62 protein-coding genes, 2 tRNA genes and 1 pseudogene (1 of these 65 cut by a window edge) are annotated in these 55,627 nt (G+C 59.7%); 41 read left to right on the top strand and 24 right to left on the bottom strand.

Going from position 1 to position 55,627, the window contains the following annotated elements:
- The 3 genes from cysN to GIV35_RS03730 all read right to left on the bottom strand — a co-directional run.
- A protein-coding gene (gene cysN, locus GIV35_RS03740; RefSeq protein ID WP_105225682.1) for a sulfate adenylyltransferase subunit CysN crosses the window boundary here: on the bottom strand, positions 1–7 show its 5' portion. The gene continues 1,892 nt to the left of window position 1, outside the view; only the first 7 of its 1,899 coding nucleotides appear in the window; the start codon lies at positions 5–7; its stop codon lies beyond the left edge, outside the window.
- 9 nt (positions 8–16) lie between these two features.
- Entirely contained in the window at positions 17–934 is a 918-nt protein-coding gene (cysD, locus tag GIV35_RS03735) for a sulfate adenylyltransferase subunit CysD (protein ID WP_054896879.1), read from the bottom strand.
- A 253-nt stretch (positions 935–1,187) separates the two neighbouring features.
- Positions 1,188–1,946: a Nif3-like dinuclear metal center hexameric protein gene (locus GIV35_RS03730; RefSeq protein WP_003188389.1), complete on the bottom strand. Its 759-nt coding sequence runs from the start codon at positions 1,944–1,946 to the stop codon at positions 1,188–1,190.
- Between the two features lie 101 nt (positions 1,947–2,047).
- Here GIV35_RS03730 and algW point away from each other — a divergent pair, with 101 nt between their 5' ends.
- The gene (gene algW, locus GIV35_RS03725) at positions 2,048–3,208 is read left to right on the top strand and encodes a Do family serine endopeptidase AlgW (protein WP_003188388.1); all 1,161 of its coding nucleotides are present in this window, start codon (positions 2,048–2,050) and stop codon (positions 3,206–3,208) included.
- 112 nt (positions 3,209–3,320) lie between these two features.
- Positions 3,321–5,414: a TonB-dependent siderophore receptor gene (locus GIV35_RS03720; RefSeq protein ID WP_236264175.1), complete on the top strand. Its 2,094-nt coding sequence runs from the start codon at positions 3,321–3,323 to the stop codon at positions 5,412–5,414.
- A 67-nt stretch (positions 5,415–5,481) separates the two neighbouring features.
- Here GIV35_RS03720 and hemH read toward each other — a convergent pair whose 3' ends face one another.
- Complete coding sequence (gene hemH, locus GIV35_RS03715; RefSeq protein ID WP_105225680.1) at positions 5,482–6,507, bottom strand: ferrochelatase; 1,026 nt, start codon at positions 6,505–6,507, stop codon at positions 5,482–5,484.
- 14 nt (positions 6,508–6,521) lie between these two features.
- The gene (locus GIV35_RS03710; protein WP_223023423.1) at positions 6,522–7,421 is read right to left on the bottom strand and encodes a TIGR01777 family oxidoreductase; all 900 of its coding nucleotides are present in this window, start codon (positions 7,419–7,421) and stop codon (positions 6,522–6,524) included.
- Between the two features lie 212 nt (positions 7,422–7,633).
- Between GIV35_RS03710 and GIV35_RS03705 the strand changes: the two genes are divergently transcribed.
- The 12 genes from GIV35_RS03705 to GIV35_RS03650 all read left to right on the top strand — a co-directional run bounded on the left by GIV35_RS03705 (position 7,634) and on the right by GIV35_RS03650 (position 17,623).
- The gene (locus tag GIV35_RS03705) at positions 7,634–8,620 is read left to right on the top strand and encodes an NAD(P)/FAD-dependent oxidoreductase (RefSeq protein WP_014716849.1); all 987 of its coding nucleotides are present in this window, start codon (positions 7,634–7,636) and stop codon (positions 8,618–8,620) included.
- Positions 8,617–8,832 (top strand): TIGR02450 family Trp-rich protein, encoded by a 216-nt coding sequence (locus GIV35_RS03700; protein WP_014716848.1) that lies wholly within the window; start codon positions 8,617–8,619, stop codon positions 8,830–8,832. Before GIV35_RS03705 ends, GIV35_RS03700 begins: the two co-directional genes overlap by 4 nt.
- A 112-nt stretch (positions 8,833–8,944) precedes the next feature.
- On the top strand, positions 8,945–9,904 hold the full coding sequence (locus tag GIV35_RS03695; RefSeq protein WP_034128069.1) for a YbgA family protein: 960 nt from the start codon (positions 8,945–8,947) through the stop codon (positions 9,902–9,904).
- A gap of 3 nt (positions 9,905–9,907) precedes the next feature.
- A complete protein-coding gene (locus tag GIV35_RS03690; protein ID WP_200647642.1) occupies positions 9,908–10,837 on the top strand; it encodes a MerR family transcriptional regulator in 930 nt (309 codons plus the stop codon).
- On the top strand, positions 10,838–12,280 hold the full coding sequence (gene phrB, locus GIV35_RS03685) for a deoxyribodipyrimidine photo-lyase (RefSeq protein WP_236264174.1): 1,443 nt from the start codon (positions 10,838–10,840) through the stop codon (positions 12,278–12,280).
- The gene (locus tag GIV35_RS03680; RefSeq protein WP_236264172.1) at positions 12,273–12,695 is read left to right on the top strand and encodes a nuclear transport factor 2 family protein; all 423 of its coding nucleotides are present in this window, start codon (positions 12,273–12,275) and stop codon (positions 12,693–12,695) included. Before phrB ends, GIV35_RS03680 begins: the two co-directional genes overlap by 8 nt.
- Complete coding sequence (locus tag GIV35_RS03675) at positions 12,692–13,474, top strand: SDR family NAD(P)-dependent oxidoreductase (RefSeq protein ID WP_003188373.1); 783 nt, start codon at positions 12,692–12,694, stop codon at positions 13,472–13,474. The genes GIV35_RS03680 and GIV35_RS03675 overlap by 4 nt, the downstream gene beginning before the upstream one ends.
- A complete protein-coding gene (locus tag GIV35_RS03670; protein ID WP_105225673.1) occupies positions 13,471–14,718 on the top strand; it encodes an NAD(P)/FAD-dependent oxidoreductase in 1,248 nt (415 codons plus the stop codon). The genes GIV35_RS03675 and GIV35_RS03670 overlap by 4 nt, the downstream gene beginning before the upstream one ends.
- The gene (locus GIV35_RS03665) at positions 14,715–15,524 is read left to right on the top strand and encodes a DUF1365 domain-containing protein (protein WP_223023419.1); all 810 of its coding nucleotides are present in this window, start codon (positions 14,715–14,717) and stop codon (positions 15,522–15,524) included. The genes GIV35_RS03670 and GIV35_RS03665 overlap by 4 nt, the downstream gene beginning before the upstream one ends.
- On the top strand, positions 15,511–16,782 hold the full coding sequence (locus tag GIV35_RS03660; protein ID WP_223023418.1) for an SAM-dependent methyltransferase: 1,272 nt from the start codon (positions 15,511–15,513) through the stop codon (positions 16,780–16,782). Before GIV35_RS03665 ends, GIV35_RS03660 begins: the two co-directional genes overlap by 14 nt.
- Entirely contained in the window at positions 16,775–17,266 is a 492-nt protein-coding gene (locus GIV35_RS03655) for a DUF2878 domain-containing protein (protein ID WP_105225671.1), read from the top strand. Before GIV35_RS03660 ends, GIV35_RS03655 begins: the two co-directional genes overlap by 8 nt.
- A gap of 54 nt (positions 17,267–17,320) precedes the next feature.
- Entirely contained in the window at positions 17,321–17,623 is a 303-nt protein-coding gene (locus tag GIV35_RS03650; RefSeq protein ID WP_003188364.1) for a YkgJ family cysteine cluster protein, read from the top strand.
- Positions 17,624–17,731: 108 nt separating this feature from the next.
- Here GIV35_RS03650 and GIV35_RS03645 read toward each other — a convergent pair whose 3' ends face one another.
- The 6 genes from GIV35_RS03645 to hemA form a co-directional block, all read right to left on the bottom strand.
- Positions 17,732–18,250: an acyloxyacyl hydrolase gene (locus GIV35_RS03645; protein ID WP_014716838.1), complete on the bottom strand. Its 519-nt coding sequence runs from the start codon at positions 18,248–18,250 to the stop codon at positions 17,732–17,734.
- 112 nt (positions 18,251–18,362) lie between these two features.
- Entirely contained in the window at positions 18,363–19,157 is a 795-nt protein-coding gene (gene murI, locus GIV35_RS03640) for a glutamate racemase (RefSeq protein WP_198715289.1), read from the bottom strand.
- Positions 19,150–19,905, bottom strand: coding sequence for a molybdopterin-synthase adenylyltransferase MoeB (locus GIV35_RS03635; RefSeq protein ID WP_236264170.1), 756 nt, complete (start codon positions 19,903–19,905; stop codon positions 19,150–19,152). The genes murI and GIV35_RS03635 overlap by 8 nt, the downstream gene beginning before the upstream one ends.
- Entirely contained in the window at positions 19,899–20,729 is an 831-nt protein-coding gene (gene prmC / locus GIV35_RS03630) for a peptide chain release factor N(5)-glutamine methyltransferase (protein WP_060772716.1), read from the bottom strand. The genes GIV35_RS03635 and prmC overlap by 7 nt, the downstream gene beginning before the upstream one ends.
- Positions 20,730–21,812 (bottom strand): peptide chain release factor 1, encoded by a 1,083-nt coding sequence (gene prfA / locus GIV35_RS03625; RefSeq protein ID WP_054896862.1) that lies wholly within the window; start codon positions 21,810–21,812, stop codon positions 20,730–20,732. It abuts the gene before it with no gap.
- A complete protein-coding gene (hemA, locus tag GIV35_RS03620) occupies positions 21,812–23,098 on the bottom strand; it encodes a glutamyl-tRNA reductase (RefSeq protein WP_034128081.1) in 1,287 nt (428 codons plus the stop codon). The genes prfA and hemA overlap by 1 nt, the downstream gene beginning before the upstream one ends.
- Positions 23,099–23,219: 121 nt before the next feature.
- Here hemA and GIV35_RS03615 point away from each other — a divergent pair.
- The 20 genes and pseudogenes from GIV35_RS03615 to GIV35_RS03520 form a co-directional block, all read left to right on the top strand.
- Positions 23,220–23,306, top strand: a pseudogene (locus GIV35_RS03615) (outer membrane lipoprotein carrier protein LolA); the annotation flags it as partial.
- A gap of 108 nt (positions 23,307–23,414) precedes the next feature.
- A complete protein-coding gene (locus tag GIV35_RS03610; protein WP_236264168.1) occupies positions 23,415–25,139 on the top strand; it encodes a tetratricopeptide repeat protein in 1,725 nt (574 codons plus the stop codon).
- A gap of 4 nt (positions 25,140–25,143) precedes the next feature.
- Entirely contained in the window at positions 25,144–25,761 is a 618-nt protein-coding gene (gene lolB / locus GIV35_RS03605; protein ID WP_223023415.1) for a lipoprotein insertase outer membrane protein LolB, read from the top strand.
- 1 nt (position 25,762) lies between these two features.
- Positions 25,763–26,614 (top strand): 4-(cytidine 5'-diphospho)-2-C-methyl-D-erythritol kinase, encoded by an 852-nt coding sequence (gene ispE / locus GIV35_RS03600; protein WP_223023414.1) that lies wholly within the window; start codon positions 25,763–25,765, stop codon positions 26,612–26,614.
- Between the two features lie 37 nt (positions 26,615–26,651).
- Positions 26,652–26,726, top strand: a tRNA-Gln gene (locus GIV35_RS03595).
- A gap of 46 nt (positions 26,727–26,772) precedes the next feature.
- Positions 26,773–27,714, top strand: a complete 942-nt coding sequence (locus tag GIV35_RS03590; RefSeq protein ID WP_003171603.1) for a ribose-phosphate pyrophosphokinase — start codon at positions 26,773–26,775, stop codon at positions 27,712–27,714.
- A 137-nt stretch (positions 27,715–27,851) separates the two neighbouring features.
- Positions 27,852–28,451, top strand: a complete 600-nt coding sequence (locus GIV35_RS03585) for a 50S ribosomal protein L25/general stress protein Ctc (RefSeq protein ID WP_003188351.1) — start codon at positions 27,852–27,854, stop codon at positions 28,449–28,451.
- 167 nt (positions 28,452–28,618) lie between these two features.
- A complete protein-coding gene (gene pth / locus GIV35_RS03580) occupies positions 28,619–29,203 on the top strand; it encodes an aminoacyl-tRNA hydrolase (RefSeq protein WP_003188350.1) in 585 nt (194 codons plus the stop codon).
- Positions 29,204–29,225: 22 nt separating this feature from the next.
- The gene (ychF, locus tag GIV35_RS03575; protein WP_014716830.1) at positions 29,226–30,326 is read left to right on the top strand and encodes a redox-regulated ATPase YchF; all 1,101 of its coding nucleotides are present in this window, start codon (positions 29,226–29,228) and stop codon (positions 30,324–30,326) included.
- A 370-nt stretch (positions 30,327–30,696) separates the two neighbouring features.
- The gene (locus GIV35_RS03570) at positions 30,697–31,614 is read left to right on the top strand and encodes a sigma 54-interacting transcriptional regulator (RefSeq protein WP_089041406.1); all 918 of its coding nucleotides are present in this window, start codon (positions 30,697–30,699) and stop codon (positions 31,612–31,614) included.
- A gap of 181 nt (positions 31,615–31,795) precedes the next feature.
- The gene (locus tag GIV35_RS03565) at positions 31,796–31,963 is read left to right on the top strand and encodes a hypothetical protein (protein ID WP_034128085.1); all 168 of its coding nucleotides are present in this window, start codon (positions 31,796–31,798) and stop codon (positions 31,961–31,963) included.
- 53 nt (positions 31,964–32,016) lie between these two features.
- A complete protein-coding gene (locus GIV35_RS03560) occupies positions 32,017–32,379 on the top strand; it encodes a hypothetical protein (RefSeq protein ID WP_054897134.1) in 363 nt (120 codons plus the stop codon).
- Between the two features lie 6 nt (positions 32,380–32,385).
- Positions 32,386–33,174 carry a type III secretion system inner membrane ring lipoprotein SctJ gene (gene sctJ / locus GIV35_RS03555; RefSeq protein ID WP_105225666.1) on the top strand — a complete coding sequence of 263 codons (789 nt, stop codon included), beginning with the start codon at positions 32,386–32,388 and terminating at the stop codon, positions 33,172–33,174.
- A gap of 169 nt (positions 33,175–33,343) precedes the next feature.
- The gene (locus GIV35_RS03550; RefSeq protein WP_419789664.1) at positions 33,344–33,709 is read left to right on the top strand and encodes a type III secretion protein; all 366 of its coding nucleotides are present in this window, start codon (positions 33,344–33,346) and stop codon (positions 33,707–33,709) included.
- Between the two features lie 24 nt (positions 33,710–33,733).
- Positions 33,734–34,306, top strand: coding sequence for a type III secretion system stator protein SctL (sctL, locus tag GIV35_RS03545; RefSeq protein WP_034128089.1), 573 nt, complete (start codon positions 33,734–33,736; stop codon positions 34,304–34,306).
- A gap of 104 nt (positions 34,307–34,410) precedes the next feature.
- Positions 34,411–34,629 (top strand): hypothetical protein, encoded by a 219-nt coding sequence (locus tag GIV35_RS03540; RefSeq protein WP_034128090.1) that lies wholly within the window; start codon positions 34,411–34,413, stop codon positions 34,627–34,629.
- A 1-nt stretch (position 34,630) separates the two neighbouring features.
- Positions 34,631–35,020, top strand: coding sequence for a type III secretion system chaperone (locus GIV35_RS03535; protein WP_105225664.1), 390 nt, complete (start codon positions 34,631–34,633; stop codon positions 35,018–35,020).
- 14 nt (positions 35,021–35,034) lie between these two features.
- Positions 35,035–37,173, top strand: a complete 2,139-nt coding sequence (gene sctC, locus GIV35_RS03530; RefSeq protein WP_105225663.1) for a type III secretion system outer membrane ring subunit SctC — start codon at positions 35,035–35,037, stop codon at positions 37,171–37,173.
- Positions 37,170–37,373 (top strand): HrpT family type III secretion system protein, encoded by a 204-nt coding sequence (gene hrpT, locus GIV35_RS03525; RefSeq protein WP_233475116.1) that lies wholly within the window; start codon positions 37,170–37,172, stop codon positions 37,371–37,373. The genes sctC and hrpT overlap by 4 nt, the downstream gene beginning before the upstream one ends.
- Positions 37,370–37,735, top strand: coding sequence for a transcriptional regulator (locus tag GIV35_RS03520; protein WP_223023412.1), 366 nt, complete (start codon positions 37,370–37,372; stop codon positions 37,733–37,735). Before hrpT ends, GIV35_RS03520 begins: the two co-directional genes overlap by 4 nt.
- On the opposite strand, the gene sctU is transcribed toward GIV35_RS03520, so the two are convergent.
- Genes sctU through GIV35_RS03465 form a run of 11 tightly spaced genes read right to left on the bottom strand, consistent with a single transcriptional unit; the run spans position 37,736 to position 47,878 of the window.
- The gene (sctU, locus tag GIV35_RS03515) at positions 37,736–38,833 is read right to left on the bottom strand and encodes a type III secretion system export apparatus subunit SctU (RefSeq protein ID WP_034128095.1); all 1,098 of its coding nucleotides are present in this window, start codon (positions 38,831–38,833) and stop codon (positions 37,736–37,738) included. It lies immediately after the preceding gene.
- Positions 38,830–39,618, bottom strand: a complete 789-nt coding sequence (gene sctT / locus GIV35_RS03510; protein ID WP_223023411.1) for a type III secretion system export apparatus subunit SctT — start codon at positions 39,616–39,618, stop codon at positions 38,830–38,832. The genes sctU and sctT overlap by 4 nt, the downstream gene beginning before the upstream one ends.
- Before the next feature lie 9 nt (positions 39,619–39,627).
- The gene (gene sctS, locus GIV35_RS03505; RefSeq protein WP_034128097.1) at positions 39,628–39,891 is read right to left on the bottom strand and encodes a type III secretion system export apparatus subunit SctS; all 264 of its coding nucleotides are present in this window, start codon (positions 39,889–39,891) and stop codon (positions 39,628–39,630) included.
- A gap of 7 nt (positions 39,892–39,898) precedes the next feature.
- Positions 39,899–40,555 (bottom strand): type III secretion system export apparatus subunit SctR, encoded by a 657-nt coding sequence (gene sctR / locus GIV35_RS03500; RefSeq protein WP_034128098.1) that lies wholly within the window; start codon positions 40,553–40,555, stop codon positions 39,899–39,901.
- Positions 40,552–41,565: a FliM/FliN family flagellar motor switch protein gene (locus GIV35_RS03495; protein WP_223023410.1), complete on the bottom strand. Its 1,014-nt coding sequence runs from the start codon at positions 41,563–41,565 to the stop codon at positions 40,552–40,554. Before GIV35_RS03495 ends, sctR begins: the two co-directional genes overlap by 4 nt.
- 2 nt (positions 41,566–41,567) lie before the next feature.
- On the bottom strand, positions 41,568–42,023 hold the full coding sequence (locus GIV35_RS03490; protein WP_105225658.1) for a type III secretion system HrpP C-terminal domain-containing protein: 456 nt from the start codon (positions 42,021–42,023) through the stop codon (positions 41,568–41,570).
- Positions 42,020–42,448, bottom strand: a complete 429-nt coding sequence (gene sctO, locus GIV35_RS03485; protein WP_198715279.1) for a type III secretion system stalk subunit SctO — start codon at positions 42,446–42,448, stop codon at positions 42,020–42,022. Before sctO ends, GIV35_RS03490 begins: the two co-directional genes overlap by 4 nt.
- Positions 42,435–43,793: a FliI/YscN family ATPase gene (locus GIV35_RS03480; protein ID WP_034128102.1), complete on the bottom strand. Its 1,359-nt coding sequence runs from the start codon at positions 43,791–43,793 to the stop codon at positions 42,435–42,437. Before GIV35_RS03480 ends, sctO begins: the two co-directional genes overlap by 14 nt.
- Positions 43,790–44,695 carry an FHA domain-containing protein gene (locus tag GIV35_RS03475; protein ID WP_105225656.1) on the bottom strand — a complete coding sequence of 302 codons (906 nt, stop codon included), beginning with the start codon at positions 44,693–44,695 and terminating at the stop codon, positions 43,790–43,792. The genes GIV35_RS03480 and GIV35_RS03475 overlap by 4 nt, the downstream gene beginning before the upstream one ends.
- A gap of 37 nt (positions 44,696–44,732) precedes the next feature.
- Positions 44,733–46,826 carry a type III secretion system export apparatus subunit SctV gene (gene sctV, locus GIV35_RS03470; RefSeq protein WP_054921797.1) on the bottom strand — a complete coding sequence of 698 codons (2,094 nt, stop codon included), beginning with the start codon at positions 46,824–46,826 and terminating at the stop codon, positions 44,733–44,735.
- Positions 46,823–47,878, bottom strand: coding sequence for a TyeA family type III secretion system gatekeeper subunit (locus GIV35_RS03465; RefSeq protein WP_236264180.1), 1,056 nt, complete (start codon positions 47,876–47,878; stop codon positions 46,823–46,825). The genes sctV and GIV35_RS03465 overlap by 4 nt, the downstream gene beginning before the upstream one ends.
- A gap of 263 nt (positions 47,879–48,141) precedes the next feature.
- Here GIV35_RS03465 and GIV35_RS03460 point away from each other — a divergent pair, with 263 nt between their 5' ends.
- From GIV35_RS03460 to GIV35_RS03435, 6 genes are all read left to right on the top strand, one after another.
- Entirely contained in the window at positions 48,142–48,693 is a 552-nt protein-coding gene (locus GIV35_RS03460) for an RNA polymerase sigma factor (RefSeq protein WP_054897146.1), read from the top strand.
- Between the two features lie 235 nt (positions 48,694–48,928).
- Positions 48,929–49,005, top strand: a tRNA-Met gene (locus GIV35_RS03455).
- Positions 49,006–49,132: 127 nt separating this feature from the next.
- Positions 49,133–49,912, top strand: coding sequence for a PhzF family phenazine biosynthesis protein (locus tag GIV35_RS03450; RefSeq protein ID WP_236264167.1), 780 nt, complete (start codon positions 49,133–49,135; stop codon positions 49,910–49,912).
- A gap of 40 nt (positions 49,913–49,952) precedes the next feature.
- A complete protein-coding gene (ggt, locus tag GIV35_RS03445) occupies positions 49,953–51,782 on the top strand; it encodes a gamma-glutamyltransferase (RefSeq protein ID WP_236264166.1) in 1,830 nt (609 codons plus the stop codon).
- Positions 51,783–52,054: 272 nt separating this feature from the next.
- Entirely contained in the window at positions 52,055–52,297 is a 243-nt protein-coding gene (locus tag GIV35_RS03440) for a hypothetical protein (protein ID WP_197986766.1), read from the top strand.
- A complete protein-coding gene (locus tag GIV35_RS03435; RefSeq protein ID WP_089041410.1) occupies positions 52,284–52,598 on the top strand; it encodes a helix-turn-helix domain-containing protein in 315 nt (104 codons plus the stop codon). Before GIV35_RS03440 ends, GIV35_RS03435 begins: the two co-directional genes overlap by 14 nt.
- A 22-nt stretch (positions 52,599–52,620) precedes the next feature.
- Here GIV35_RS03435 and ddlA read toward each other — a convergent pair whose 3' ends face one another.
- Positions 52,621–53,718: a D-alanine--D-alanine ligase gene (gene ddlA / locus GIV35_RS03430; protein WP_105225652.1), complete on the bottom strand. Its 1,098-nt coding sequence runs from the start codon at positions 53,716–53,718 to the stop codon at positions 52,621–52,623.
- A gap of 44 nt (positions 53,719–53,762) precedes the next feature.
- On the bottom strand, positions 53,763–54,401 hold the full coding sequence (locus tag GIV35_RS03425) for a LysE family translocator (protein ID WP_200647662.1): 639 nt from the start codon (positions 54,399–54,401) through the stop codon (positions 53,763–53,765).
- Between the two features lie 136 nt (positions 54,402–54,537).
- Here GIV35_RS03425 and GIV35_RS03420 point away from each other — a divergent pair, with 136 nt between their 5' ends.
- On the top strand, positions 54,538–55,347 hold the full coding sequence (locus tag GIV35_RS03420; RefSeq protein WP_105225651.1) for an AraC family transcriptional regulator: 810 nt from the start codon (positions 54,538–54,540) through the stop codon (positions 55,345–55,347).
- The last annotated feature ends 280 nt before the right edge of the window (positions 55,348–55,627 follow it).

Below are 55,627 nucleotides of genomic sequence, written 5' to 3'. Positions count from 1 at the left end.
GCGACATGACAGCCCCTTAGAAATAGCCTTGACGTTTTTTATCTTCCATCGAGCCTGCACCATCGTGGTCGATGACACGGCCCTGGCGTTCGGAAGTTCGCGTCAGGAGCATTTCCTGAATGATGTCCGTCAGCGTCTCGGCTTCGGACTCCACCGCGCCCGTCAACGGGTAGCAGCCAAGGGTGCGGAAACGTACTTTCTTTTTGACGATGCGGGCTTTGTCTTCCTCGGACAGGTGCTCAAGGATGCGGTCGTCGTCGATCATGATCAACGTGCCGTTCTTCTCGATCACGTCGCGCTCGGCGGCGAAGTACAGCGGCACGATCGGGATGCCTTCCAGGTAGATGTACTGCCAGATGTCCAGCTCGGTCCAGTTGGACAGCGGGAACACGCGGATCGACTCGCCCTTGTTGACGTTGCCGTTGTAGACGTTCCACAGCTCCGGGCGTTGGTTCTTCGGGTCCCAACGGTGCTTGCTGTCGCGGAACGAGTACACGCGCTCTTTGGCACGGGATTTCTCTTCATCGCGACGGGCGCCGCCGAATGCTGCGTCGAAACCATGCTTGTCCAGCGCCTGCTTGAGGCCCTCGGTCTTCATGATATCGGTGTGCTTGGCACTGCCGTGGGTGAACGGGTTGATGTTCTGCGCCACGCCATCGGGGTTGATGTGGGTGATCAGGTCCAGGCCCAGCTCCTCGACCATCTTGTCGCGGAACTTGTACATCTCCTGGAATTTCCAGCGAGTGTCGACGTGCATCACCGGAAATGGCAGTTTGCCCGGGAAGAAGGCCTTGCGTGCCAGGTGCAGCATCACGGCGGAGTCTTTACCGATCGAGTAGAGCATCACCGGGTTATCGAACTCGGCGGCGACCTCGCGGATGATGTGGATGCTTTCCGCCTCCAGCTGTTTCAGATGCGTCAGTTTGTCGACCATGGTTACTCACGGAAAAACGATCTTATGGACGGCCAGCGGGCCGTGTTCGAGCGAGGCATGCTAGCACAGCAACTTCTTCTATTTAGGGCGCCAGCTAGACCGAAACGATATATGAATATGCCGCCGAGTTTGGCGCTCAATTCGGTCAATGGGGGAGCTGGCTTGCCTGCGATACAGGCGCCCCGCTCATTCAGGCTGACCGAGGTGATGCCATCGCAGGCAAGCCAGCTCCCACAGTGTTCAATGCTGTGCTTTAGATCGGATTGGGGCAGTCGATGAACAGATGCTCCAGGGCAAAGCGCCGCGCCAGGTAGTCGCCCAAGGCCTGCACGCCGTAGCGTTCGGTGGCGTGATGGCCGGCGGCGATGAAGCTGATGTCGTTTTCCCGGGCGCTGTGGAAGGTCTGTTCAGACGCTTCACCGCTCAGGTACAAATCGACACCCGCGGCAATCGCCTGGTCGATGTAGCCCTGGCCGCCACCGGTACACCAGCCGACGCGGCGAATCATCTCGCTGCCTTCGATCAGCAGCGGTTCGCGACCCATCACGTCCTGCACGCGACGGGCGAAGTCACGAGGTGACAAGGGCTCGGCCAGGGAGCCGACCAGGCCGACGACTTTGGGGTTGCCGGGGTCCAGCGGGCCTTCGACGGTGATGTCCAGGTGGCGAGCCAGTTGCACGTTGTTGCCGACATCGGCGTGCAGGTCCAGGGGCAAGTGGTAGGCCAGCAGGCTGATGTCATGCTTGAGCAGGGTTTTGAGACGGCGCTGCTTCATGCCGGTGATGCACGGGTTTTCGCCCTTCCAGAAGTAACCGTGGTGCACCAGCACCAGGTCGGCCTTGGCTTCGACGGCGGCGTCCAGCAGGGCTTGGCTGGCGGTCACGCCGCTGACGATGCGCATCACTTGGGGCCGGCCCTCGACCTGCAGGCCATTGGGGCAGTAATCGGCAATTTTGGCGCTGCCGAGGTAGCGGTCGGCTTCCTCGACGAGGGTAGTAAGGGGCACGGCCATAAAAGACTCCTAAATATCCCGTTCGCAGGCGTCACAGCCTCGTATAATGCGCGACATTATGGGCGCTCTCCCGCCCCCTGCAACCTGTCAGGACTTACTTGATGCTCAAGGCACTGCGTTTTTTTGGATGGCCATTGTTGGCTGGCGTGCTGATCGCGATGCTGATTATCCAGCGTTATCCCCAGTGGGTGGGCCTGCCCACACTGGATGTGAACCTGCAACAGGCGCCGCAGACCAACACAGTGGTGCAAGGGCCGGTGACCTATGCCGATGCCGTGGTCATCGCCGCTCCGGCGGTGGTCAACCTGTACACCACCAAGGTCATCAACAAGCCCGCGCATCCGTTGTTTGAAGACCCGCAATTTCGCCGCTACTTCGGTGACAACGGCCCCAAGCAGCGCCGCATGGAATCCAGCCTCGGCTCCGGCGTGATCATGAGCCCCGAGGGCTACATCCTCACCAACAACCATGTGACCACGGGCGCCGACCAGATCGTGGTGGCCCTGCGTGACGGCCGCGAAACCCTGGCCCGCGTGGTGGGCAGCGACCCGGAAACTGATCTTGCGGTACTCAAAATTGATCTGAAGAACCTGCCGGCCATCACCCTCGGCCGCTCCGACGGTTTGCGCGTGGGCGATGTGGCGCTGGCCATCGGCAACCCTTTCGGGGTGGGGCAAACGGTGACCATGGGCATCATCAGCGCCACCGGGCGTAACCAGTTGGGCCTTAACAGCTACGAAGATTTCATCCAGACCGACGCGGCGATCAACCCCGGCAACTCGGGCGGTGCGCTGGTGGACGCCAATGGCAACCTGACTGGCATCAACACCGCGATTTTTTCCAAGTCCGGCGGCTCACAGGGCATTGGGTTTGCGATCCCGGTGAAGCTGGCGATGGAAGTGATGAAGTCGATCATCGAGCACGGCCAGGTGATTCGCGGCTGGCTGGGCATTGAAGTACAGCCCTTGACCAAGGAACTGGCCGAGTCATTTGGCCTGACCGGGCGTCCAGGCATCGTGGTAGCGGGGATCTTCCGCGACGGCCCGGCGCAGAAAGCCGGCCTGCAACTGGGCGATGTGATCCTCAGCATCGACGGCGCCCCGGCGGGTGATGGCCGCAAGTCGATGAACCAGGTGGCGCGGATCAAGCCGACCGACAAGGTGGCGATCCTGGTGATGCGCAACGGCAAGGAGATCAAACTGTCGGCGGAAATCGGCCTGCGCCCACCACCGGCGACCGCGCCAGTCAAAGAAGAGCAATAACCGTCACGACCCAAGCGCCCGTTCGAGGGCGCTTGCAAGGCTACATTTCTTAGCGATTCATTCTCATTAGGCATGTTATATTGTTTCAATATCGCTATTGGAACGCTCTATCATGCCGTCTCGAAAGTTTGTGCCCTTGGCCGGCCTGGCCCTGGGTTTGCTGCTCGACCCTGCCTACGCCGAAGAAAACACCCTGGAACTGGACACCATCAGCGTCACTTCCGACGCCTATGAATCCGCCACCGGCCCGGTCGACGGCTACCGCGCCACCCGCTCCGCCAGTGCGACCAAGACCGACACGGCCTTGCGCGACATCCCGCAATCGATCAGCGTGATTCCGGCCACGGTACTCAAAGACCTGGGCAGTACCAGCGTGGAGCGCGCCCTGGAATTCGCTGGCGGCGTATCCAAGCAAAACAACTTCGGCGGCCTGACTCTCTACGAATACAGCGTGCGCGGCTTCACCACGTCCGAGTTCTACCAGGATGGTTTCAGCGCCAACCGTGGTTACCCCAGTACCCCGGACGCGGCGAATATCGAGCGCATTGAAGTGCTCAAGGGCCCCGCCGCCAGCCTGTATGGGCGTGGCGATCCCGGCGGCACGGTAAATATCGTCACCAAGAAACCTCAGCCCGAGGCCTTCACCACGCTGCAAACCAGCGCCGGCAGTTGGGACCGCTACCGCACGGCGCTGGATGTGAATACGCCGCTGGACAGCGAGGGGCGCGTGCTGACGCGAGTGAACCTGGCCGTTGAAGACAACCACAGCTTTCGCGATCACGTCGACGCCAAGCGTGTGTTTGTTGCGCCCTCCTTCAGCTGGCAACTGGACCCGGACACCACCCTGCTGGTGGAAAGTGAGTTCGTGCGCCACAGTTCCACCTTCGACCGAGGCATCGTCGCCAATACCGGCATGTCCCATTCCACCTTCCTCGGCGAGCCCAACGACGGCAATATCCGCAACCACAACAACCGCATTCAGGCGGCGTTGGAACACCACCTCAACGACGCCTGGAAACTGCGCCTGGCCAGCCATTACAAGCAAGGCAGCCTGTGGGGCGATGCTTCGGAAAACCGAGCGTTGAACGCAGACGGCCACAGCGTCAATCGCCGCTACCGTGAACGCTCCACCGGTTGGCATGACAGCATCACCCAGCTGGAACTGCGCGGTGTGTTCGATATCGGCAGTTGGCAACATGAACTGTTGATCGGCACCGAATACGAGGATTACCGCAAGAAAGAGCGCGTGACGGCGATCGGCGGCGACTATCCCATCGACATCTACAAGCCGGTGTACGGCCAGCCCAAACCCAACGGCGAACGCTCCGGCACCGACTTCTTCGAACAGACCAAAAGCCACGCACTGAACCTGCAAGACCAGATCATCTTCACCGACCGCCTGCGAGGCATGATCGGTGCGCGTTTCGAACACTTCGAACAAAGCACCGACGACTTCACCCGCAACCACGCCAAGGGCCGCCAAACCCACGACGCCTTCACTCAACGCGCCGGCCTGCTCTACCAGCTCATGCCCGAAGTCGGCGTGTTTGCCAACGCCTCCACGTCGTTCAAGCCCAATAGCGGCTTGGATGCAGGTGGCAAGTCCTTCAAGCCCGAAGAAGGCGTGGGTTATGAGGTGGGGGTCAAGAGCGAGCTGTTTGATGACCGCCTCAGCGCTACCCTGGCGGCCTTTCATATCGAAAAGGAAAACGTGCTGACCCTGGACCCGGCGACCAACCTCAACCGCGCAATGGGCAAGGCCCGCAGCCAGGGGTTCGACCTGCAAGTAACCGGGCAAGTGACCGACGCAGTCCGCGTGATCGGCGCCTTGGCCTACATCGACGCCGAAGTGACCAAGGGCGACAAAACCATTCCTACGGGCAGCCGCATTCTGGGCGTGGCCAAGCGCAGCGGCAGTGTGTTGGGCGTGTACGAATTCCAGGACGGCGCGTTGCGTGGCTCAGACCTGGGCGCAGCGTTCACCTACGTAGGTGACCGCTCAGGCGAAGCCGGCACGGGTTTCGAACTGCCCGCCTACCACACCGTGGATTTGCTGGCCCATTACAAGGCTACGCAGAACGTGACGGTGGGGCTGAACCTCAACAACCTGTTCAATGAAAAGTACTACGAGCGGTCCTACAGCAACTATTGGGTCAACCCGGGTGAGCCGCGAAACTTCACGGTTAGCCTGACCCTCAACCTCTGACAAACATAGGGCTAAATGTGGGAGGGGGCTTGCCCCATCCCACATTTTGATCTTAATCCGGCCCGGGTTACAGCGTCGTCGGCGCTCGTTCGCACAGGGTATTAAGGGCCGCCGCCCACTGCGGCTCGTCATTCAGGCAAGGCACCAACACCAACTCCTCGCCCCCCGCTTCACGAAATTGCTCGCGACCGCGATCGCCAATTTCCTCCAACGTTTCAATACAGTCGGCGACGAACGCCGGGCACATCACCAGCAACTTCTTCACGCCTTGCTGGGCCAATGCCTCAAGGCGTGCCTCGGTGTAGGGTTCGATCCACTTGGCCCGGCCCAGGCGGGACTGGAACGCCACCGACCATTTGCCCTCCGGCAAACCCAGCCGCTCGGCCACATCCCGCGCCACGCTGAAGCACTGCGCGCGGTAACAGGTGGCAAGCACTTCAGGGGATGCGTTCTTGCAGCAGTCGGCATCCTTGAAGCAGTGCTGGCCCGTGGGGTCGAGCTTGGTCAGATGACGCTCAGGCAAGCCATGGAAACTTAGCAGCAAGTGATCGTAATCCTGCTCCACATAAGCGCGCACACTCGCCGCCAGCGCATCGAGGTACTCAGGCTGATCGTAGAACGGTTGCAGGATCGAAAACTGCACATTCAGTTGCTTGTCGCGCACCACTCGCTTGGCTTCCTCTATCACCGTGGTGACGGTGCTGTCGGCAAACTGCGGGTACAACGGCGCCAGTGTGATTTTTTGAATACCCTGGGCGGCCAGGCGCGTCAGGACCGTTTCCAGGGACGGCTCGCCGTAACGCATCGCCAATTCCACCGGGCCCTGGGTCCACTGCGCGGTCATCTGCTGCTGCAGGCGGCGGCTCAGCACCACCAACGGCGAACCCTCATCCCACCAGATCGACGCATAGGCATGGGCCGATTGCTCGGGGCGCTTGATCAGGATCAGCGATACCAGCAAGCGCCGCACCGGCCACGGCAAGTCGATCACATAAGGGTCCATCAGGAACTGATTGAGGTAGCTACGCACATCGGCCACCGAAGTGGACTTTGGCGAACCCAGGTTGACCAGTAACAACGCGTGATCGGTCATGCAACATCCTATCTTTAGAGGCGGCTGGACAAGTCGTCCAGAGCCGCACGCAACTCAGTGAACTGGAAAGTGAAACCTGCGGCCTGCAGCCGTTCAGGCAAAGCCTTTTGCCCGCCCAGCAACAAGCCGGACAACTCACCCAGGCCAACCTTCAACGCAAATGCCGGCATCGGCATGAACGCCGGGCGGTGCAGCACCTGGCCCAGGGTCTTGGCAAATTCGCGGTTGCGCACCGGGTGTGGCGCGCAGGCATTATAAGGACCGCTGGCGTCTTGCTTGTGCAGAAGAAAATCAATCAGGGCGATTTGATCCTTGATATGCACCCAGGGCATCCACTGCCGTCCATTGCCAATCGGCCCACCCAGCGCCAGTTTGAAAGGCAGCAGCAGGCGCGACAAAAAGCCGCCCTCGGCAGACAGCACCAACCCCGTACGCACCAGCACCACGCGAATGCCCAAGGCTTCGGCACGCTGGGCGGTTTCCTCCCAGGCGATACACAACTGGCTGGGGAAATCGTCCAGCACCGGGCCGCTGGCTTCGGTCAGTTCGCGCTCGCCGCCGTCGCCGTACCAACCCACCGCAGAACCGGAGATCAGCACCGCCGGTTTTTGCTCCAGGCTTTCCATCCAGGCCAGCAAGGTTTCGGTGAGGTGAATGCGACTGTTCCACAGCAATGCCTTGCGCTTGTGGGTCCAAGGCCGGTCGGCGATAGGCGCGCCTGCCAGGTTGACCACCGCGTCCACCGTGCCAATCACCTCTTGTAGGCGAGCCACTCCGAGCACCTGCGCACCGCACACCCGGGCGACCGTTTCCGGTTGCCGGCTCCACACCGTCAGGTGATGGCCTTGCGCGAGCCAGTGCTTGCAGAGTTGACGCCCGATCAAGCCGGTACCGCCGGTCAGCAAAATATGCATGGGACTCTCCTCATGTAACGTTCGCCGCCGCTCACTGGTCTATTTTATAAGCAGGGATCAATTTGATAATTGAGCGTGACGGGGGTTCAAGCCTTAGCTTAACCATAGGTCACGCCACACAATCAGGCACGCCAAAACTTATACCAAAAAACAATATTGTACAGCTATTGGTGTCGGCGTAGTCTGTACCCAACGGTAAAACGAGGCCTCCCATGACTGTTCCCATCGCGATCATTGGTACCGGCATCGCCGGTCTCTCCGCCGCCCGAGCGTTACAAGACGCTGGGCATGCAGTGCAACTCTTCGATAAAAGCCGCGGCAGCGGTGGCCGCATGTCCAGCAAGCGCAGCGACGCCGGCGCGCTGGATATGGGCGCGCAATACTTCACCGCTCGCGACCGGCGCTTCGTCAACGAAGTGCAGCGCTGGCAAAGCAACGGCTGGGCCGAGCAGTGGAAGCCCCAGCTGTATAACTTCAAGTCCGGGCAACTGACGCCTTCCCCTGATGAGCAGATCCGCTGGGTGGGCACGCCGCGCATGAGCGCCATCACCCGCGCCCTGCTCGACGACTTGCCGGTGGAGTTTGGTTGCCGCATCACCGAGGTGTTCCAGGGCACACAGCACTGGAACCTGCTCGACGCGGACGGCGGCAATCACGGCCCTTTCAGTCACGTGATCATTGCCACGCCGGCGCCCCAAGCCACCGCCCTGCTGGCCGCCGCGCCCAAGCTGGCGAGCGCCGCCGCCGGGGTGAAAATGGACCCGACCTGGGCCATCGCCCTGGCGTTCGACAAGCCCCTGGATACGCCGATGGAGGGCTGCTTCGTGCAAGACAGCCCCCTCGACTGGCTGGCGCGCAACCGCAGCAAGCCAGGGCGCGATACCACCCTCGACACCTGGGTGCTGCACGCCACCAGCGCCTGGAGCAAGGCCCACCTGGACCTGCCCAAGGAAGCGGTGATCGAACACCTGCACGGCGCCTTTGCCGAATTGCTGCACAGCGCCATGCCCGCGCCGTCGTTCAGCCTGGCGCATCGCTGGCTCTACGCACGTCCATCCAGCAGCCATGAGTTCGGGGTGCTGGCCGACGCCGACCTGGGCTTGTTCGTCTGCGGCGACTGGTGCCTCTCCGGCCGTGTGGAAGGTGCCTGGTTGAGTGGCCAGGAAGCGGCGCGACGCTTGATCGAGCACCTGCAATGAACCGCATCAACCCCGCCAAACTGCTGCTGTCAAAATGGACGGCAGCTCATCCCCGCCACAAGGAAAAACACTTCCTGGTCACCGAGTTGTTCCGTGACGACGAGGGCACGGTGCTGGACATCGAACTGCAGGCCATCCTCACCCGGCGCGCCGAACGCCTGCCGTGGCAAACCCTGAAAAACGCTGAGGACTGGAAAATCGGCTGGAAATAACGCGGCGGCACAAACCTGTACAAATTATTTGACTTGTACAACATCGAGCCTATGATGAGATTTAGTTGTACAAGATTTGTAGCTTGTACAGGATTCTTGCAGAGGTTTGCTTATGTCCAGCCGTGTGAAACCGAAGATCGCCATCAGCGCCTGCCTTCTGGGTGAGAACGTGCGCTTCAATGGCGGTCATAAACAGTCCCTGCTATGCAGCCAGACCCTCAGTGACTATTTCGATTTCGTCCCGTTGTGCCCTGAAGTTGCCATCGGCCTGGGCATTCCTCGGCAAGCGATCCGCCTGGTCGGGGACCCTAACCAACCGCAGGCCGTGGGCAGCGTAAACCCTGCGCTCAATGTCACTCAGCCACTGGACGATTACGGCCAGCAAATGGCCCGGGAACATACCGACCTGTGCGGCTACATCTTCATGCAAAAGTCACCGTCCTGCGGCCTGGAGCGGGTCAAGGTGTACCGCGACAACGGCACGCCCGTCGACGGTGGCGGACGCGGTATTTACGCCCAGGCGTTTTGTGCCCGCCACCCCAACCTGCCGGTGGAAGAAGACGGTCGCCTGAACGACCCGGTGCTGCGGGAAAACTTCCTCACCCGCGTATTCGTGTACGCCAGTTGGCAGCAACTGTTGGCCGACGGCCTTACCCGTCACCGCTTGCTGACGTTTCACTCGCGCTACAAGTACCTGCTGATGGCCCACAGCCCGGCGCATTACAAAAGCCTGGGCCATTTGCTCGGCAGCATGGGCAAGGGCATTGACCTGCAAGCTTTGGCCGACGGCTATTTCAGCGAACTGATGGCGGGCCTGAAAAAATGCGCGACTCGCGGTACCCATACCAATGTGCTGCAACACATCAGTGGCTATCTCAAGCAAGCCATCAGTGCCGATGACAAACAGGAAATGCAGACCGTCATCGGCCAATACCGCCACGGCATCGTGCCACTAGTGGTACCGCTGACCCTGCTCAAACACCACTTTCGCCAACACCCGGACCGCTACATCGCGCAGCAGGCTTACCTGCAACCGCACCCGGAAAACCTCAGCCTGCGTAACGCGATCTAACCCATGAAACCTGCCCTGCTCGACGAACCCGGCGAAGACCTCGCCCTGGCCCTGGAAAACGGCTGGCTGCCGATCCGCGAGGTGGCGCGCCAGACCGGCGTGAATGCGGTGACGCTGCGCGCGTGGGAGCGCCGCTACGGCCTCATCGTGCCCCAGCGCACGCCCAAAGGGCATCGGTTGTTCAGCGCCGAACATGTGCAACGCATCCAGGCCATCCTCACCTGGCTCAATCGCGGCGTGCCGGTCAGCCAGGTCAAAGGGCTGATCGACTCCGCACAAGGCAGCCCGGAGCCGATGGAAAACGAGTGGCAGAGCCTGCGCCAGCATTTGGTGAGTGCCATCAGTGAACTGGCCGAGCGTCGGGTCGATGACGCGTTCAACCAGGCCATGGCGCTCTACCCGCCACGCACCTTGTGCGAGCAATTGATGCTACCGCTGCTCAACGAGCTGGAACAACGCTGGCAGGGCCAGTTCGGCGCGCAGATGGAGCGGGTGTTCTTCCTGTCCTGGTTGCGCAGCAAGTTCGGCGCACGGATCTATCACAACAATCGTCAACTCCACGGCGCGCCCCTGTTGCTGGTCAATCATTCCGACCTGCCCCTGGAACCCCACCTGTGGCTCAGCGCCTGGCTGGCCAGCAGTGCCGATTGCCCGGTGGAAGTATTCGATTGGCCGCTGCCGGTGGGCGAACTGGCCCTGGCGGTGGAACACCTGCAACCCCGTGCGGTGCTGCTGTATTCGAGCAAGGCGTTGCAAGTGCCGGCACTCAGCAAACTGCTGGGGGGCATCCATTGCCCAACCGTGATTGCCGGACCAACGGTGTGCATCCACCACGCCGAGTTGGGCGTATTAACCCAGGACATCCCTGAGTTGTTCGTGGCCGAGGACCTGTTGGCGGCCCATCAATTATTGATCCAGCGTGGAATTGTCTAAATGCATCTGATCTGGCTGCGCACCGACTTGCGCCTGCACGACAACACTGCCCTGGCGGCCGCGTGCCAGCGCGGCCCCGTCGCGGCTGTTTACCTGATCACGCCCGAGCAATGGCAGGCGCATGATGACGCGCCGTGCAAAGTCGATTTCTGGCTGCGCAACTTGCAGCACCTGAGCCAGGTACTGGGCAACCTCAACATCCCGCTGTTAATCCGCCACGCCGCGACCTGGGACCAGGCGCCGACGGTACTGAGCCAACTGTGCCGCGAGCTGTCGGTGGAGTCGGTACACGTCAACGAGGAATATGGCGTTCACGAGAGCCGCCGCGACAGCGCCGTGGCCCAGGCCCTGGAAGCTGACGGCGTGACCTTCCACAGCTACCTGGACCAACTGTTTTTCCAGCCGGGTAGTGTGCTGACCAAGACCGGCACCTACTTCCAGGTGTTCAGCCAGTTCCGCAAGGTCTGCTACAGCCGCCTGCACAGCGCCCTGCCCCGCGTGGTGCCGACGCCAAAGGCCCAGGCCGAGCCTAGCGTGAAAAGCGACCCTGTGCCGACGGCAGTCGAAGGGTTCCAGACACCCAGCGAAACCTTGCGTGCCCTCTGGCCCGCTGGCGAAGACGAGGCGCGCCGTCGCCTCGATGCCTTCGCCGATCAGCAGATCAGCTATTACAAGGATGAACGCGACTTCCCGGCCAAGCCCGGCACCAGTCAGCTTTCTGCCTACCTGGCCGCCGGTGTGGTTTCGCCGCGCCAGTGCTTGCACGCCGCGCTGCAAACCAACCAGGGCGAGTTCGAAAGCGGCGACATCGGCGCCATCACCTGGATCAACGAGCTGCTGTGGCGCGAGTTCTACAAGCACATCCTGGTCGGCTACCCACGGGTTTCCCGCCACCGCGCGTTTCGCCCGGAAACCGAAGCGCTGGCCTGGCGCAAGGCGCCCGAAGACCTGGCCGCCTGGCAACAGGGGCGTACCGGCTTGCCGATCATCGACGCGGCCATGCGCCAATTGCTGGAAACCGGCTGGATGCACAACCGCCTGCGCATGGTGGTGGCGATGTTCCTGACCAAAAACCTGCTGATCGACTGGCGCGAAGGCGAGCGCTTCTTTATGCGCCACCTGATCGACGGTGATCTGGCGGCCAACAACGGCGGCTGGCAATGGAGTTCGTCCACCGGCACCGACTCGGCGCCGTATTTCCGGATATTCAGCCCGCTGAGCCAATCGGAAAAATTCGACGGTGACGGCGTGTTCATCAAACGCTGGCTCCCGGAACTGGCCGCGCTGAATAAAAAACAAGTGCACAACCCCGAAGCGGCTGGGGGCCTGTTCGGCGTGGCGGATTACCCGCGTGCCATCGTCGATTTGAAACAGTCTCGCGAGCGCGCCTTGGCCGCATTTCGCCGGCTGCCTTCGCGTCAGGAGATGGCCGAACATGAGTGACTTCCTGCACCAGTTTGCCCACACCTTCGCCACGCTGGACAAGCACAACCTGCACCTGCTCGGCCGCCTGTACAGCGAGGACATCGCCTTTGCCGACCCCCTGCATGAAGTACAGGGCCTGCCAACGTTGCGGCGTTACTTTGCCGACTTGTACAGCAACGTCAGCGAGCTGCATTTTGACTTCCACGGTTTCGATACCGTGGCCGAAGGCGAGGGCTACCTGCGCTGGACTATGCGTTTTCGTCACCCACGCCTGGCCGGCGGCCAGGTGATCGAGGTGCCAGGCTGTTCCCATTTGATGTGGCACGACAAGGTTTACCGCCATCGCGACTATTTCGATGCCGGCGCCCTGCTCTATGAACATGTCCCCCTACTGGGTCGCGTTATTCGTTGGCTGAAAAGGAGAATGGGATGAGCCTTACACCGCCCCGTCGTTATTGGCTGACCGGCGCCAGCAGTGGTATCGGTGCGGCGCTGGCCGTGGAGTTGCTCGACAGCGGCGCCCACGTGGCCCTGAGTTCCCGCACCCAAGGCCCGCTGGATGCCCTCGCCCTTCGATATCCAGGCCAGGTTCTGGTGGTGGCCGGCGACCTGACCAACAGCCAGACCGTGCGCGAGATCGGCGAGCGTATCAGCGAGGTCTGGGGTTCGCTGGACACGGTGATCCTCAACGCCGGCACCTGTGAATACGTCGACGCCCGGCAATTTGACGCCTCGATCATCGAGCACGTGGTGCGTACCAACCTGCTGGCCAGCAGTTATTGCATCGAGGCCGCGCTGCCACTGTTGCGCGCAGGGCGCACCCCGCACCTGGTGGGCGTGGCCAGTGCCGTGACCTACCTGCCCATGCCCCGCGCCGAAGCCTACGGCGCGTCCAAGGCCGGCCTGCGTTACTTGTTCGAATCCCTGCGTATCGGCCTGTCGCCGGAAAACATCGATGTCACGGTGATCAGCCCAGGCTTCGTCGACACGCCGCTGACCGAGCGCAATGATTTCCCGATGCCCCTGAGCTGGCCGGCGGACAAAGCCGCGAAACACATCTTCGCCAAGCTGGAAAAACGCCCGCTGGAAATCGCCTTTCCGGCCCTGTTCATTGCCACCTTGTGGCCACTGTCGAAGCTGCCCAACCGCGCGCAACTGATCATCGGCAAACGCATGCTGCGCAGCCCGCCACCGAAGAAGGACGACCTGTGAAGATCGCCATTATCGGCAGCGGCATCGCCGGGCTGACCAGCGCCTACCTGCTCAGCCGTCGCCACGACATTACGCTGTTCGAGGCCAATGACTGCATTGGCGGGCATACACACACGGCCAACGTGACGGTCGACGGCAAAAGCTATGCGGTGGACACGGGCTTCATTGTGTTCAACGACTGGACCTACCCCAACTTCATCCGTCTGCTGGAGCAGATCGGGGTCAGGTTCAAACCCACCGAGATGAGTTTTTCGGTGTACGACCAAAGCACAGGCTTTGAGTACAACGGCAACAACCTCAACAGCCTGTTTGCCCAGCGCCGCAATATTCTGTCGCCGGGGTTCTGGGGCATGTTGCGCGATATCCTGCGCTTCAATCGCCAGGCGCCCCTGGACTTGCAAGAGCAGCGCATCAGCGCCGACATGACCCTGGGCGATTACCTCATCGCCGGCGGTTATGGCCCCAGGTTTATCCGGCATTACATCGTGCCGATGGGTGCGGCCATCTGGTCGATGTCCCTGGCCGATATGCTCAAGTTTCCGCTGCAGTTTTTTGTGCGCTTCTTCAAGAACCACGGCTTGCTCTCGGTGAGCAACCGCCCGCAATGGTGCGTGATCGAGGGCGGCTCCAGCTGTTATATCGAGCCGCTGACCCGCAGCTTTCGCGAACAGATACGGCTCAACAGCCCTGTGCATAAGGTGCAACGCAGCGACGAGGGTGTGGTTATCCACAGCCCGTCCGGCAGCGAAACCTTCGACCGCGTGGTGTTCGCCTGCCACAGCGATCAGGCCCTGGCCTTGCTCGATGACCCCAGCCAGGCCGAACAGCAGATCCTCGGTGCCCTGCCCTACGCCGACAACGACGTGGTGCTGCACACCGATACACGCCTGCTGCCCGACCGCAAACTGGCCTGGGCCAGCTGGAACTATCGGCTGACGGGCAACGTGCAACAACAGGCCGCCGTCACCTATGACATGAACATCCTGCAAGGCATCGACAGCGCCACTACCTTTTGCGTCAGCCTCAACCAGACGCCGATGATCAACCCGCTGAAGATACTGGCGCGCTACACCTACGCCCATCCGCAATACAGCCTGGGCGCAGTCGCCGCACAGGCACGCTGGGAAGAATTGAACGGCGTGCGCAATACCTTTTACTGCGGGGCCTACTGGGCCAACGGCTTTCACGAAGATGGCGTGGTCAGCGCTCTGCGCGTGGCCCAGGCGTTTGGGGAAACCCTGTGAACAGCGCCTTGTACAGCGGCTGGATCGCCCATCGCCGGTTTACGCCCAAGGCCCACGCCTTTCGTTACCGCATCGGCCTGTTGTACCTGGACCTCAGTGAAGAGGATGAAGTACTGGGGCTCTCGCCGCTGGCCGGCACGGGTCGCCTGGCGCCTTTCGGTTTCCGCCAGCAGGATTACCTGCGTGAATTCACGCGCCACGGCATGAGCCTGAGCGATGCCGTGCGCCAGGAAGTCGGCAAGGCCCTGGGGCAAACACCCCAGGGCGCTATCTGCCTGCTGACCCAGGCCCGCAGTTGGGGCCTGGCTTTTAACCCGGTGAGTTTCTTCTACTGCTTCGAGGCTGATGGGCAACTGGCCGCGATCCTGTGTGAAGTGACCAACACCCCATGGCGCGAGCGCTATCACTACGTGCTGCCCGCCCAGGCACTGGGCGCCGATGAGCACCAGCATTTCGCCGTGGCCAAGGCCTTCCATGTGTCGCCGTTTTTGCCTCGCGAGCTGGAATACCGCATGAGTTTCAGCCAGCCCGCCGCCAGGCTCGGCGTGCATATGGCCGATTGGCAGGGCACGCAAAAAGTCTTCGACGCCACCTTGAGCCTGGAAAAACAGGCACTGAGCCGCGCCAGCCTGCATCGCTATTTGTGGCGCTTTCCCTGGATGACCGCCAAGACCGGCCTTGCGATCTACTGGCAAGCCTTGCGCCTGCTGCTCAAACGCACTCCGATTTTTTCCCACCAGGCCGCCGATGGCGCCTCTCGCACCGCAGTCGGGTATACCAAGGATCGCCACCATGAAATCCCCTAGCTTATCGGTCAAGGCTAACCGCCTGAACGTCAACGGCATGACCGCTGCGCTATTGCGCAAAGGCGTGTTGCGCCAGCTCAGCCAATTGCGCCATGGCCAGTTGGTCATCATCGAGGATGGCGAGCGGCAAGTCTTCGGCGCACGGGAAGCGCACCTGCTGGGCGAGATCCAGATTCTCGACGCGGCGGTATGGGGGCTGGTGGCGGCCAATGGCTCGATCGGCGCCGGCGAAGCGTTTATCCATGGTTATTGGACCAGCCCCGACCTCACCGCCGTGGTGCGGGTGATGGTCAGCAACCTGGAGGTGCTCGACGCCATGGAAGGCGGCCTGGCACGCCTGGCCCGACCGTTCACTCAGGGCCTGCACTGGCTCAACCGCAACACACGCAAAGGCTCGCAAAAAAACATCGCCGCCCATTACGACCTGGGCAACGACCTGTTCGAAGAATTTCTCGACCCCACGATGATGTACTCGGCGGCGCAGTTCCTGACCCCCGATGACACCCTGGAACAGGCACAACTGAACAAATTAGCGCGCATCTGCCAGAAACTGGCGCTCAAGCCCAGCGACCATCTGCTGGAAATCGGTACCGGCTGGGGCAGCATGGCGCTGTATGCGGCGCAGCATTACGGCTGTCGGGTCACCACCACGACCCTGTCCAAGGAACAGTTCGCCTACACCGCGCAGCGTATCCAGGCGGCGGGCCTGCAAGATCGTGTGGCCGTGCTGCTGAGCGATTACCGCGACCTCACCGGTGAGTACGACAAGCTGGTGTCGATCGAAATGATTGAAGCGGTGGGCCATCGTTTCCTACCCACCTATTTCAAACAATGCGCCCAGTTGCTCAAGCCCGACGGCCTGATGCTGCTGCAAGCCATCACTATTCGTGAACAACGCTTTGAACAGGCCAAGCGCAGCGTCGACTTTATCCAGCGCTACATCTTCCCCGGCGGCGCGCTGCCCTGTGTGCAAAACATGCTGCAGATCGTCAGCCGCGACACCGACATGAACCTGCTGCACATGGAAGACTTCGGTCTGCACTACGCCCGCACCCTGCGCCTGTGGCATGAAAACTTTCGCCGCGCCCATGGCCGTCTTGCGGAACTCGGTTATGACGAATACTTCCTGCGCCTGTGGGAGTTTTACCTGTGCTACTGCGAAGGCGGCTTTATGGAGCGCACCATCGGCACCGCGCAGTTGCTGCTGGCCAAACCGGCGGCCATCAATCCGCCGCTGCTCGGGCGTTTCAGTGCTTAAATCCCTGGCCAATGCCGTGCTGTTTCAGTGCGGCTGGTTTGCCTGCGTGCTCGGCGGCGATAGCCGTTGGCTGCTGATCGGCATCGCGGCGCTGGGCGCGCACCTGCTGTGGATAAGTTCCTGGGCCAGGGAGGGGCAAGTGATTCTGGCCGTGACGGTGCTGGGAACACTGGTCGATACGGCGCTGCGAGGGCTTGGCGTGTTTGAGTTCAATACGCCGGGGCCACTGATTCCGCTGTGGCTGATACTGTTGTGGGCGTTGCTGGCCACCACCTTGCGCCATTGCCTGGCCTGGAGCGCACGGCCCTGGTGGCTGGCCAGCCTGCTTGGCGCGGTGGGCGGGCCGTTGTCTTATTACGCCGGCAGTCAATTGGCAGGTGTGAGTTTTGCGTACGGCACCACCCCAACACTGATCGGCCTGGCGCTGTTATGGGCCATGCTCTTTCCGCTGTTACACGGGGTTGCGCAGAGGCTGGAACACTGACGCCCGTCAGAGCATTCATACGCATCTGACGCACTTGCCTTACACTGCGCGCCTATGACCAACATCCCTCACATTCAAATCACCGAACCCGTCACGTGCTCGACGTGCGCGGCTTGTTGCTGCCAGCTGGAAGTCATGCTGATCACCGACACCGGCGTGCCACAACGCTTTATCGATACCGACGATTGGGGGGGTGAGGTGATGCTGCGCCTGGACGACGGCTGGTGCGCAGCGCTGGACCGCGACACGATGATGTGCACGATCTATGAGCTTCGGCCGTTGATTTGCCGGGAGTTCGAGATGGGGGCGCCGGAATGCCTTGAAGAGCGTGAAGGCATTACCACGGCCTACCGCTGATTCTGTAGGAGCGAGCTTGCTCGCGAAAAACCTGAGAACGCCGCGTTAAACCTGATTCGCTGCGTTATCGTTGAGGTTCTTCGCGAGCAAGCTCGCTCCTACAGTGCATTACAGCGGCATGGTGTAGTGCAGCGAGTAGCTCTCTACCCCATCGTTATTGCTGCTGATGCCGGCATTGGAATAGTGCGTGGCACGAATGCCCACTTCATGCCCGCCGTTGAACCGCAGGCCAAAACCCAGGCGGTCTTCGAACTGGAAGGACTGGCCGATGTTGTTGTCTTCCAGCCGAGTGCGAGAGAACAACGCCACGCCGATACCGGCTTCGATGTAGGGCTTGACCGACTCGCCGGCAAACTCATACACAAACACCGGCGAGAACGACAGGCTGCTGGCGCCCGCACGGTCATCCCCTTCCCAATAGGTATAGGCGCCGCTCCAGTAGCCGGTCAGTCGGCCGACATTGCTCTGCATCCAGCTTTTGTCCCAATCAGAGGTCAGGCCCAGGCGGTAGGTCAGCGTCGAATCGCTGGTGCTACCCAAGCCGAACTCCAGGCCGGCGGCCTGGGCTGAAACAGAGTGTCCCAACATAGCGGCCGCAATCGCAGCCAAACAGAACAAGCGCTTCATGTGAAACGTCCTTTGCAAACGGAATAATTTGGGTTGTGTACAGGCTAACGGGCTATAGAAGCCGACGCATAGCCAGAAGTTCAGCTTTTTTCAGGCTGATTTCACGAAATTTTCACGAGCCAAAGCTTCGCACAACTCCAGGATGTTTCCAAAGTGTCGGTAGGATATTTCCTAGGTGACACAGATCGCCGCTGGTCCAGAACTGTGCAGGTTCAGGTTCGCCAACGGCCAGCAGGTCGCGCTCACCCAGCAAGCGCTTGAGCTGGCGCGCCACGGCGGCGCCGGTATCAATGAGGATGATGCTGGGGGGCAGCATCTGCGCCAGGAGTGGCTTGAGGAAGGGATAATGAGTGCAACCCAGGATGATGGTGTCGCAACCGGCGCTAAGCAGCGGCTCAATATAGCCTTGCAGCAGGGTGTGCAGGGCGGGGCTGTTAAGGTCGCCGGCTTCAATCAGCTCCACCAGGCCCGGGCACGGCTGGGTAATCACCCGCACATCGGTGGCAAAACGGTCGAGCAAGGCGGCGAACTTGGCGCTTTGCAGTGTGCCCGTAGTGGCGAGCACACCCACCACACCACTGCGCGTGGCCGCGGCAGCAGGTTTGACCGCAGGCTCCATGCCTACCAGCGGCCAGTCGGGGTAGTCCTGGCGCAAATCGGCCACCGCGGCGACCGTCGCCGTGTTGCAGGCAATCACAAAGGCCTTGGCGCCCCGCTCGCGGAAAAACTCAGCGACCGAGCGAGAACGTTCAAGAATGAACGCCGGCGTTTTCTCGCCATAGGGAATGTGCCCGCAGTCCGCCACGTACAGCAGTGACTCGTGGGGCAACAACTGCTGGATTTCTTCCAGCACCGTCAGGCCGCCGATGCCGGAATCGAACACACCAATAGGCGCGCCCTTAACCATGCTTTGCCCCGCAGACGCTGCAGCCTGGGTCACGCTTGACGCGCAACTCGCGAAAACGCGTGGTCAGCGCATCGATCAACAACAGGCGCCCTACCAACGACTCACCAAAACCGGCCAGCAGCTTCAAGGCTTCCAGCGCTTGCAGGCTGCCAACCACACCGACCAACGGCCCGACAACGCCGGCTTCGCTGCAGGTCAGTTCAGTGTCGCTGCCGTGCCCATACAAACAGTGGTAGCAGGGACTGTCAGCGCGACGGGGGTCGAATACCGACAATTGCCCCTCAAGGCGAATGGCCGCGCCACTGACCAACGGTTTGCCGGCGGCGACGCAGGCTACGTTGACCGCCTCGCGGGTAGAGAAGTTATCGCTGCAATCGAGCACCAGGTCCACTGCGTTGACCGCAGCGGCCAGCGAGTCGGCATCCAGCACAGCACGATGGGCGACCAGGGCGACTTCAGGGTTGATCGCTCTCAGGCGCCCCATGGCCGAATCGACCTTGGTCTGCCCCACGCTGTTAGTGTCATGGATGATCTGGCGTTGCAGGTTGGTCAAATCGACCGTATCGAAATCCGCCAAGTGCAATTCGCCCACCCCAGCAGCGGCCAGGTAAAGCGCCACCGGAGCGCCCAGGCCACCCAGGCCGACGATCAACGCGCGGCTCTGTTTCAGGCGTAATTGGCCATCAATGTCGACATGCTGCAACAGAATCTGCCGGCTATAGCGCAACAGCTCCTGATCGGTCAGCACGGGCGGCGCCCCAAGGTGATGCGTTCGTGACCGCCGAGGTCGATGCGACTGTGTACGCCGTCAAAGCCTTGGTTGAGTAACAAATCGCGCACGACCTGGGCCTGGTCGTAGCCGTGTTCAAGCAACAGCCAGCCTCCGTCGTTCAGGTGGCCGGGAGACTCTTGGATGATCAGGCGCAAGTCGTCCAGGCCATCATGCCCCGCCACCAGCGCACTGGCCGGTTCGAAGCGCACATCGCCGGCCACCAGGTGCGGGTCATTGTCGGCGATATAGGGCGGGTTGCTGATGATCAGGTCGAAGCGCTGGCCTTGCAGGGCGCTGAACCAATGGCTGTTGAGCACCGTAGCGTTAGTGAGGTGCAGGCGTTGACGATTGCGCTCGGCCAGGGCCACGGCCTCCAGCACACGGTCGACCGCCGTGACCTGCCAGGCTGGACGTTCGCTGGCCAAGGCCAAGGCGATGGCGCCGCTACCGGTGCCCAGGTCCAGGACCTGGGCGGGCGTGGCGGGCAGCAATTCCAGGGCAGCTTCCACCAGCAATTCAGTTTCCGGACGAGGGATCAAAGTGTGCGGTGCTACTTCCAGGTCGAGTTTCCAGAAGCCTTGCTGGCCGAGGATATAGGCCACCGGCTCGCCGCTGCGGCGGCGCTGCAGGTAGCCGGAAAAGGTCAGGGCGTCTTCGCTGCTGACGATCTTTTCCGGCCAGGTATGCAGATAGCTGCGCGATTTGCCCAGGGCAGCGGCCAGCAGCAACTCCACGTCCAGGCGCGCCGTCGGCGAGTCGGGCAGGTCAGCGGCGCGCAGCAGGCTGGCGATGATGGTCATTTAGTCACCTATCGCCGCCAGTTGGTCGGCCTGGTATTCGGCGAGCAAAGGCTCGATCACCGCATCCACGCCCCCGGCGAGAATTTCGTCGAGGGAGTACAGGGTGAGGTTGACCCGATGGTCCGTGACGCGGCCCTGGGCAAAGTTGTAGGTACGGATACGCTCGGAGCGGTCGCCGGAGCCCACCAGCAGCTTGCGTTCGCTGGCAATTGCGTTGGCCGCGGCGCTGGTCTGCTGGTCGTTCAACTTGGCCGACAACCAGGACATGGCCCGCGCACGGTTCTTGTGCTGGGAACGTTCTTCCTGGCACTCCACCACAATGCCCGACGGCAAGTGTGTGATACGGATCGCCGAGTCGGTCTTGTTAACGTGCTGGCCACCCGCGCCGGATGAGCGGTAAGTGTCGACACGCAAGTCCGCCGGGTTGATCTCGATGGCTTCCTGTTCGTCCGGCTCAGGCAACACCGCGACGGTGCACGCCGAGGTGTGGATGCGGCCCTGGGATTCCGTCGCAGGCACCCGTTGCACGCGGTGCGCACCGGATTCGAACTTCAGCTTGCCGTAGACGTTGTCGCCTTCAACCCGGGCGATGACTTCTTTATAGCCACCGTGCTCGCCCTCGTTCTCGGAGAGGATCTCCACGCGCCAGCCGCGACGCTCGGCATAGCGCGAATACATGCGGAACAGGTCACCGGAAAAAATCGCCGCCTCGTCGCCACCGGTACCAGCGCGGATTTCGAGGAAAACGTTGCGTCCGTCGTTAGGGTCCTTGGGCAGCAGCATGCGTTGCAGGTCACCCTCAAGCTCAGCGAGTTTTTCCTTGGCTTCGCGGACTTCTTCCACGGCCATTTCGCGCATGTCCGGGTCGCTGTCCTTGAGCAGGGCCTGGGCGCCTTCGAGGTCGGCCTGGACTTTCAGCAGGTGTTTATAAGTGGCCACAATGGGCTCAACTTCGGCGTATTCCTTGGAATAAGCACGGAATTTGGTTTGATCGGAAATGACCTCGCCATCGCCGAGCAAGGCGGTCAGTTCTTCGAAACGGTCCTGGAGCACATCCAGTTTATTGAGCAGTGACGCTTTCATTACGGTTTTTTATCCGAAGAGCTGTCTGACGCGCCCTCACCGAGGGCAAAGAGTTCCTGGGCCATGGCCAGCGCATCGAGGCGGCCTTCGGCGGTAAGCTTTTTCAACTGAACGCTAGGAGCGTGGAGCAGTTTGTTGGTCAGGCCACGGGCCAATTGCATCAGCACTTCCTCGGCGCCGCTGCCGTTGGCCAGCATGCGCTGGGCCTTGAGCAACTCTTCATCACGCAGGCGTTCACCCTGCTGACGATACGCCTTGAGCACATCCACTGCCGCCAGTTCACGCAGGCGCACCATGAAATCTTCGGCGCCGGTGCTGACCATTTCCTCGGCCGCCTGGGCGGCACCCTGACGGCTCTTGAGGTTTTCAGCGACCACTTCATGCAGATCATCGACGCTATAAAGGTAAACGTCGTCCAACTCGCCGACTTCGGGCTCGATATCCCGTGGAACGGCGATATCTACCATGAAGATCGGCTTGTGCTTGCGCAGCTTCAACGCGCTCTCGACCGCGCCCTTGCCCAGAATCGGCAATTGGCTGGCGGTGGAACTGATGACGATATCACTGCGCACCAGTTCAGCGGGAATGTCCGACAGCAGCACCGCATGGGCACCGAACTGCTCGGCCAGAATGCTGGCGCGCTCCAGGGTGCGGTTGGCGACCACGATGCGCTTCACGCCAAGATCGTGCAGGTGACGGGCCACCAGGGTGATGGTTTCACCAGCGCCGATCAGCAGGGCCTGGCTGCGCTGCAAGTCGCTGAAAATCTGCTTGGCCAGGCTCACAGCGGCAAAGGCCACGGACACCGGGTTTTCGCCGATGGCCGTATCGGTACGTACTTGCTTGGCGGAATTAAAGGTGGCCTGGAACAGGCGGCCCAGCAATGGGCCGACGGTGCCGGCCTCACGCGCCACGGCGTAGGCAGACTTCATCTGGCCGAGAATCTGCGGTTCACCCAACACCAGCGAGTCGAGACCGGCCGCCACGCGCATCATGTGACGAACTGCCGCATCCTCCTCATGCACATAAGCGCTGGCACGCAGGTCATCGAGGCTCAAATGGTGATAATCGGCCAGCCAGCGCAGCACCACATCCGCCGAGAGATGTTCCTGCTCTATATAGAGCTCGCTGCGATTGCAGGTCGAAAGGATCGCAGCTTCGCGGCTGTCGGTGAGCCGGCAGAGCTGCTGCAAGGCCTCAACCAACTGCTCTGGCGTAAACGCCACGCGCTCGCGCACGTCTACGGAGGCAGTCTTGTGGTTAATACCGAGTGCGAGGAAGGCCATTCAATATCGCTGATGATGTCGGGAAGCCGACAATTGTCCTACTTCGAAAGATTCAGAACAACCACCGTCGTCTATTGTCCCTATACCTTATGCCTATCAATGCACTTTTGCAGGAGCGAGCTTGCTCGCGAAAATCGTCAACGATAACGCGGCAAGCCGGGCGCCCAGCGGCGCTCTCAGGTTTTTCGCGAGCAAGCTCGCTCCCACAAAGGAAAGGCAAAAGGCAGCAATAGTCGTATTCCGAGTGCCCCGGTTATGTTTGGCCGAAGGCTTGTGTCATGATGATCCGACCGCAGGTTAGTCGTCCTCTTCCTATATGAATAGATCTTCCGCGTTGCTCCTCGCTTTTGTCTTCCTCAGCGGCTGCCAGGCCATGGCACCCGTGTCGCCGGACGCTACGTCGCCGGTGGAAGACAGCACTCCCGCCCCTGAAAAACCCAAGGTTTATTCCTCGTTCAGTGAAGAAACGATCTACAGCCTGCTGACCGCTGAACTGGCCGGCCAGCGCAATCGCTTTGATATTGCGCTGGATAATTACGTGACCCAGGCCATCAACACCCAGGACCCCGGGATTTCCGAGCGAGCGTTTCGCATCGCCGAATACCTGGGCGCCGACCAGGCAGCGCTGGACACCTCGCTGATCTGGGCCAAAAATGCCCCGAATGATCTGGAAGCCCAGCGCGCCGCAGCCGTGCAACTGGCGCGTGCCGGGCGCTATGACGACTCCATGGTTTATATGGAGAAGGTCCTGCAGGGCAAAGGCGACACACATTTTGACTTTCTTGCGCTGTCGGCCGCCGACACCGACCAGGACACGCGCAACGGCCTGATGAAGAGTTTCGATCGCCTGCTGCAAAAGCACCCGAAGAACAGCCAGTTGATTTTCGGCAAGGCCCTGCTGCTGCAACAGGACGATGAAGCCGACGCCGCGCTCAAGCTGCTGGAGCAGAACCCGCCGGAAGAAGGTGAAATCGCGCCCATCCTGTTGCGTGCACGCCTGCTGCAAAGCCTTAACCGCGGCAAGGAAGCGATTCCGCTGCTGGAAAAAAGCATCAAGAAATACCCCGGCGACAAGCGCCTGCTCCTGACCTATGCACGTATGCTGGTTGAGCAGGACCGTATGGAAGACGCCAAAGTGCAGTTCGCCAACCTGGTCCAGCAATACCCGGACGACGACGAACTGCGTTATTCCCTGGCATTGGTGTGCCTGGAAGCCAAAGCCTGGGACGAGGCCAAGGGCTACCTGCAAGAGCTGATCGAACGTGACAGCCACGTGGACTCGGCGCACCTGAACCTGGGCCGCATCGCTGAAGAGCGCAACGACCCGCAGGCGGCCCTGCTTGAATACGCCCAGGTCGGCCCTGGCAATGATTATCTGCCAGCGCAATTGCGCCAGGCCGATATCCTGATGAGCAACGGCCGCACCGACGAAGCGGAAAAACGCCTGGCCGCGGCCCGCGATGCCGAACCGGACTACGCCATCCAGCTGTACCTGATCCAGGCCGAGACCTTATCGGCCAACAAACAGGGCGAACGCGCCTGGAAACTATTGCAACAGGCGTTGCAGCAATACCCCGACGATTTGAACCTGCTGTACACCCGCGCCATGCAGGCGGAAAAACGCAATGACCTGGCGCAGCTGGAAAAAGACCTGCGCCTGATCATCAAGCGCGACCCGGACAACGCCATGGCACTTAACGCCCTGGGCTACACCTTGTCCGACCGCACCACGCGCTACGCCGAAGCCAAGGCGCTGATCGAACAAGCCCATGCGCTCAACCCGGAAGACCCTGCCGTGCTCGACAGTCTGGGCTGGGTGAATTACCGCCTGGGCAACCTCGACGAGGCCGAGCGCTTGCTGCGCCAGGCCCTGGAGCGTTTCCCGGACCAGGAAGTTGCCGCACACCTGGGCGAAGTGCTCTGGGCCAATGGCAAGCAGCGCGAAGCCCGACAAATCTGGGAAAAATTCCTCAAGGAACAACCCGACAGCCCCATCCTGCGCAGCACCATCAAGCGCCTGACCGGATCCGAGACCCTTTAAGCTTATGTTCTTGCGCCACGTTATCGTTTTCAGTTTCATCGCCCTGCTCGCCGGTTGCGCGGGTATCGGCAGCCGTGAATCCGTTGAAGGCCAGGGCAACCCGGTACAATGGAAACAACACAAGGACCAGCTCAGCAGCATTGATGGCTGGCAGATCGAGGGCAAGGTCGGGGTGCGTGCGCCGAAAGACTCTGGCAGCGGCACGCTGTTCTGGCTGCAGCGCCAGGACTATTACGACATTCGCCTCTCGGGCCCCCTGGGCCGTGGCGCGGCCCGCCTGACTGGCCGGCCAGGGCAAGTGAGCCTGGAAGTGGCCAATCAGGGCCGCTACGAGGCAACCTCCCCGGAAGAACTGCTGGAGCAGCAGATTGGCTGGAAGTTGCCCGTCTCGCATCTGGTCTGGTGGGTGCGCGGTCTGCCGGCACCTGACAGCAAGAGCCGTCTGAGCCTCAATGGCGACAGCCGCCTCGCCACCCTCGAGCAGGATGGCTGGCAGGTCGAATATTTGAGCTACGTGGAGCAAAGCGGCTATTGGCTACCCGAACGTATCAAGCTGCATGGCACCGACCTTGATGTCACGCTGGTGATCAAGGACTGGCAACCGCGCAAGCTGGGGCAATAACGTGTCCGTACAAAAATTGACCCTGCCCTCCCCGGCCAAGCTCAACCTGATGCTGCACATCCTTGGCCGCCGTGAAGATGGCTACCACGAGTTGCAGACGCTGTTTCAGTTTCTCGACTACGGCGATGAGCTCACCTTTGCCGTGCGTGACGATGGCGTGGTTCAGTTGCACACCGAATTCGACGGTGTGCCCCACGACAGCAATCTGATTGTGCGGGCGGCCAAAAAACTTCAGGAACAATCCGGCTGCCCACTTGGCATTGATATCTGGATCGACAAAGTCCTGCCCATGGGCGGTGGTATCGGTGGCGGCAGCTCAAATGCCGCGACCACTTTGTTGGGCCTCAATCACTTATGGCAACTGGGCTGGGACCACGATCGCCTTGCTGCGCTGGGCCTCACGCTGGGCGCCGACGTCCCGGTTTTCGTGCGGGGGCACGCCGCATTTGCTGAAGGCGTCGGGGAAAAACTCACCCCTGTAGAGCCCGAAGAACCTTGGTATGTCGTGCTGGTGCCGCAAGTATCTGTAAGTACAGCAGAAATTTTTTCAGATCCGTTGTTGACACGTAACTCTTCTCCCATTAAAGTGCGCCCCGTTCCCAAGGGAAACAGTCGAAATGACTGCTTACCGGTTGTAGCAAGGCGTTATCCAGAGGTACGTAACGCTTTGAATTTGTTAGGTAAATTTACCGAAGCAAAATTAACCGGAACTGGAAGTTGTGTGTTTGGGGGCTTCCCAAGCAAAGCTGAAGCTGATAAAGTCTCGGCCCTTCTTACAGAGACCCTTACAGGGTTTGTAGCAAAAGGAAGCAACGTTTCGATGTTGCATCGCAAGCTGCAAAGTCTGCTCTAAAAGGAACCGAGTGTTAGGCACTCGTTGCAACAGATACAGGGGCGTCGCCAAGCGGTAAGGCAGCAGGTTTTGATCCTGCCATGCGTTGGTTCGAATCCAGCCGCCCCTGCCATTTTCTAATACTCATCCAGGTTACCCTCAGCCTCTAGGTACTGCGCGTGTCCAAGATGATGGTCTTTACGGGGAATGCCAACCCCGATCTGGCTCGACGTGTCGTACGTCAGCTGCATATCCCTCTCGGTGACATCTCTGTCGGTAAATTCTCCGACGGCGAAATTACAGCCGAGATCAATGAAAATGTCCGCGGTAAAGACGTCTTCATTATTCAGCCGACCTGCGCTCCGACCAACGATAACCTGATGGAACTCGTCGTGATGGCTGATGCCTTCCGCCGCTCCTCAGCGACTCGAATCACAGCTGTAATCCCTTACTTTGGTTATGCCCGTCAGGATCGCCGTCCGCGCTCCGCACGTGTAGCTATCAGCGCGAAAGTCGTTGCTGACATGCTGACCGTGGTAGGTATCGACCGTGTGCTCACGGTTGACCTGCACGCTGACCAAATCCAGGGGTTCTTCGATATTCCGGTAGATAACATCTACGGCTCCCCCGTCCTGGTGGATGACATCGAAGACCAGCGCTTTGAAAACCTGATGATCGTGTCCCCGGACATTGGTGGCGTCGTGCGTGCACGGGCTGTTGCCAAATCCCTGGGCGTGGACCTCGGGATCATCGACAAACGCCGTGAGAAAGCCAATCACTCTGAAGTGATGCATATCATCGGTGATGTCGAAGGGCGCACCTGTATTCTGGTTGATGACATGGTCGACACCGCCGGCACCCTGTGCCACGCGGCGAAAGCCTTGAAAGAGCACGGTGCAGCAAAAGTCTTCGCCTACTGCACACACCCTGTGCTGTCGGGCCGAGCGATCGAGAACATCGAGAACTCCGTGCTGGACGAACTGGTGGTGACTAACACCATCCCGTTGTCCGCCGCAGCTCAAGCCTGTGCACGTATCCGCCAACTGGATATTGCACCGGTCGTTGCCGAAGCGGTTCGCCGCATCAGCAATGAAGAATCGATCAGCGCGATGTTCCGTTAAGGGTCAAACCAACGGATCACCTCACTGACGAAAAGCGCCCCGCCCCAGCATTCCGCTGGGGCGGGGCTTTTTTGCCCATATCGAGTTCGGCGCTGGTCGCAAACGCCCCTCGATGATGGCTATTTTGGAGATACAACATGAACGAATTTACTCTGAACGCCCAAGCGCGTACTGACCTGGGGAAAGGTGCGAGCCGCCGCCTGCGTCACGCCGCCAACATCCCAGCCGTTGTCTACGGTGGTAACAAGCCTGCTGAATCCGTGACCATCCTGGCCAAGGAAATCGCCAAGCTGTTCGAAAACGAAGCTGCCTACAGCCACGTTATCGAGCTGAACGTCGACGGCGCCAAGCAGAACGTCATCGTTAAAGCGATGCAGCGTCACCCTTCCAAGCAGTTCATCATGCACGCTGACTTCGTTCGCGTTGTAGCTGGCCAGAAACTGACCGCCATCGTGCCTGTGCACTTTGTGGGTGAAGAAGCTCCGGTCAAGAAAGGCGGCGAGATCTCTCACGTCCTGAACGAAATCGAAGTGACCTGCCTGCCGAAAGACCTGCCTGAGTTCATCGAAGTCGACCTGTCGGCTCTGGAAATCGGCGCCATCGTTCACCTGTCCGACCTCAAGGCCCCTAAAGGCGTTGAGTTTGTTGCACTGGCTCACGGTGATGACAAAGCTGTTGCCAACGTTCACGCTCCACGCGTTGCTCCAGAAGAAGCTGAAGAAGGCGCTGCAGAGTAATTCACTCTGTATTGCCGGAGCTTGAGGAAACATCGCGGACCGAAACGTAGCGAGAAAGCGGGCGATAACGCGGCGTTTACTCTTGAGTAAATGATGTAGTGTCGTCCACTTTCGCCGCACCTGGGTACGGCGATGTTATCCACAACTCCAAAGGAAGGGCCCCTGTCGTGACTGCCATTAAACTGATCGTTGGCCTGGGAAATCCAGGCGCCGAATACGAACAGACCCGGCATAACGCGGGGGCCCTTTTTGTTGAGCGTATCGCCCACGCCCAAGGCATCAATCTGGTGGCCGACCGCAAATATTTTGGCCTGACCGGGCGCTTCTCGCATCAGGGTCAGGATGTTCGTCTGTTGATTCCCACCACCTACATGAACCGCAGCGGCCAGGCTGTCGCGGCGCTTGCGGGCTTCTTCCGGATCAAACCCGAAGAAATCCTGGTGGCCCATGACGAACTGGACCTGCCACCCGGCGTAGCCAAGCTCAAGCTCGGCGGCGGGCATGGTGGGCACAATGGCCTGCGTGACATCATCGCGCAGTTGGGCAATCAGAATAATTTTTACCGTCTGCGGCTCGGCATTGGCCACCCAGGCGTTGCCAGTATGGTTTCAAATTTCGTCCTGGGTCGTGCGCCACGCGCCGAACAGGAAAAACTCGATGCCAGCATCGACTTTGCCCTCGGCGTGCTGCCGGATATCTTCGCCGGTGAATGGAACCGTGCGATGAAAAACCTGCACAGCCAGAAGGCTTGACTCTTATCCGAGGGGAAACACCATGGGATTCAATTGCGGCATCGTCGGCCTGCCCAACGTCGGCAAGTCCACCCTGTTCAACGCCCTGACCAAGTCCGGTATTGCGGCGGAGAACTTCCCCTTCTGCACCATCGAACCCAACAGCGGCATCGTACCGATGCCGGACCCGCGTCTTGACGCACTGGCGGCCATCGTCAATCCCAAGCGCATCCTGCCGACCACCATGGAGTTCGTCGACATCGCGGGCCTCGTCGCCGGCGCCTCGAAAGGTGAAGGCCTGGGCAACAAGTTCCTGGCCAACATCCGCGAAACCGATGCTATCGCCCACGTGGTCCGCTGCTTTGAAGACGAGAACGTGATTCACGTCTCCAACAGCGTAGACCCCAAGCGCGACATCGAGATCATCGACCTGGAACTGATCTTCGCCGACCTCGACAGCTGCGAAAAGCAACTGCAGAAAGTCGCGCGTAACGCCAAGGGCGGCGACAAGGATGCAGTGGTCCAGAAGGGCCTGCTGGAGCAGTTGATCGCGCACTTTACCGAAGGCAAACCGGCGCGCAGCCTGATGAAGAATATGGGAGCCGATGAGAAGGCCGTGATCAAGGGCTTCCACCTGCTGACCACCAAGCCTGTGATGTACATCGCCAACGTTGCCGAAGACGGCTTCGAGAACAACCCGCTCCTCGACGTGGTCAAGGCCATTGCCGACGAAGAAGGCGCCATCGTTGTTCCGGTGTGCAACAAGATCGAAGCGGAAATCGCCGAGCTCGATGACGGCGAAGAAAAGGACATGTTCCTCGAAGCCCTGGGCCTGGAAGAGCCTGGCCTGAACCGCGTGATCCGCGCCGGCTACGAAATGCTCAACCTGCAGACCTACTTCACCGCCGGTGTCGAAGAAGTCCGCGCCTGGACCGTCAAGGTCGGTGCTACCGCGCCACAGGCGGCTGGCGTGATCCACACCGACTTTGAGAAAGGCTTTATCCGCGCTGAGGTGATCGCTTACAACGACTTCATCCAGTTCAAGGGTGAAGCCGGTGCCAAGGAAGCCGGTAAGTGGCGCCTGGAAGGTAAGGATTACATTGTCAAAGATGGCGATGTGATGCACTTCCGTTTCAACGTGTAAGCGTTAGCTGAACCTCTGCCCGATACAAAAAAACCGACGCATTGCGTCGGTTTTTTATTGCCTCCTGTTTCTACCTGCCACCCAACTAAAAGCCCCACACATAGAAAACTTAATCACTCATAACCCTTGATCGATTTAAACGATGAATCCCTCAAGCCTTAAGTCTTCTCCTACACTAAACATTCAACAACCATCAAGAATGCACTTGAACAATACAGTGCCCTGACATAGTTAATATTTGACACGCTCTCGCGCAGTATTTTCATACTAATAAGCACGATGACATTTTTGATTATTTGCGCTCTACTGACCGCACGCCAACAGCGTTCTATCAACAGTGAAGTGATAGCGATAGTGGAGCACCCTGACTATGTCAGCCTCTTACAAGACAACAAATGAGACATACTTCCCTTCTGTTGAAACCTTGGATATCGAACGTACGCTCAAGAGTACTGCAGCGCTCGATATCGATATTTTGTTATTGGGGGAGACGGGTACTGGCAAGGATACCCTGGCCCAACGGATCCATCGTTTGTCGGGGCGACGAGGTCATTTTGTCGCAGTGAACTGCGCCGCCATCCCGGAAAGCCTCGCAGAGAGCCAACTGTTCGGCGTCAACAGCGGCGCCTATACAGGAGCAGTGCAATCACGTGCGGGTTTTATCGAAACCGCACACCTGGGCACCTTGTATCTGGATGAAATCGACAGCATGCCGCTTTCCATGCAGGCCAAACTGCTACGTGTGCTGGAGTCACGCGGCGTCGAACGCCTGGGCTCAACCCGGTTTATCCCGGTGGACATGCGAGTCATCGCCTCTGCGCAACAATCCCTGCATGAGATGGTCGAGCAGGGAAAGTTCAGGCGCGATCTGTATTTCCGCCTGAACGTCGTAAATATCAATCTGCCTGCGCTGCGCAATCGCCGTGACCGAATCGTCCCGTTGTTCCTGAATATGATTCAAGAGGAAGCCGAGCACTATAAGTGTCTCGCCCCAAACCCTTGCAGCGAGCTCGTCCAACAGTTGCTGTGCCATCCATGGCTGGGGAATGTGCGTGAACTGCGCTCGACTGCCAAACGTTTCGTACTGGGTCTGGCGCCATTATCAAGCTCGCCCTCGAACGCTACAAACCAACCCACCAACCTGAAAGAACGTCTGCAACAAATCGAGAAAGCTCTGATTGAAGAGTCGCTGCGGCGTCATACCTACTGTGTGGACGAGGTGGCTGTAGAGTTGGGCATGGCAAAGAGAACGCTTTACTACCGAATGAAACAACTAGATATACAGTAGCCCGCTGCTCAGCCGACACCGAAGACACCTTCAGACACACCCTTTAAGTAAAAGCGGGAACCATATTCGAGCCTGAACCACACAAGGATGAGCCTGATATATTTAGTGCCTATCGGCAGCAACACTATTGCAACTACGCATCAAGGCTCAAATGTCATTTCTTAGATAGCGGAGCATCACTATGAGTATTTCTGGCATCAACCCGCAAAGCTACCACCCCCCGGTCACCGGTGGCGAAAACGCAGACCTTAAGGCAGAAAGGAAGCAACTGCTTCGCGAATCCATGAAAGAAAGCAATGAGGCGTTCAGGATCAGTGAGCAGAAAAAGAACAACGACGCGCTGCGTTAAATAGCTTCACCGCCCTTGGTCATCAAAGGGCGGGTTTCCCCTTAGAGGTCCATATGCAAATAGAAGAAGTCGACGTATTACGCGAATATCAAAACGGCCTTACAGCCCACAGGTCCCCTACCCAACCTACGCACCACAGCGAAGATGCGAGCTTTTTCAGCGCGTTATTGGCCCCCTCGATGCAACGGGTTACCGCCACGCCATCCTCGAACGCACTGACCGACGCTTTGCAGTATTTGGACAAGGCTAAAAGTGGTATGAGTCGAGGTCTCAAGGACTTCAACAATGAGTTCAAAGAAAAAAATCGGCTCAACTACACCCCCAATCTTTCAGACTCCATTCTACTGACCCAAACCCTGGTGAAGTGCGTCGGCAAGGGCGCGCAATGCCTAGAAAAAATCAGCAACCTGCAGTAGGAAAAAATGACTCGTTTTCTATCCGTCGGATTAGTTTTCTCGCTGGCGCTGATGCTGGGCGGCTGCGGCGAAAGTGTCGAACTGCATCGCCAACTCTCCGAGCAGGATGCCAATGAGGTCATCGCGGAACTGGCTGACAAACACATACGCGCACAAAAAGTGCCTGCCAAAGACGGCGTCGTGGTGCGTGTCAATGCAGCCGATATCAGCCGCGCCGTTCGCACACTGGAAGCGGTCGGATTGCCCAAGGTCGCCCGTGCCACGATGGGGGACACCTTCCGCAAGGAGGGCGTCATCTCTACGCCACTGGAAGAGCGTGCCCGGTATATCTATGCCCTGTCCCAGGAGTTGGAGGCGACCCTGTCAAACATCGATGGGGTCATCGTCGCTCGTGTGCACGTGGTGCTGCCCGAACGCGTGGCTCCCGGTGAGCCCGTCCAACCCGCCTCCGCCTCCGTGTTCATCAAACATGACCCACGACTGGAGCCCGACAGCATCCGCGCGCGCGTACGCAGGATGGTATCCAGTAGTATTCCTGGCATGACCACTGCACTGGACAACGCTCAGAAGCTCACGGTGGTTTTTGTACCGGCAACGGCTTACCAGGAACAACAACGCCTGAGCTACTTCGGTCCGTTCCTGATCCCCGAGGAAGACATCGGTTTTTGGCGTACCGCTATGAGCTCTCTGGTTATCGGCGCGATGCTGACACTCGTCTTGGCGCTGTTCTGGCGCATACGAAGCCAACGATCAAGGCAGGAACCTGTCGCCCCAACGCCTCTAGCGAATGAGTGATCATCTGGCCTGGGCCCAATGGTGGGCCAGTCCGTGGCAGTTTTCGCACCCGGACGCGATCAGCGCTCACGCCTACCACGCATTACCCGCCTTGTGCCGCAGCCAACCCGCGCTGGCGTGCGCAGCGTTGGGCATCGAGCCATGTCTGCCTCCCCCTCCCTGTGCAACGGTGCTTGGTTTGGCCCTGGCTTCCCGGGAGCAGTTCGATCTAGCGATAGCACTGCTGGAGCTTACGTGCCATCCCAACCTCGACAGCCCCTTGTGCGATGAACACCGCAAGTGGTGTGAGCGCCTTGCCAAGGCGCTGCACCCTGACGCCCTGTTGCAGCCGGAGGATGATCCAATGCAATTGCTGAGGGCCTGGGTCGAGCCTGCTGTCTGGCAACGTCTTCGTCTGCGCTTGCCCCCTGACCGGGTGCAGGCACTTGAAACCACACACCTGCCACTTGACGATGCGCATGGCCGGCTCAATACGCTGTGGCAGGCGATTGTCTGGCGTATCGACGCAACGGGCAGTGAAACAACTCGTCGTTAACGGCAACACACCAGAGCATTGTCTATGTTGACCCAACGCAAAATCGAATTGCACGACGGCGCTTCCGGGCAGCCAAAAGTACTGATTACCCGGGAGATGCTCGCCGATTGCTTTCAGTCCGCGCAGTTGCTAGATAGCGCACGGGCACAAGCTGAAGAGCTGCTGCGCCAGGCGGTTGAGCATCGTGAAGAAATGCTTGAGCAGGCCCGCCTCGACTTCTGGTCACGCGCCCACGCGCAACTCAGTGCGTGGGAGCGCCAACGCAAGGCGATGTGTGACAACCTCGAACACTACGCAACATCCATCGCCAACCGAGCCTTCCACTGCCTGTTGGAGGAAGTGCCTCCCCCAAAGCGCCTTTCGGCATTGGTCAAACAGTTGGTAACGACGCAAATTCCACCTATGAAGGCCACCTTGGTTTGCAACCCGCTCGAACATGAGCAGATAGCCCAAGCCTTGGTCCAGCTGGGCTCTACACCTTGGAAGCTTCGCCCCGATGACCAGGTCAAACCTCAATCGCTGCTACTGGAAACAGATGAAGGCGATTTTCGGATCGACTGGGCCTCGATGCGAGAAATATTGTTTACAAACGTGTAGGGACATAGCGGTAGAGGCAGGCGATATCTTTAAAAAAATTTCTTCCGATGGAACTGGTGGCAAACAACCCGCCACACAGTTCAGACACATCTGGAGTAAAAATCATGGACTTTCACGGAAACCTGAAAAACCATCTATTGAGGCAAGTTCAGGCTGATATCAAGCGGGTGAATACGGCCTATAAAGATCCGGAAGCGCTCGATGCAGATATCGATTACTTCAGCAACCTCATGAAACAACAGAAGCTCTCTGTCATCGCGTTCAACGAACACACGCGCTCCAGACATACACTGCTCAAAACAGCGCTGGATGGCGTGCAATAAGTTGCAAGCACTCCTTGCCGGTTGGCTGAACGGCCACGAAGAGCAGCTCACCTTGTTTGAGAGCGACGACGAAATCATCTTTCAACGCGTTTCGAACAGATTGCTGGTAAAGGTCCAGTTGACCCAGGCGGGTGACCACAAAGCCCAGTTGCGCACCTGGATGCGCTTGGGAGGCCCTAGCCTGAGCTATTTTCAAGGTGCAGTTGCATTGGCGCCGACCACCGGTGCGCTTTGGCTTATTCAATGCGTGGAGAGGGGGCACGGCGAAGCGCTGGCGAAGTGCCTCGAGTCCCTCCTCAACCAACGCGACACCTGGCGCGCCGTCGTCGCGCGCCAGGCGCGGCCTGTACGCACATTCATATCCACGTCGCTGCGCTCGACACCGTACTAACCAGAGACTTTCCCATGCCTGATAAAAACGACAAGCACAAACGCTTGCGCCCTCACGTACCTGCTTTTACTCCCCGCGCCGCCTGGTGTTGGCTCATTATGCTGCCCGGGTGGCTGCTACCACTGGATAGCGCGCTGGCCGCAATACCTCCTGAGTGGAAGAACACGGCCTACGCTTATGAAGCCCAGCACAAGCCAGTGCGCGAAGTGCTGGAGGATTTTGCCCAGACATTTGGTACTCAGCTCCAGGTCGAGGGCCTGCTCGAAGGTAACGTCAACGGCAAGATACGCGCAAATACGCCGCAATCATTGCTCGACCGGTTGGGGGTCGAACACCGTTTCCAATGGTATATGTATAACAACACCCTCTATATCAGCACCCTGGACCAGCAAGAATCCGCGCGCCTGGAAGTCTCCTCCGAGACCATCGCGGACCTCAAACAAGCGCTGACCGATATAGGCTTGCTCGACAGTCGTTTCGGCTGGGGCGAGTTGCCGGAAGACGGTGTTGTGCTGGTCTCCGGCCCGAAGGTTTATATCGAACAGATCAAGCGCTTCAGCAGCCAGCGCCGTTCTATGGATGAAAAACAGAGCGTGCTGAGCTATCCACTGAAATTCGCCAGCGCGGCGGATCGCCAAATGGAATACCGCAACGAAAAAATCATCATCCCCGGTGTAGCCACCATGCTAAGAGGGCTCCTGGAACCGCGCTCACCCTCAACGTCTTCGGCGCAGTCTCAACGCTCCATCACCCAGCCGCCGTTCATCACTCCGGTGGTGCCACGCTTGAGCAACCCGTTGCTGGGGCAAATGCTCGGCTCCACGGCGACAACCGGGTTGAACGACTCGACCGATACGGGCATGTCAATCACCCGGCGGGGCCCCCTCAGCCCTGCCCGTATCCGCGTCGAAGCCGACTTGCGCAATAACGCCATCCTGATTTATGACGTGCCGGAACGGCAGGCAATGTATCGCGAACTGATCACCCAGCTCGACGTGGCACGCAAACTGGTGGAAATCGATGCCATCATCCTCGACATCGAGCGCACGCAACTGCGCGAATTCGGGGTGAGATGGGGCTTTCAGAACAGTCGCTTCAGTGGCGCAGCCAACATGATTTCCGGCAACGCTCAACTGACAATTGAAAACCGCGGTCGTTTCGACGCGGAGATACGCGCGCTGGAAGCCAAGGGCCTGGCAACCATGGTGTCCAATCCGTCAGTCCTGACACTGGAAAACCAGCCAGCGGTCATTGATTTCAACCGGACCCAATACCTGACTCGCGGTCGGCAGAACGCTACGATTTTACCGATCACCGTGGGTACCAGCTTCCAGGTCGTGCCCCGCGTCATCACGAGCCGTGGTGGCCATCAGATTCAGCTGTTGGTCGATATCGAGGACGGTAACTTCGAAGAGGCCAACCCTACTCCCGGCAGCTTCGATGTACGCCGAGGCAAAGTCAGCACCCAAGCCATCATGGCCGAAAAACGTTCGCTCGTGGTCGGTGGTTTCCACGTCACCGAAAGCACCGACAAGCACAGCAAAGTACCCCTGCTGGGGGATATTCCGCTGTTGGGCAAGGCGTTGTTTTCCTCGACTGAACGACAGAACAATCGGCGCGAACGTCTATTCATCCTCACGCCCCGCGTTATCGGCGACCAGACCGACCCGTCACGCTACCTGCCCCAGGCAGACCAGGTCGAATTGCAAGCCGCTCTCACCCCCCTGGCCAGGCGCTATGACCCTCACCAGCCAGTGATCAAGCGCAGCGACATTATCAGTACCCTGGCGCACCTGGTCACCGGGCAAGTGCCCAAAGCCTTCAAGGTAGCGCCGATGCCCCTGGGGCTGAACACCTTGTGCAGTACCCGCAACTTGCTGGCGCTGAACACCGAGCGCAGCCAGTGGTACGCCGGCCCGCAGTACAACGTAGCCGTGGTGGTGCTGCGCAACCAGTTCAATCGCAATGTGCGCATCGACGAAAAGGAATGCAGTACTTCGCAAACCCTGGCCGTGAGTGTCTGGCCCCGCGCCTGGCTCAAGCCGGGCGAGGAAGCAGAAGTGTTTATCGCCATGCGCCCGGTGGTCAAGGATGAACACATCAGCGTGCCCCGTCCCTCCCTGATCACTCCAACTCAAAAGGCCAAGCCATGAAACATCGCTCGCTGTACGTCACCCTGATCGGCGCGGCGCTGCTCGTCGCCGGTTGTACGCCCACCTGCAGGGGCGACTCCTGCTCACGTCCGCAATCGTCCAAGGACAAGCTGGTGATTTGGTGGCCCTCACAAACGCGCGTAGAACCCGGCCCTGCCGGAGAACGTCCGGACTATCAGACGGTGTCGCTGGAACGATGAGCGCCCAGGGAACCCCGGCCGATGAACGCCAGGTCTTCCTCGACAGCCTGGTGGGCGGCTCTGCCGCCCACCTGACGCTTGGCCCGGGGGTAACAGCCAGCAACATGCAAGCCGGAACCCGTCAGGGTCTGGCCCTGCACGTGGCTCGCGAGGCGCTGCAAGCTTCACAATTGCAGAACGCGCTGGAGCGGCGCTTCGAGCAGGCCGTGGCATTCGATGGCTGCTTTATCTACATTGACGCACAGGACGCGCTGGTGATCTGGCATGCACTGCCCCCACAGCCCAACCTGCTCGACAGGCTCCTCAGCCGAATGTTGTCGTTGGCCAACCTTGAAAGCCTGGATGCGCGTACCCGGCGCTGATCAACGCAGATCAAGCTCCGGCAATTCCAGGGTTTCACGCTTGGCCTCATCATCAAGCTCGCGCAGGGTGCGGTAGATCAATGCCACGGCCTGCAGGGTTTCACGAGGAATTGTCGCCCCCAGCTTGTTCGTATACAGCGTACGGGCCAGCCACACGCACTGGATCACCGGTACATCAGCCGCTTTGGCGCGAGCGATCAACGCACGGGCGTCATCATCAGTCCCTTTGCTCACCAGCAGGGGCAGCGGCGTTTTGCCGGGGCGGTAATACAAGGCCACGGCAAAGTGCGTCGGGTTGACCACCAGCATATCGGACTCCTCCAGCTTGGGCAGCTTGACCTTCGGCTCCTCCTGGGCCAACTGCTGCGCCAGGGCGCGGCGCTGCCCCTTCACGTGGGGATCGCCCTCCATGTCCTTGTACTCTTTCATGACCTCGACCTGGGTCATGCGCATGCGCTTGGCAAAGAAGTATTTCTGCATCGCCAGGTCGATAAGCGCCAACACCAGCAATAACCCGAGACAGGCATGCAGCAGATAGCGGAACAGGGCGATCAATCCCAGGAGGTAGCTTTGCAGATCGCTGGTGGCCATATTGATCAACGCCCCCAGGGAAGGCCAGATCACCACGTACAGGATCAGGCCCAGCAGTGTGGCCTTGACGATGCTCATCAACAGGTTCATTACCGACTGGGCAGAAAACATTTGCTTGAGTTGGCTGAGCGGGTTGAGACGATTGAAGTCGAGCTTCAAGGCGTCCGGCGCGAACAGAATTCCGAACTGCATCCAACTGCTGACCAGCTTCGTGATAATCGCCACCGCGGCCATCAACAGGGCGAAGGAGAAAAACAACATCAAACCTTCGACCATCACTTCTTCCAGCGCCTGCGGGAAAGGCAAGGACAGACGCGTGATCGGCAGCAGCATCAACTGCTGGAAACGTTGCAGGCTGCTCTCGGCGGTGAACAAGGCGATTTCGCTGATGGCTGTCAGCACCAGTAGCTTACCCACATCCTGGCTTTGGGCGACTTGGCCTTTCTTACGCTGATCACGCAGCTTCTTGGCTGATGCGGGGTGCTTCTTTTCCCCCGAATCACTCATGACAGCGAGACCTTGAAGAACACGCCCAGGGAGTGCTTGAGGTCTTTAAGCAAGCCCATGCGCCCGACGATCAGGTCCTGCAGCAACGCAAAATACAACAACAGCACACCGATACCTGCCAGGCTCTTGAGGGGCGGCGCCAGCGTACTCACTTGCAATTGCTGACTGTAGACCCCCAGCAGCGCGATGCCGAACTCCAGCAACAGCAGCACTGCAATAAAGGGGGCAGCGTAGAGCATCATGTGCGTGAAGGTATCGCCAAGCAGGCCGACAAATACATCGAACCCATCGGCAGCGGGCAGTGGAAACCACACCGTCGGTGGCCAGAGCAGATAGCTGTCCCAGATCACCTGCGTCAACGCCCCGAGGCCCATACTGGCCATCAGCAAAAAAATCGCCAATTGCTTGAACAGATGCCCGGCCGGCGTCGCGTCTGGCCCAAGCGAGGGGTTGAGCTGACCACCGGCCAAAGCGCCCCGCTGGTTATCCAGCAACGCCCCGACCGACTCGAACAGCCAGAACGGCATCGACAGCAACACGCCCAGCAATAACCCCAGGGCCAACTCTTTGAGGGCCAGCCCTGCGAGCATCAGCGCCGAGTGTTCCTGGCCCTCCAGCAAGACATGAATGGCAGGTGCAGGCAGCAGTGCCATGACCACCACAATGGTGTGCCGCAGCATGCCGCGTATATGTTGAAAACAGAATGCCGCCACGAGGAAAGCGCAGGGGTAGATACGCGCCATGGCGACCAGCAGGGAGGGCAAATATTCAAGATATAACAGCACAGGCAGACCTCAGTGCAGGGCCGATCGACCGATCATGTCAAAGGTCAAGTTCATCAACTGGATCAACTCCACACCGATCCAGCGACCGGTCATGATCAGGGTGATCCCCACTGCCACCAGCTTGATACCGAAGGGCAACGTCTGGTCCTGGACCTGCATCAGTGCCTGCACCAGGGAGGTCATGACCCCCACCACCACCGCCACGATCAGCGGCGGCGCCGTCAGCATGACTACCAGCAACATGCCCTGCTTGAACAGTACGATGGGTTCCATAGGTCACTCAGAGATAGGAAAAGAACAGGCTGTCGAGCAACCGCGACCACCCGGAGACCATCACGAACAAGAGCAATTTGAGCGGCAGGGAAATGGTCATGGGCGAGACCATTTGCATACCCAAAGCCAAGAGGAGATTGGAAACAATCAGGTCAATCACGATGAAAGGGATATAGATCAGAAAGCCGATTTCGAACCCCGCCTGCAACTGTGACAGCACAAAGGCCGGCGCCAGCAGGATCAGGTCCTCACGTTGGACCTCCTGCGCCATCTGCGCCGGCCACATGCGCATGGCATTTTCCAACAGGTGGGTAAGAATATCCGGGTCACTGTTGCGCAGCATGAAGGTGCGCAATGGTTTGATCGCCTCCATTCCCGTCTGTTGGAGTGCGCCTACGCTGGTCAGGTCCAGGGGCGACACCTTGACGATCTCCGCCATCTCATAGCCTACAGGCGCCATGATGAACAGGGTTGCCGCCAGGGCAATACCATTGATGGCCATGCCCGGAGGCACCTGCTGCACACCGATGGCATTGCGGGTAATCATCAGCACAATCACGATCTTCAGGAATGCCGTGCAGACGACCAGCAGCATGGGCATCAACGACAATGCCCCAAGAAATATTGCCAGGACGACCGGATCTATTCCCTGGAAACTATTCATCGAGAAAAGATCACGCGAGACATCTGCAGCCCCAGCCGCCCGTCCACTTCAACCAACTGGCCCAGGCCGAGGGGGCGGTCGCCGTAGTAGAGACCGGCAGTGCCGGGAGCATAGCCGGCGACCCCCAACACCGCGCCGGGCGCAAGGTTGCGTAATTCGCCGAGGGTCAGGTTCAGCGTACCGCACCGTACATTGAGCGCCATACTCAGCTCGTCGAATGGTTCATGCCCGAACACATCCATCACCGCTGTTTCATCCTCATGCTCTGAGTAGGGCTGTGTTGCAAAATCCTCATCCACAAACATATCCTCGATAGAAGTAAGGGTCAGGCGCATCGGCCCGGATCCAGCGTCGATCCAGCCCACCAGGCGCTGTTTGCCAACCTGTACGTGGCCGGCTCCCGACGCACTGAAAAAGGCTCGCTCAAGCACCAGCACGTCACCAGCCCGCAAGCCGCGCAGCTGGTGCATGGACAACCTCAGGTGCCCAAGCGTTACGTCAACCGCCAGCCGAAACTGCGCCGGCATCGGCTCAGCCCTGGATCGCCACGGCCCCGCCTTGCATAGCGCCAGAAAGCTCTCGACAGACAGCCACAGATAGCCCGCCACGCGAGAGGCCCCAAGCGTCACGCAGAGTCGACAACCAAAGTTCATGGGGCGAGCGCCTGGCAGCAAACGCAGGTACCCAAACAACTCCTGCACCTGAGGGCTCAGATGATGCTGGAACAACTCCCAGAACCAGGCGTCCGGATCATTCCCGGCCGGCTCGAGCGTCACGGGGCATTCACCCATCAAGCTGAACTGTGGTCCTGGCTCACTGAAGGCCAAGACGCCACAGGCGGTCTCGAAGCAGAGCGGCTGGATACCCACAGGAGCAGTACCCGGCTCCATTCTCAACTCGCCACTCGACCCAGCGACCTCGAACGGCATACACAACCCTTGCCCCAACCGCTGCCGGGCAACCGCAATATCGGTTTTGAATCTGGGAAGTATCAAAGGTGGCAGCATCATGCCTACGTCGATTTTGCCAGATACAAACTGACAGGCTGGCGCAGGCTCTGCGCCAACCGTTGCTCACATTGTTGGCGTACACCACTGAGCCAGTGCACCGTATTGTCTTGCTCTGCGTGCAGCTCGACATTCCAGCCCCCCTGCTCCCGGCGGATACTGGCGTTGATCCGCCCCAGGCGGCCCAGGTGAAAAACAGCCATCAACGGCCATTGCGAACCAACGAGCATTCGCGGCGCCAACTGCTCGGTCAGTGCCCCGATCATGGCGACATCGCCCGAGGCTTTGATTCCGTTCAGAGACGCTCCGTATCCCCCGCTGTCCTGGCCCCCATCGTCAAACAACCGGGCGAACAATCGCCCTTGCTCCCAAGGCACCAGGGCACCGAATTCAGGTGCACGATCATCGCGAGACTCGCGCGGACGCTGACGTTCAGGCGGATTAACTGAAACCTGTTTCATATCGGCTCCTGCCTCAGTAACTCAGATAACTCTTGTATTTTTTCTACCTGGCGCAAGCACAAGGTGACGTGTTTCTGCGCCTGGCCGACCCGCGCAGCCCGCTCTTGCTGCTGCTCTTGGAGTTGCAATAATTGGCCTTCTTCACGCCGGGTACCCGCCGATAATTGCCGCTCCTTGGCACTCCAGTTTTTCAGCGCCTTGAACGTCACCACCTGCCCCTGGTGCTGACTCAACAGCTGCGCGCATTGCCGGGCCTCTTCCAGGCGGGTTTGCTCGAGGATTTCCTGCGCCTCCCGGATATGCGCGACCAGCGCTTGCTGCGCCCTTTTTGCCTCACGCAGCGCACGCTCGGCGCGGTCTGCACGGTGTCGGCGCAAACGTTGCAGGGTATCGATTTCACCCGGTAACACTTCAGAATGGGACATGGGCGGTCAGCTCAGCCAATTGATCCATGGTGGCGGCAAGCGGCGAAGGTTCGCGCAAGTCCTGGCGCAGAAAGCCATCTACCGCCTGCCGACTGTCAACTGCCAGGTCGGTGAGTGCATCGTTGCCGGGCTGATATTCCCCCAACTTGAGCATCAGCTCGATCTGCTGGTAAGCCGACAGCAAGCGTCGTAGCGCCGTGCCGGCACGGATATGCACGGGCTCGGCAACATTGCTTAGAATCCGCGAAAGGCTGGCCAGGACATCGACCGCCGGGTAATGGCCGCGCTCGGCCAGCTTGCGCGACAGGACGATATGACCGTCGAGCAGAGAGCGCACCTCATCCGCTACCGGATCGTTCATGGAGTCCTGTTCGATCAACACTGTATAGATGGCCGTGATCACGCCTTCACGGGTCAAGCCGGCACGCTCCACCAGACGTGGCAGCAAACTGTAGACCGACGGCGGCAGACCACCGCGCCCCAAGGGTTCACCGGCAGCCAGGCCGATTTCACGTTGGGCCCTGGCAAAACGGGTCAGAGAGTCAATCAGCAACAGCACCCGCTGGCCCTTGCGCCGGAAACCTTCGGCCAGCGCAGTTGCCGTGAACGCGGCACGCGCGCGCTCCATGCTTGAGCGGTCGGAGGTTGCACACACCAACACGGCCTTGGCACGCAACTGCTCATCCAGTTCATGATCGAGAAACTCGCGCAGTTCCCGGCCCCGCTCCCCGATGAGACCGAATACGATCACATCGCACTCCACGTTACGGGCGATTTCGGCCAACAAGGTGGTCTTGCCACAACCGGCTCCGGCAAACAGCCCGACACGCTGGCCCTCCCCCAGGGTCATCAGGCCATCAATCGAGCGCACCCCCGTAGCCAGTGCGCGGTTGATCCGCGGCCGTTCGGTAGGAAGAGGCGCCTCGCATAACACTGTGGTCGCCCCAGGGGTGTCCGCTTCCACGAACGCGCTCACACCATCGCCCGCAATCGGGCGGCCAAAACCATCCAGCACCTGCCCCAACAACTCATCACCGACCCGGACCTGATGCGGAACCCCCAACCGCTCGACGCTGGCGCCTACACGCACGCCTTCAAGGTTGCCCAGGGCACTGAGCACCGCATCGCGCTGATCGAACCCGATGATCTCGGCGAGCATGTAGTCGCCCGGCCCTTTTTCGACTTTGCATAGGTCACCAATACGGGCCTGCGGCAACCGGCACTGCAGCAGCATGCCGTTCACGCGCTGGATACGACCGAGCATTGTCACCGGTGCGAAACTGCTCAATGCCTGTGACTGGTTCAGTTGCCAGGCCTCCAGACGCTCCTGCAGCGACCCCTTCACCAGCCCACCTCATAACGTTGCTCGCCGTCAAAAACCACTTTGCTGTTATCGATCAAAACCAGGCGCAGGCCATCCACTTCATCACCCACGAATAAGCGGCTTCCTTCCTCCAGCACCACGTGGCCATTCGGGCCACCCACTATCTGCGAGATCTTGAACGGTAACTTGCCTTCGCGTACCCGTACGCGACTGATCACCGGCACCACAGTGTCGAATTGCTCGGCAAAACGGTCGAGCATGCGCGCAATCAGTTCCACTTCATCCTGGGAAACAACACCATTGAGGGCAATCTGACCATTGACGATCTGCAAGCTGACGCGCTGGAGCAATTCACGCTCGTTGAGCATCTTCATGAGTTGCTGACGCACCTCAGCGGGTGAGTCCAACCCGGGTTTCTGAATGACCGCCGGCATCAGCGATGCCTGGGCCTCACGCTCACCGCTGAAGATAATGCCGACCGCAGCGATGATCACGGCGCATAGCAGAACCAGGCTGACCAAGCGTTTTTGCTGCAACAAGGGAATGGAAGACAGCGTCAGCGGCAATGGCGCCTGGGGCAAGGGCTCCGTTGCCGGCCGGGGCGGCTTGAGCACCGATGCCTGCCGCCAAGGATGATCGGCAGGGCAGACACACAAACTGACGGGGCCAATCATAAACGGCGTGTTGAGTGCCAGATCGCCGATCTGCGCCAACATTTGCCCATCGCCGTTTTTCAGCAGCCCCGCTTCAGCCTGCACCGACCAGCGCCCTTCGAGCAATAGCAGGCGCGCGTGGTGCTCGGCGATACCGGGATCATCCAGCAAGAGATCAGCGTCCGCGTTGGCGCCAAGGCTCCACTGCTCACCAAACAGGGGCAGCGCAGCCCCTTGATGCAAACCATCCAAGACTCGGAGTTCGAACATCAGTACGTCCCCCCGTACTCTGCAAGTAGCGCTGTGTTCATGCCAATGTCCCGTGCATCAACTCATCCTGGCCAAGGTCAAAACGCCCCAGCACCTTGACCTTGGAAGTGCTCCCCAGCTCGGCGAAAGACAACACCGGCACATGGTTGAACTCTTCAAGCAACAAGGTTCGCAAGGGGCTGCGCAAATCCTGCGCCACCAACAACACACTTTTTATTTTTGCCCGTGCGCTGAAGGCCTGGTTGAGCAGGTTGACCAGCGCAGCGCTATTATCGCCGTCGAGTGCAAAGAACACCCCGGTCTGGGTCTGGCGCAGCGCCTCGCGCAGGATGTTTTCGGTATGCGGTGACAACAGCCAGGCATGCAGCCCATCGGCCTCGCTGTACTGGTGGTAGATCTGCGACTTGAGGGCAATGCGCGCATAGTCAGCCAGTGCTTCCGGCTCGCGTTCGTGCTGGCCGTATTCGATCAGCGATTCGACAATCAACCTCACGGCGCGCAGCGGAACCCCTTCGCTGGCCAGGCGTTGCAGCACCGCCGAAAAGCGCGAAATTGGCATGATGCGTTGCAGTTCTTGCACCAGTTCGGGTTGATTGTTCTCAAGCCAACTGAGGATCGACTTGCTCTCCTGAATCCCCAGGAATTGCGGCCCGCTGAGCATCATCGCCTTCTTCATGCGGTCGACGATCAGGCTCGTCGCCGTGAAGCGCTCCAACTGCGCATCATTGAGCAGTGGGTCGTCGGGCGGCAGCCAGAGCCAATCCTGTTCATTGCGCTCGGCCAATCCCGGTACGCCATGCTCAGGCTCAACCGTCAGGGCGCTGCGCTCCACGGCAACGTGCTGGACCACCGACGCCTTGACCATGGGTACCTCATGGACGCAGAAGCGCATTTCATCATCGTCCAGCGAGTCATCGATCTCGACCTCAAACGGCGGCAACGTCAGGCCAATATTGGCAACCAGGGAATTTCGTACCTGACGGATTCCGTGAATAAGATCGGTCACCTCAGGCGTGCCGCGCAAAGCCGAGGGAAACTGCAGCAGATAAGGCCGGGACGGATCAAACCCGCGCAGATCCTCTTTGCCATTTTCTTCAGGCCGCACGGCTTCGACGGCTTCGGCTTCTGGCTGCGCTTCACGTCGGCGCCGACGGTCGAGGTAATAACCCAAGGCGCCGGTCATCATCGCCAGCAGAATAAACACCAGGGTCGGCATACCAGGCACGATCGCAAACACCAGCATGGCCACCGAGGCGATCATCCAGCTCTTGGGCTCACTGGTCATCTGGCGTGCGATCTCGGCGCCCATGTTCGTGATGCCCTTGCGCCCTTCCGGTGCCACGCGGGTAATGATCATGCCGGCGGTGAGAGAGATCAACAGCGCCGGAATCTGCGCAATCAGACCATCGCCAATCGTCAGCACCGAATACAGCGCCATTGAATCGGCGGCGCTCAAGCCGTGCTGGAACATACCTGTGGAGAAGCCGCCCAACAGGTTGACCACAACGATGATCAACCCCGCGATGGCATCCCCCTTGACGAATTTCATGGCACCATCCATGGCCCCGAACAACTGACTCTCGCGGGACAACTGTTCACGCTTGTCCCGCGCTTGCACGCCGTCAATCAAGCCGGCACGCAAGTCACTGTCGATGGACATCTGCTTGCCCGGCATTGCGTCCAGGCTGAAGCGCGCCGCCACTTCGGCAACCCGTTCAGAGCCTTTGGTGATCACCAGAAAGTTGACCAGGGTCAGGATCAGAAAGATCACCATCCCAACAGCAAGGTTGCCGCCCACTACGAAATTGCCGAAGGCCTCAACGATATCGCCGGCGTCCTGTTCGAGCAGGATCAAGCGCGTCGTTGCGATCGACAACGCCAGGCGGAACATGGTGGTCAGCAACAAAATCGACGGGAAGGAAGAGAACGCCAAAGGCCCGGGCAAGTAAAGCGCCAGCATGATCAACAGGCAGGCAATACAGATATTCAGCGCAATCAGAATGTCCACCAGCCAGGTAGGCAGCGGCACGATGAAAATGAACACAATGGCCATGATCACCACCGCGCCCAAGACCTCGGCACGCTGCGCCACCTTGAGCAGTACACCGTTGAGGGTGGACAGCACGCTCACGCCAGGATAGTCGAATTAGGAAAACCAGGGCGTATGCCTTCGAGGCGGGCAAGTTCGTCCATCACCAGCAGAAAATTGTGCAGCGCCTCTTGGCGCGATTTGCTATCCGGCCACAAGGCCTCGGGCAACTTTTGAAACAGCTTATAAAGCGCATTGAGAGACACGAGTTTTGATGTGCTGGCCCCCATTTCTTCAGCCAGGCGCATGACTTCATTTGTCACGATGCCGGTGTCTGCATAACCCAGCATGCGTCGCAGCAGGCTCACCGCATGCATTTCGATCGCAAGGTTCTGAATCACCTCACGACAGCTGCATAACACCCCGCTCAATGCGCCGCATTTGCCCAGGCCTGTCAGCAAGGTGCGCAACATTGCCGTAGGGACGGAGGACACATGGGCGGCAATGTCGGCCGTCAGGGCGCTGGACATCATTTTCAACCCATGTGCAAAACGGTCGTCACTGTAGATGCCGAGCAGCGCGTGCATCATGGTCGCCAGGGATTGCCGTGTCACCACACTGGCGTAATAGAGCGCGCGCAGCGCCTGGAGCTCTTCTGGATCGCCACTCTTCTTATGCAAGGCCATGGCAATATTCAGGCCCGCCTGGATCTCCCCTTTGAAGCGGATCTCCAGCTTGGCAATTGCATCCCGCGCCAGGTCGGCTTCGGAGTTGCGCACGTCGGCCTCGGCCTGCCCGCACACCGCCTTGAGTACCACGAAGGTGCGTGCCGGATCACCGCCAGTGAGCCCCAGCAATGTATCGATGCTGGGTTGCGTGAGTAATTTCTGCCTGATTCGACGTACTACCGCGGCAAAGCTTTCCTGGGCCGGATGCCCCAACTGCTCATAGAGCTGCGCGAGCACCTGGACAGGAGGCACACGCACGTCAATTACACGCTTATCCAACGTACGACTGCTGGATTCCACCTCCTGACTGAAGTGCAGAGAAAGATCATCGACACCTTGGCCTGGCTCAGGTTTGGCGGCCGGGCTAGCGGTGGGGAGTTCCACCCGCGGGGTCATTGGCACTTCGTTGGTAGATTCGACTTTCATGGGCAGGCCAGTACAGGAAGAGAGTGTCCATATGTGGTCAGGCCCGCCCAGATGGTTCCACTGAAACTCACTCATCCAACAAGATGAAAAAACCCGCACAGGTCCCTGGTGCCTTTTGCAAATTACTGCACAAAACCACCGCAACCATAACGTATTTATTTATATAAATCAGATAGTTACATGATAATTCTCCTTTGGCACAGGCAGTGCAAAAGAGGTAGCCGCCGAAACTATTTCGACTGCGTCTACCTTAAGGAAAAATCATGAATATCCCTATTGAAGCCCTCGTTCACCTTGGTGGCAGTTCGCCTCAATTCATGCTCCATCTGACAGACGATCAACAGAAAAAACTTCGCCGTTTCATTCACAAACGGGTCCTGAACCCGGAAGACGCGGATGATCTTTTGCAATTGACTTACCTGGAGGCCTGGCGCAATCGCGAACGTTTCAGTGGTACCGCGACACTCAGTACCTGGATGTGCGGCATCGCGCAGAACCTGATCCGCAATCACTTCCGACGCCTGTATGCCAAGCCTGCGCATTGCGAATTCGACGAGTCGCTGTGGCATGGCCATGAAGAAAACCACAGCCTGGACTGGGAGTTCGAAGTCAACCGGCGCTTGGAAAATACCCTGAGTGCGATTGACCACTTGCCGACCGAGATGCGCAGAACACTTTACGCCTCGCTGGAAACCGACGGCAGTTACCAGGACACCGCCGACGTACTGGACATTCCTATCGGCACCGTGCGCTCGCGCTTGTCACGGGCCCGCGAACAGCTCAAGCGCGTCACCCACCCCCCACTGCATCGGTAAGTTGAGTTAGCCAGTCCAGTGTTGGGCGACAGGGATATCTGCCCAACACTGTCGGACATGGCCTGCGAGTAAACCTTCGAAGACGCCAAGCGCTTCCACTCCCCTCATCCACAGCGCATTCGTCACCGCCCGTCGCCAAAACCAGTGCTTTGGCTTAAACAGTTGAAAGCGTAGAAAAAAATTCTACAAAAACGCTTGACGCATTGCCGTTCCAAGCGAATAATGCGCGCCACTTGGCTACATAGCTCAGTTGGTTAGAGCATAGCATTCATAATGCTGGGGTCCGGGGTTCAAGTCCCTGTGTAGCCACCAAGTACTAAAAACGGCTTACCGAAAGGTAGGCCGTTTTTTTATGCGCGCAAAAAACTCCCTAACTGTATTTTGACGCCCCCCTACCCCACTGTTAGTGTCCAGCCTCCCCTAAACACGGAGTGCCCCGATGCAACTGGACATCTACCAAGTCGACGCTTTCAGCCACCATCCCTTCGGCGGCAACCCGGCAGCAGTGTGCCCGCTCACCGAGTGGCTGCCCGACGCGCAACTGCAGCAGATTGCGGCCGAGAATAATCTTTCGGAAACCGCGTTCTTTGTACCCCGTGGCGAGTTCTATGAGTTGCGCTGGCTCACGCCGGAAGTTGAGGTGGACCTGTGCGGCCATGCCACGTTGGCCGCCGCGTGGGTATTGATCCACAAGTTGGCGGACGCCCCGCAGGTTCTGCGCTTTGCCACCCGTAGCGGCGAGTTGCGGGTAACGCGCAACGGCGATGAGCTGGCGATGGATTTTCCGGCAAAGAAACCTGAACGCTGTGAGCCGCCCCACGGCATGTTGAGTGCCCTGGGGCTTGAATCCGCCGAGGTGTTTGGCACCGACGACTATATAGTTCTGGTGGAGGATGAAGCGCAGGTAGCGGCCCTGGCACCGGACTTTGCGCGACTCAAGGGCCTGCCTAAACGCGGCATTGCGGTGACCGCCAAGAGCACGCGGTTTGATTTTGTCTCGCGCTGGTTCGGCCCGAATGTGGGCGTCAATGAAGACCCGGTTACCGGCTCGGCGCACACCTCGCTGGCACCGTTCTGGGCCGAGCGCCTGGGCAAGTCGCAATTGAGCGCCGAACAAGGCGGCCAGCGTAAGGGCCAGTTGCGCTGTGAACTCCAGGGTGACCGGGTGATTATTTCCGGCAAGGCCGTGCTGTACATGCAAGGCACGATTTACCTGTAAAAAAAACGCAGTAGCCCAAGGACCACAGCCCCCTCTCAACATGAACGGAGTTCAGCGCGTGTTTTTGATTTCCCGCCGCAGCCTGACAGTCATCGCCGCAACCCTGGCCCTCGCAGCCTGCCACACGCCCGTCAACGAACAGCCTGCGGCGCCAGAGCTGGGCTCGGGCTATCGCACCGACCTGAGCACCCGCCACGCCGAGCGCCATATGGCCGCCGCCGCCAACCCACTGGCCGCTGAAGCCGGGCGTGAAATGCTGCGTCAAGGCGGTTCAGCCATTGATGCGGCGATTGCCATGCAAGCGGTATTGACTCTGGTGGAACCGCAGTCGTCCGGCATCGGCGGCGGTGCGTTCATCATGCTATGGGATGGACAACAGGTGCAGGCTTATGACGGCCGCGAAACAGCACCGGCCGGGGCGACAGAGCGTCTGTTCCTGAAGGCCGACGGTACGCCGATGGCGTTCACGGATGCGCAGATTGGCGGGCGCTCGGTGGGCACGCCGGGCGTACTGCGCGCCTTGGAGATGGCGCACAAAAAGAGCGGCCACCTGCAATGGGCCAAGCTGTTCGAGCCGGCGATTCGCCTGTCGGAGCAAGGCTTTGCCATTTCCCCACGCTTGCACAGCTTGATCGCCGCTGACCGCTTTATCGCGCAATCACCCGACATGGCGGCGTACTTCCTGAATGCCGACGGCTCGCCAAAAGCCACCGGTACACGATTGAAAAACCCGGCACTGGCCGCGGTGTTCAAGCGCATCGCCAAGGAAGGGCCGGATGCGCTGTACCAAGGCCCGATTGCCGATGAAATCGCACGCAAGGTACAGGGCCATCGCAATGCCGGCAGCCTGTCCCAGGCCGACCTCAAGGGCTACGCCGCCAAGCAGCGCGCACCGCTGTGCACCGACTACAAACAATGGAAGGTCTGCGGCATGCCACCGCCGTCCTCGGGCGGGATTGCCGTGGCGCAGATCCTGGGGACATTGCAGGCGCTGGAAACCCGCGACCCGCGCCTGGCCATCGCCCCCATGACACCGGTCAAGAGTGTTTCGCCGGCCGGGCTTGAGCCGACACCCGAGGCCGTGCACCTGCTCGCCGAAGCCGGGCGCCTGGCCTTTGCCGACCGCGCGCTGTACGTGGCCGATGCAGACTTCACCCCCGTCCCGGTTACCGGTCTTGTCGCGCCAGGTTACCTGGCACAACGCGCCACGCTGATCGGCGAGCGCAGCATGGGCATCGCCAAGCCCGGCCAACCCGCCGGTATTCAGGTGGCGTACGCACCAGACCGCTCGCCGCTGCGCATCTCCACCTCACAGGTGGTGGCGGTGGACGACCAGGGCGGCGCCGTGTCGATGACCACCACGGTTGAAGCAGCATTCGGCTCTCACGTGATGGTCCAGGGCTTTTTGCTCAACAACCAGATGACCGACTTCTCGTTCATCCCCGCAGAAAACGGCCAGCCTGTGGCCAACCGCGTACAACCGGGTAAACGCCCACGCTCGGCCATGGCGCCGACCCTGGTGTTCGACCGCAAGACAGGCGAACTGCTGGCTACCGTCGGCTCCCCCGGCGGCTCGCAGATCATCGAGTACGTGAGTAAATCCCTGGTGGCCATGCTCGACTGGAAGCTCGACCCGCAGGCGGCAATCAGCCTGCCTAACTTCGGCAGTCGCAATGGTGCTACCGAGTTGGAAGCTGGGCTGTTCAGCCCGGCACTGAAACAGGTGCTCAAGGACAAGGGCCACGCCCTGAGCGAGATCGAGATGACCAGCGGCGTGCAGGCCATCGTGCGCACACGGGATGCCCAGGGCAAGGTGACGCTCAGTGGTGGCGCTGATCCTCGGCGTGAAGGTGAGGCGTTGGGTGATTAAGGTGTTGATCTATCCGTACAGGCTTATAAAAAAAGACCTGCAACCTTACGCCTTAAATCCTACGCGGAGCGCCAAAACTCAAAGTGCCATGTCATCTTTTGCGATAAAAACCTTCTTGAGCAGCCCCATCTCACCTGCGATTTTCTGGCCCGCTCTTTCTTGCCAGAGGCTACGTCAAAGACGTAGAATTTCGCGTGTTCACTCTCATAGAATCCCCTCTCTTCAGCAGGCAATGGCCTGACTATTGGACTGAAGATGAAAAAGGTATCTTCATGGCGTTTCTCGCCAGCCATCCTGATGCTGGAAATGTCATTCCGCGCTCGGGAGGTTGCCGAAAGATACGCTGGAGCATGGAGGGCCGGGGTAAAAGTGGATCAGTGCGGGTCATCTACACCACACAACTGGAGTGCGGAGCAGTCGTCGCGCTACTGATTTATGGCAAGAGCGCCACGGAGAATATTCCGGCACATATCCTGTACAAAATCGCAAAGGAAATGAACCATGCCACTCACTGATAAAGAACTGAAGGAACGTGACGCCAAACGCAATATAGGCGAAGAACTACTGACAGCCATTCAGGATGTCAAAGCGGGACGTTACGGTGCAGTGCAGCACGTTGAGGTCACTCAAGCTGCCGAAGCAAGAAGCAAGACAGGGCTCTCACAACCAAAATTTGCCGAGCTTCTGGGCGTGTCAGTAAGAACCCTTCAAGAATGGGAGCAAGGGCGTCGCTCACCTTCCGGAGCAGCACGCTCGCTACTGCATATTGCAGCCATAAGGCCGGACGTTTTTCGCGAAGTGCTCAGTAACGCCTGATGGCGTTACTGGTTCGGACCAATCACTGGCGGCTGATCTTCAACCCTTTGCGCCCCGCATGCCGCTCCAGCGCCAGCTCGATCAACCGGCTGACAAGTTCGCTGTAGCTCATGCCTGCCGCCTGCCACAGCTTGGGGTACATGCTGATGCGGGTAAAACCGGGCAGTGAGTTGATCTCGTTGATCAGCACTTCGCCGTCCTGCGTCAGGAACACATCCACCCGCGCCAACCCGGCGCAGCCCAACACTTCAAACGCCGCAATGGCCAGGCTGCGAATCCGTTCGCTGGCTTCGTGACTGATCGCCGCCGGCACCACCACCTGAGCAGCCTGGCCATCGATGTATTTGCTGTCGTAGGAATAGAAACCACTGCTCACCACGATCTCGCCACAACCGCTGGCGATGGGCTCGTCATTGCCCAGCACGGCGCATTCGATCTCACGGCCCTGGACGGCGGACTCCACCAGCACCTTCTCATCAAACCCCAACGCCAGTTCAACGGCAGCGCGGTACTCGGCTTCGCTGCCGACTTTGCTTACCCCCACCGACGAACCCTGGTTGGCAGGCTTGACGAACATCGGCACACCGAGCTTGCCAGCGGCCGTTTCAAACGAGGTGCGCGCCACATTAGCTCGCGTAAGGGTGATGAACGGCGTGACCGCAATACCCGCGTCGCGCAGCAAGCGCTTGCTGATGTCTTTGTCCATGCACACCGCCGAGCCGAGCACGTCGGAACCGACGAAGGGCAAGTCCGCCATGCGCAGCAAGCCTTGCAGGCAACCGTCTTCACCGAGAGTGCCGTGAACAATCGGGAAGATCACGTCGATGTGTTCCAGCATGCCCTGCCCGGAGGTTTCCACCACTTGCTGGTTGGCCTTGCCGGGCACCACGGCCAATTCACGGTTGGACTGGTTGAGGGCGATGAGTGCCGGGTTTTCCTGGTTGAGCAGGAAGTTCGAGGTGTCATTGAGGTGCCAGTGACCGGCCTTGTCGATACCGATCAGCACGGGCTCAAAGCGCGAGCGGTCGAGGGCGTCGACGATGTTGCGCGCCGATTGCAGCGAGACTTCATGCTCAGCCGAACGGCCCCCAAAAATAATCCCTACCCGCACCTTGCTCATGACCCGACCTCACTATTGAAAGTAAGGCTTCTTACCATGGGTGGTTAGCGATTCGCTACCAGATGTGCACCGAACAACAGGTAGCAACTGCCAGCAAAGCGGTCGAGCCACTTGCGCGAACGGCTGTAGAGGTTGGCCATGTGCTCGCTGGAAAACACCAGGGCGACGCTGCAATACCAACTGAACGACAAGGTAGCCATGGTGATGACCGCCAGCGTCAACAGCGCCGGCGAGGGTGACGGTGGCATCGTCGAGGCAAAGGCCGTGGCGACGAACAGAGCTGCCTTGGGGTTGGACAAGTTGCCCAGTAAACCGAAACGCCATGCGGAAAATAGTGACCGTCGCGGCTCATCGGGCAACACCGTCTGCCCCGTGCTCGGCGCCGAGCGTTTGAACAGCCTCAGCCCAAGATAGATCAGGTAGCAGCCGCCGATGATCTTGAACGCCAGGTACAACATGGGCGCGGCGGTAAACAGCGACTTGATGCCCAAGCCACCAGCCAACCCCCAGATAATCGTGCCGGTCGCCACGCCCGCCGACGCCACCACACCGTGACGCCGCGAACAGCTGGCGGCCAACTGCGCCGTATTGAAGAAGTTGGGACCGGGGGTCACCACGGCGACCGTCCACAGCAGCGCGAGCGAGACCAGCGGCGCCACATAGGCAGGGTTGAAAACATCCATGAGGAGCACCACCAGCGCAGTATACGAACAGGGATCATAGGCCTCGCCCAACACCTGCACAATCGTACAAGACCCCAGCAGACAACCGGTGCAGACTCAGTTAACGTGTTTCCACTTCCTTTTGTGACAAGTCACCATGGGCAACCCCATCCACTCCCTCGACTGGCTGCACCGCGCGCCCCACGCCAGTGGCCTTGACCGTATCGAGGCGTACTTTGCCGGCTTCGCCTTCGACCCTCATCGCCATGACACGTACGCCATCGGGCGCACGTTGTTCGGCGTACAGAGTTTTCATTATCGCGGCGGCACAACCCACAGCCTGCCCGGCACCACCATGGTGATCCACCCCGATGAAACCCATGACGGCCGTGCCGGCAGCGAAGAAGGTTTCAAGTACCGGATGATTTATGTGGAGCCGGCGTTGATCCAGCAGATCCTCGGTGGGCAACCGTTGCCGTTTATCCCCGGCGGCTTGTCCACCGACCCACGGCTGCACCGCGCCAGCGAAGTGTTGCTACAAAGCCTGGATTGCCCGATAGACCCGATGCAAGAGCAAGATGCCCTGTTCGACCTGGCCCACGCGCTGAGCGCTGCGTCCGGGGCCATCATCCGCCGTAAATCCTTCGACTACATCGCGGCCGAACGCGCCCGTGAATTCATCCACAGCGCCCTGGGCCGCAGCATCACCCTGGATGAAATTGCCGACCACGCCGGCCGCGACCGGTGGGCGTTATCGCGGGATTTTCGTTTGTTATTCGGCACCAGCCCCTACCGCTACCTGACCATGCGCCGACTGGACCTGGTGCGCCACTTGTTGGCCCAGGGCCAATCGTTGGTGGATGCGGCGATGACCGCAGGCTTCACCGACCAAAGCCACATGACCCGCCAATTTCGCAGCACCTACGGCATGCCGCCATCGCGCTGGGTGAAAATGCTCGGACGCTGAGTGCCGGGTTGGAATACGTTCAAACTGTGGGAGCTGGCTTGCCTGCGATGCAGACACCTCGGTACATCAGATACACCGAGGTGATGCCATCGCAGCATAGGTATCTACATAACTCTGTTAGCTCAACGGTAACCACGATGCGAAGCGAGCCGCTCTTGATCTGCTTTTGATCTTAGGCGCCCCGTTAAACCACGCTGGCCGGAATTCGACAGGGATTTGGGGGGTAAACCGGCAGGGATGCCGGTTTAGCCGCCCCGCGCCATGGATGGCGCGTGGCGGC

This window comes from Pseudomonas sp. PA-1-6B (genome assembly GCF_021609545.1).
In the GTDB taxonomy this organism is placed as follows: domain Bacteria; phylum Pseudomonadota; class Gammaproteobacteria; order Pseudomonadales; family Pseudomonadaceae; genus Aquipseudomonas; species Aquipseudomonas fluorescens_BV.
Note: the sequence above shows the minus strand (reverse complement) of the source record. Positions and strands in the feature narration are given on the sequence as shown.

Excerpts from the sequence above, each read along its gene's own strand:
- sctR (WP_034128098.1), bottom strand. The coding sequence starts at position 40,555 with ATGAATAGTTTCCAGGGAATAGATCCGGTCGTCCTGGCAATATTTCTT.
- GIV35_RS03460 (WP_054897146.1), top strand. The coding sequence starts at position 48,142 with ATGAATATCCCTATTGAAGCCCTCGTTCACCTTGGTGGCAGTTCGCCT.
- GIV35_RS03425 (WP_200647662.1), bottom strand. The coding sequence starts at position 54,401 with ATGGATGTTTTCAACCCTGCCTATGTGGCGCCGCTGGTCTCGCTCGCG.
- GIV35_RS03705 (WP_014716849.1), top strand. The coding sequence starts at position 7,634 with ATGACTGTTCCCATCGCGATCATTGGTACCGGCATCGCCGGTCTCTCC.
- GIV35_RS03440 (WP_197986766.1), top strand. The coding sequence starts at position 52,055 with ATGGCGTTTCTCGCCAGCCATCCTGATGCTGGAAATGTCATTCCGCGC.
- GIV35_RS03720 (WP_236264175.1), top strand. The coding sequence starts at position 3,321 with ATGCCGTCTCGAAAGTTTGTGCCCTTGGCCGGCCTGGCCCTGGGTTTG.
- ychF (WP_014716830.1), top strand. The coding sequence starts at position 29,226 with ATGGGATTCAATTGCGGCATCGTCGGCCTGCCCAACGTCGGCAAGTCC.
- hrpT (WP_233475116.1), top strand. The coding sequence starts at position 37,170 with ATGAAACATCGCTCGCTGTACGTCACCCTGATCGGCGCGGCGCTGCTC.
- GIV35_RS03565 (WP_034128085.1), top strand. The coding sequence starts at position 31,796 with ATGAGTATTTCTGGCATCAACCCGCAAAGCTACCACCCCCCGGTCACC.
- prmC (WP_060772716.1), bottom strand. The coding sequence starts at position 20,729 with ATGACCATCATCGCCAGCCTGCTGCGCGCCGCTGACCTGCCCGACTCG.
- algW (WP_003188388.1), top strand. The coding sequence starts at position 2,048 with ATGCTCAAGGCACTGCGTTTTTTTGGATGGCCATTGTTGGCTGGCGTG.
- GIV35_RS03475 (WP_105225656.1), bottom strand. The coding sequence starts at position 44,695 with ATGTTCGAACTCCGAGTCTTGGATGGTTTGCATCAAGGGGCTGCGCTG.
- GIV35_RS03695 (WP_034128069.1), top strand. The coding sequence starts at position 8,945 with ATGTCCAGCCGTGTGAAACCGAAGATCGCCATCAGCGCCTGCCTTCTG.
- GIV35_RS03660 (WP_223023418.1), top strand. The coding sequence starts at position 15,511 with ATGAAATCCCCTAGCTTATCGGTCAAGGCTAACCGCCTGAACGTCAAC.
- GIV35_RS03435 (WP_089041410.1), top strand. The coding sequence starts at position 52,284 with ATGCCACTCACTGATAAAGAACTGAAGGAACGTGACGCCAAACGCAAT.
- GIV35_RS03490 (WP_105225658.1), bottom strand. The coding sequence starts at position 42,023 with ATGAAACAGGTTTCAGTTAATCCGCCTGAACGTCAGCGTCCGCGCGAG.
- GIV35_RS03645 (WP_014716838.1), bottom strand. The coding sequence starts at position 18,250 with ATGAAGCGCTTGTTCTGTTTGGCTGCGATTGCGGCCGCTATGTTGGGA.
- GIV35_RS03710 (WP_223023423.1), bottom strand. The coding sequence starts at position 7,421 with ATGCATATTTTGCTGACCGGCGGTACCGGCTTGATCGGGCGTCAACTC.
- sctU (WP_034128095.1), bottom strand. The coding sequence starts at position 38,833 with ATGAGTGATTCGGGGGAAAAGAAGCACCCCGCATCAGCCAAGAAGCTG.
- ggt (WP_236264166.1), top strand. The coding sequence starts at position 49,953 with ATGAACGGAGTTCAGCGCGTGTTTTTGATTTCCCGCCGCAGCCTGACA.
- hemA (WP_034128081.1), bottom strand. The coding sequence starts at position 23,098 with ATGGCCTTCCTCGCACTCGGTATTAACCACAAGACTGCCTCCGTAGAC.
- GIV35_RS03520 (WP_223023412.1), top strand. The coding sequence starts at position 37,370 with ATGAGCGCCCAGGGAACCCCGGCCGATGAACGCCAGGTCTTCCTCGAC.
- sctL (WP_034128089.1), top strand. The coding sequence starts at position 33,734 with ATGTTGACCCAACGCAAAATCGAATTGCACGACGGCGCTTCCGGGCAG.
- GIV35_RS03700 (WP_014716848.1), top strand. The coding sequence starts at position 8,617 with ATGAACCGCATCAACCCCGCCAAACTGCTGCTGTCAAAATGGACGGCA.
- GIV35_RS03675 (WP_003188373.1), top strand. The coding sequence starts at position 12,692 with ATGAGCCTTACACCGCCCCGTCGTTATTGGCTGACCGGCGCCAGCAGT.
- cysD (WP_054896879.1), bottom strand. The coding sequence starts at position 934 with ATGGTCGACAAACTGACGCATCTGAAACAGCTGGAGGCGGAAAGCATC.
- sctS (WP_034128097.1), bottom strand. The coding sequence starts at position 39,891 with ATGGAACCCATCGTACTGTTCAAGCAGGGCATGTTGCTGGTAGTCATG.
- sctC (WP_105225663.1), top strand. The coding sequence starts at position 35,035 with ATGCCTGATAAAAACGACAAGCACAAACGCTTGCGCCCTCACGTACCT.
- GIV35_RS03560 (WP_054897134.1), top strand. The coding sequence starts at position 32,017 with ATGCAAATAGAAGAAGTCGACGTATTACGCGAATATCAAAACGGCCTT.
- GIV35_RS03680 (WP_236264172.1), top strand. The coding sequence starts at position 12,273 with ATGAGTGACTTCCTGCACCAGTTTGCCCACACCTTCGCCACGCTGGAC.
- murI (WP_198715289.1), bottom strand. The coding sequence starts at position 19,157 with ATGGTTAAGGGCGCGCCTATTGGTGTGTTCGATTCCGGCATCGGCGGC.
- GIV35_RS03730 (WP_003188389.1), bottom strand. The coding sequence starts at position 1,946 with ATGGCCGTGCCCCTTACTACCCTCGTCGAGGAAGCCGACCGCTACCTC.
- phrB (WP_236264174.1), top strand. The coding sequence starts at position 10,838 with ATGCATCTGATCTGGCTGCGCACCGACTTGCGCCTGCACGACAACACT.
- GIV35_RS03465 (WP_236264180.1), bottom strand. The coding sequence starts at position 47,878 with ATGAAAGTCGAATCTACCAACGAAGTGCCAATGACCCCGCGGGTGGAA.
- GIV35_RS03585 (WP_003188351.1), top strand. The coding sequence starts at position 27,852 with ATGAACGAATTTACTCTGAACGCCCAAGCGCGTACTGACCTGGGGAAA.
- GIV35_RS03690 (WP_200647642.1), top strand. The coding sequence starts at position 9,908 with ATGAAACCTGCCCTGCTCGACGAACCCGGCGAAGACCTCGCCCTGGCC.
- ddlA (WP_105225652.1), bottom strand. The coding sequence starts at position 53,718 with ATGAGCAAGGTGCGGGTAGGGATTATTTTTGGGGGCCGTTCGGCTGAG.
- GIV35_RS03570 (WP_089041406.1), top strand. The coding sequence starts at position 30,697 with ATGTCAGCCTCTTACAAGACAACAAATGAGACATACTTCCCTTCTGTT.
- GIV35_RS03650 (WP_003188364.1), top strand. The coding sequence starts at position 17,321 with ATGACCAACATCCCTCACATTCAAATCACCGAACCCGTCACGTGCTCG.
- GIV35_RS03495 (WP_223023410.1), bottom strand. The coding sequence starts at position 41,565 with ATGATGCTGCCACCTTTGATACTTCCCAGATTCAAAACCGATATTGCG.
- sctJ (WP_105225666.1), top strand. The coding sequence starts at position 32,386 with ATGACTCGTTTTCTATCCGTCGGATTAGTTTTCTCGCTGGCGCTGATG.
- GIV35_RS03540 (WP_034128090.1), top strand. The coding sequence starts at position 34,411 with ATGGACTTTCACGGAAACCTGAAAAACCATCTATTGAGGCAAGTTCAG.
- GIV35_RS03610 (WP_236264168.1), top strand. The coding sequence starts at position 23,415 with ATGAATAGATCTTCCGCGTTGCTCCTCGCTTTTGTCTTCCTCAGCGGC.
- prfA (WP_054896862.1), bottom strand. The coding sequence starts at position 21,812 with ATGAAAGCGTCACTGCTCAATAAACTGGATGTGCTCCAGGACCGTTTC.
- GIV35_RS03450 (WP_236264167.1), top strand. The coding sequence starts at position 49,133 with ATGCAACTGGACATCTACCAAGTCGACGCTTTCAGCCACCATCCCTTC.
- lolB (WP_223023415.1), top strand. The coding sequence starts at position 25,144 with ATGTTCTTGCGCCACGTTATCGTTTTCAGTTTCATCGCCCTGCTCGCC.
- hemH (WP_105225680.1), bottom strand. The coding sequence starts at position 6,507 with ATGACCGATCACGCGTTGTTACTGGTCAACCTGGGTTCGCCAAAGTCC.
- sctO (WP_198715279.1), bottom strand. The coding sequence starts at position 42,448 with ATGTCCCATTCTGAAGTGTTACCGGGTGAAATCGATACCCTGCAACGT.
- GIV35_RS03420 (WP_105225651.1), top strand. The coding sequence starts at position 54,538 with ATGGGCAACCCCATCCACTCCCTCGACTGGCTGCACCGCGCGCCCCAC.